The 55521-nt window shown below is 64.5% G+C and carries 57 protein-coding genes and 1 tRNA gene (1 of these 58 running past the window's edge); 29 read left to right on the top strand and 29 right to left on the bottom strand.

What is annotated here, in order from left to right:
• Positions 1–54, bottom strand: partial view of a DUF2244 domain-containing protein gene (locus tag XH98_RS25105; RefSeq protein ID WP_271600252.1) — the 5' portion only. The gene continues 480 nt to the left of window position 1, outside the view; the window shows 54 of its 534 coding nt (coding positions 1–54); the start codon lies at positions 52–54; its stop codon lies beyond the left edge, outside the window.
• Positions 55–76: 22 nt separating this feature from the next.
• On the opposite strand from XH98_RS25105, the gene nth reads away from it, so the two are divergent.
• Positions 77–829 carry an endonuclease III gene (gene nth, locus XH98_RS25100; RefSeq protein ID WP_271620232.1) on the top strand — a complete coding sequence of 251 codons (753 nt, stop codon included), beginning with the start codon at positions 77–79 and terminating at the stop codon, positions 827–829.
• A 160-nt stretch (positions 830–989) separates the two neighbouring features.
• On the opposite strand, the gene XH98_RS25095 is transcribed toward nth, so the two are convergent.
• The gene (locus XH98_RS25095) at positions 990–1730 is read right to left on the bottom strand and encodes a sulfate transporter family protein (protein ID WP_271620231.1); all 741 of its coding nucleotides are present in this window, start codon (positions 1728–1730) and stop codon (positions 990–992) included.
• Positions 1731–1946: 216 nt separating this feature from the next.
• Here XH98_RS25095 and XH98_RS25090 point away from each other — a divergent pair, with 216 nt between their 5' ends.
• Positions 1947–3122, top strand: coding sequence for a CoA transferase (locus XH98_RS25090; RefSeq protein ID WP_271620230.1), 1176 nt, complete (start codon positions 1947–1949; stop codon positions 3120–3122).
• Complete coding sequence (locus XH98_RS25085) at positions 3119–4063, top strand: hydroxymethylglutaryl-CoA lyase (RefSeq protein ID WP_271620229.1); 945 nt, start codon at positions 3119–3121, stop codon at positions 4061–4063. The genes XH98_RS25090 and XH98_RS25085 overlap by 4 nt, the downstream gene beginning before the upstream one ends.
• A gap of 199 nt (positions 4064–4262) precedes the next feature.
• Here XH98_RS25085 and XH98_RS25080 read toward each other — a convergent pair whose 3' ends face one another.
• Complete coding sequence (locus tag XH98_RS25080) at positions 4263–6722, bottom strand: heavy metal translocating P-type ATPase (RefSeq protein ID WP_271620228.1); 2460 nt, start codon at positions 6720–6722, stop codon at positions 4263–4265.
• 50 nt (positions 6723–6772) lie between these two features.
• On the opposite strand from XH98_RS25080, the gene XH98_RS25075 reads away from it, so the two are divergent.
• On the top strand, positions 6773–7048 hold the full coding sequence (locus tag XH98_RS25075) for a metal-sensitive transcriptional regulator (RefSeq protein WP_007598521.1): 276 nt from the start codon (positions 6773–6775) through the stop codon (positions 7046–7048).
• Between the two features lie 169 nt (positions 7049–7217).
• Here the strand turns inward: XH98_RS25075 and XH98_RS25070 are convergent, their stop codons facing one another.
• Positions 7218–8165, bottom strand: a complete 948-nt coding sequence (locus XH98_RS25070) for a YiiX/YebB-like N1pC/P60 family cysteine hydrolase (protein WP_271620227.1) — start codon at positions 8163–8165, stop codon at positions 7218–7220.
• Positions 8166–8353: 188 nt separating this feature from the next.
• Between XH98_RS25070 and XH98_RS25065 the strand changes: the two genes are divergently transcribed.
• Positions 8354–9739: a flavin monoamine oxidase family protein gene (locus XH98_RS25065; RefSeq protein WP_271620226.1), complete on the top strand. Its 1386-nt coding sequence runs from the start codon at positions 8354–8356 to the stop codon at positions 9737–9739.
• Positions 9740–9793: 54 nt separating this feature from the next.
• On the opposite strand, the gene XH98_RS25060 is transcribed toward XH98_RS25065, so the two are convergent.
• From XH98_RS25060 to pheS, 4 genes are all read right to left on the bottom strand, one after another.
• A complete protein-coding gene (locus XH98_RS25060; RefSeq protein ID WP_220003698.1) occupies positions 9794–10564 on the bottom strand; it encodes a sulfite exporter TauE/SafE family protein in 771 nt (256 codons plus the stop codon).
• A gap of 19 nt (positions 10565–10583) precedes the next feature.
• Complete coding sequence (pheT, locus tag XH98_RS25055) at positions 10584–12992, bottom strand: phenylalanine--tRNA ligase subunit beta (protein WP_271620225.1); 2409 nt, start codon at positions 12990–12992, stop codon at positions 10584–10586.
• The gene (locus tag XH98_RS25050; RefSeq protein ID WP_271620224.1) at positions 12989–13435 is read right to left on the bottom strand and encodes an endonuclease domain-containing protein; all 447 of its coding nucleotides are present in this window, start codon (positions 13433–13435) and stop codon (positions 12989–12991) included. The genes pheT and XH98_RS25050 overlap by 4 nt, the downstream gene beginning before the upstream one ends.
• A gap of 209 nt (positions 13436–13644) precedes the next feature.
• The gene (gene pheS / locus XH98_RS25045; protein ID WP_271600262.1) at positions 13645–14727 is read right to left on the bottom strand and encodes a phenylalanine--tRNA ligase subunit alpha; all 1083 of its coding nucleotides are present in this window, start codon (positions 14725–14727) and stop codon (positions 13645–13647) included.
• 31 nt (positions 14728–14758) lie between these two features.
• Between pheS and XH98_RS25040 the strand changes: the two genes are divergently transcribed.
• Positions 14759–15292 carry a hypothetical protein gene (locus XH98_RS25040; RefSeq protein ID WP_442868629.1) on the top strand — a complete coding sequence of 178 codons (534 nt, stop codon included), beginning with the start codon at positions 14759–14761 and terminating at the stop codon, positions 15290–15292.
• 5 nt (positions 15293–15297) lie between these two features.
• On the opposite strand, the gene rplT is transcribed toward XH98_RS25040, so the two are convergent.
• Complete coding sequence (gene rplT, locus XH98_RS25035; RefSeq protein WP_027561620.1) at positions 15298–15657, bottom strand: 50S ribosomal protein L20; 360 nt, start codon at positions 15655–15657, stop codon at positions 15298–15300.
• A 90-nt stretch (positions 15658–15747) separates the two neighbouring features.
• Entirely contained in the window at positions 15748–15948 is a 201-nt protein-coding gene (gene rpmI, locus XH98_RS25030; protein WP_008143958.1) for a 50S ribosomal protein L35, read from the bottom strand.
• A gap of 273 nt (positions 15949–16221) precedes the next feature.
• Between rpmI and XH98_RS25025 the strand changes: the two genes are divergently transcribed.
• Positions 16222–16620 (top strand): hypothetical protein, encoded by a 399-nt coding sequence (locus XH98_RS25025; RefSeq protein WP_271620223.1) that lies wholly within the window; start codon positions 16222–16224, stop codon positions 16618–16620.
• Between the two features lie 63 nt (positions 16621–16683).
• On the opposite strand, the gene infC is transcribed toward XH98_RS25025, so the two are convergent.
• Positions 16684–17223 (bottom strand): translation initiation factor IF-3, encoded by a 540-nt coding sequence (gene infC, locus XH98_RS25020; RefSeq protein ID WP_083514473.1) that lies wholly within the window; start codon positions 17221–17223, stop codon positions 16684–16686.
• 252 nt (positions 17224–17475) lie between these two features.
• Here infC and XH98_RS25015 point away from each other — a divergent pair, with 252 nt between their 5' ends.
• Positions 17476–18294 carry an alpha/beta hydrolase gene (locus XH98_RS25015; RefSeq protein WP_271600264.1) on the top strand — a complete coding sequence of 273 codons (819 nt, stop codon included), beginning with the start codon at positions 17476–17478 and terminating at the stop codon, positions 18292–18294.
• A gap of 127 nt (positions 18295–18421) precedes the next feature.
• Here XH98_RS25015 and XH98_RS25010 read toward each other — a convergent pair whose 3' ends face one another.
• A complete protein-coding gene (locus XH98_RS25010; RefSeq protein WP_271620222.1) occupies positions 18422–19219 on the bottom strand; it encodes an acyl-CoA thioesterase domain-containing protein in 798 nt (265 codons plus the stop codon).
• Between XH98_RS25010 and XH98_RS25005 the strand changes: the two genes are divergently transcribed.
• Positions 19218–19397: a hypothetical protein gene (locus tag XH98_RS25005; RefSeq protein WP_271620221.1), complete on the top strand. Its 180-nt coding sequence runs from the start codon at positions 19218–19220 to the stop codon at positions 19395–19397. The two genes, XH98_RS25010 and XH98_RS25005, sit on opposite strands and share 2 nt — an antisense overlap.
• Here XH98_RS25005 and queG read toward each other — a convergent pair.
• A complete protein-coding gene (gene queG, locus XH98_RS25000; protein WP_271620220.1) occupies positions 19394–20569 on the bottom strand; it encodes a tRNA epoxyqueuosine(34) reductase QueG in 1176 nt (391 codons plus the stop codon). The two genes, XH98_RS25005 and queG, sit on opposite strands and share 4 nt — an antisense overlap.
• Entirely contained in the window at positions 20518–21210 is a 693-nt protein-coding gene (locus tag XH98_RS24995; protein WP_271620219.1) for a glutathione S-transferase family protein, read from the bottom strand. The genes queG and XH98_RS24995 overlap by 52 nt, the downstream gene beginning before the upstream one ends.
• Positions 21211–21378: 168 nt before the next feature.
• Between XH98_RS24995 and XH98_RS24990 the strand changes: the two genes are divergently transcribed.
• The 3 genes from XH98_RS24990 (at position 21379) to XH98_RS24980 (ending at position 24505) form a co-directional block, all read left to right on the top strand.
• Positions 21379–22185, top strand: coding sequence for an undecaprenyl-diphosphate phosphatase (locus tag XH98_RS24990; RefSeq protein ID WP_271620218.1), 807 nt, complete (start codon positions 21379–21381; stop codon positions 22183–22185).
• 250 nt (positions 22186–22435) lie between these two features.
• A complete protein-coding gene (locus tag XH98_RS24985) occupies positions 22436–23761 on the top strand; it encodes an FAD-binding oxidoreductase (RefSeq protein ID WP_271620217.1) in 1326 nt (441 codons plus the stop codon).
• A gap of 3 nt (positions 23762–23764) precedes the next feature.
• Positions 23765–24505 (top strand): SDR family oxidoreductase, encoded by a 741-nt coding sequence (locus XH98_RS24980; protein WP_271620216.1) that lies wholly within the window; start codon positions 23765–23767, stop codon positions 24503–24505.
• Between the two features lie 167 nt (positions 24506–24672).
• Here the strand turns inward: XH98_RS24980 and XH98_RS24975 are convergent, their stop codons facing one another.
• Positions 24673–25638, bottom strand: coding sequence for a complex I NDUFA9 subunit family protein (locus XH98_RS24975; protein WP_271600271.1), 966 nt, complete (start codon positions 25636–25638; stop codon positions 24673–24675).
• Between the two features lie 140 nt (positions 25639–25778).
• Here XH98_RS24975 and XH98_RS24970 point away from each other — a divergent pair.
• From XH98_RS24970 to XH98_RS24950, 5 genes are all read left to right on the top strand, one after another.
• A tRNA-Leu gene (locus tag XH98_RS24970) sits at positions 25779–25865 on the top strand.
• 208 nt (positions 25866–26073) lie between these two features.
• The gene (locus XH98_RS24965) at positions 26074–26283 is read left to right on the top strand and encodes an addiction module protein (protein WP_271600272.1); all 210 of its coding nucleotides are present in this window, start codon (positions 26074–26076) and stop codon (positions 26281–26283) included.
• Positions 26284–26577, top strand: a complete 294-nt coding sequence (locus tag XH98_RS24960) for a type II toxin-antitoxin system RelE/ParE family toxin (RefSeq protein ID WP_271600273.1) — start codon at positions 26284–26286, stop codon at positions 26575–26577.
• 374 nt (positions 26578–26951) lie between these two features.
• Positions 26952–27167 (top strand): hypothetical protein, encoded by a 216-nt coding sequence (locus tag XH98_RS24955; protein ID WP_271600274.1) that lies wholly within the window; start codon positions 26952–26954, stop codon positions 27165–27167.
• Positions 27168–27185: 18 nt separating this feature from the next.
• Positions 27186–27389 carry a hypothetical protein gene (locus XH98_RS24950; RefSeq protein ID WP_271600275.1) on the top strand — a complete coding sequence of 68 codons (204 nt, stop codon included), beginning with the start codon at positions 27186–27188 and terminating at the stop codon, positions 27387–27389.
• 85 nt (positions 27390–27474) lie between these two features.
• Here XH98_RS24950 and XH98_RS24945 read toward each other — a convergent pair whose 3' ends face one another.
• Complete coding sequence (locus XH98_RS24945; protein WP_271620215.1) at positions 27475–28482, bottom strand: GlxA family transcriptional regulator; 1008 nt, start codon at positions 28480–28482, stop codon at positions 27475–27477.
• A gap of 66 nt (positions 28483–28548) precedes the next feature.
• Here XH98_RS24945 and XH98_RS24940 point away from each other — a divergent pair, with 66 nt between their 5' ends.
• Positions 28549–28875 carry an NIPSNAP family protein gene (locus XH98_RS24940; RefSeq protein WP_271600277.1) on the top strand — a complete coding sequence of 109 codons (327 nt, stop codon included), beginning with the start codon at positions 28549–28551 and terminating at the stop codon, positions 28873–28875.
• A gap of 58 nt (positions 28876–28933) precedes the next feature.
• Here the strand turns inward: XH98_RS24940 and XH98_RS24935 are convergent, their stop codons facing one another.
• Positions 28934–30205, bottom strand: coding sequence for an MFS transporter (locus XH98_RS24935; RefSeq protein ID WP_271620214.1), 1272 nt, complete (start codon positions 30203–30205; stop codon positions 28934–28936).
• A 258-nt stretch (positions 30206–30463) separates the two neighbouring features.
• Here XH98_RS24935 and XH98_RS24930 point away from each other — a divergent pair, with 258 nt between their 5' ends.
• The 8 genes from XH98_RS24930 to ptsN all read left to right on the top strand — a co-directional run bounded on the left by XH98_RS24930 (position 30464) and on the right by ptsN (position 38655).
• Complete coding sequence (locus tag XH98_RS24930; RefSeq protein ID WP_271620213.1) at positions 30464–31789, top strand: UbiA family prenyltransferase; 1326 nt, start codon at positions 30464–30466, stop codon at positions 31787–31789.
• Between the two features lie 103 nt (positions 31790–31892).
• Entirely contained in the window at positions 31893–32507 is a 615-nt protein-coding gene (locus XH98_RS24925; protein WP_057752212.1) for a ribonuclease D, read from the top strand.
• Positions 32508–32692: 185 nt separating this feature from the next.
• Positions 32693–33418: an LPS export ABC transporter periplasmic protein LptC gene (gene lptC, locus XH98_RS24920; RefSeq protein ID WP_271600280.1), complete on the top strand. Its 726-nt coding sequence runs from the start codon at positions 32693–32695 to the stop codon at positions 33416–33418.
• A 5-nt stretch (positions 33419–33423) separates the two neighbouring features.
• Positions 33424–34155 carry an LptA/OstA family protein gene (locus XH98_RS24915; protein WP_271600281.1) on the top strand — a complete coding sequence of 244 codons (732 nt, stop codon included), beginning with the start codon at positions 33424–33426 and terminating at the stop codon, positions 34153–34155.
• 233 nt (positions 34156–34388) lie between these two features.
• A complete protein-coding gene (gene lptB, locus XH98_RS24910) occupies positions 34389–35390 on the top strand; it encodes an LPS export ABC transporter ATP-binding protein (RefSeq protein ID WP_271620212.1) in 1002 nt (333 codons plus the stop codon).
• A gap of 91 nt (positions 35391–35481) precedes the next feature.
• Entirely contained in the window at positions 35482–37134 is a 1653-nt protein-coding gene (gene rpoN / locus XH98_RS24905; protein WP_271600283.1) for an RNA polymerase factor sigma-54, read from the top strand.
• Between the two features lie 174 nt (positions 37135–37308).
• Positions 37309–37908, top strand: a complete 600-nt coding sequence (gene hpf / locus XH98_RS24900) for a ribosome hibernation-promoting factor, HPF/YfiA family (protein WP_057752227.1) — start codon at positions 37309–37311, stop codon at positions 37906–37908.
• Positions 37909–38193: 285 nt separating this feature from the next.
• Positions 38194–38655 carry a PTS IIA-like nitrogen regulatory protein PtsN gene (ptsN, locus tag XH98_RS24895; protein ID WP_027528272.1) on the top strand — a complete coding sequence of 154 codons (462 nt, stop codon included), beginning with the start codon at positions 38194–38196 and terminating at the stop codon, positions 38653–38655.
• A 60-nt stretch (positions 38656–38715) separates the two neighbouring features.
• Here ptsN and XH98_RS24890 read toward each other — a convergent pair whose 3' ends face one another.
• Positions 38716–39393 carry a TetR/AcrR family transcriptional regulator gene (locus XH98_RS24890; protein ID WP_271600284.1) on the bottom strand — a complete coding sequence of 226 codons (678 nt, stop codon included), beginning with the start codon at positions 39391–39393 and terminating at the stop codon, positions 38716–38718.
• Between the two features lie 276 nt (positions 39394–39669).
• Between XH98_RS24890 and XH98_RS24885 the strand changes: the two genes are divergently transcribed.
• From XH98_RS24885 to XH98_RS24875, 3 genes are read left to right on the top strand one after another with little or no spacing between them, the layout of a single operon-like run.
• On the top strand, positions 39670–40473 hold the full coding sequence (locus XH98_RS24885; protein WP_271620211.1) for an SDR family NAD(P)-dependent oxidoreductase: 804 nt from the start codon (positions 39670–39672) through the stop codon (positions 40471–40473).
• A 36-nt stretch (positions 40474–40509) separates the two neighbouring features.
• On the top strand, positions 40510–41640 hold the full coding sequence (locus tag XH98_RS24880; RefSeq protein WP_271620210.1) for a DUF5938 domain-containing protein: 1131 nt from the start codon (positions 40510–40512) through the stop codon (positions 41638–41640).
• Positions 41641–41696: 56 nt separating this feature from the next.
• A complete protein-coding gene (locus tag XH98_RS24875) occupies positions 41697–43235 on the top strand; it encodes an AMP-binding protein (protein ID WP_271620209.1) in 1539 nt (512 codons plus the stop codon).
• A 264-nt stretch (positions 43236–43499) separates the two neighbouring features.
• On the opposite strand, the gene XH98_RS24870 is transcribed toward XH98_RS24875, so the two are convergent.
• The 11 genes from XH98_RS24870 to XH98_RS24820 form a co-directional block, all read right to left on the bottom strand.
• Positions 43500–44432, bottom strand: coding sequence for an FAD binding domain-containing protein (locus tag XH98_RS24870; protein WP_271620208.1), 933 nt, complete (start codon positions 44430–44432; stop codon positions 43500–43502).
• Positions 44429–47116, bottom strand: a complete 2688-nt coding sequence (locus XH98_RS24865) for a molybdopterin-dependent oxidoreductase (protein ID WP_271620207.1) — start codon at positions 47114–47116, stop codon at positions 44429–44431. Before XH98_RS24865 ends, XH98_RS24870 begins: the two co-directional genes overlap by 4 nt.
• The gene (locus XH98_RS24860; RefSeq protein WP_271600290.1) at positions 47113–47754 is read right to left on the bottom strand and encodes a TetR/AcrR family transcriptional regulator; all 642 of its coding nucleotides are present in this window, start codon (positions 47752–47754) and stop codon (positions 47113–47115) included. The genes XH98_RS24865 and XH98_RS24860 overlap by 4 nt, the downstream gene beginning before the upstream one ends.
• A gap of 473 nt (positions 47755–48227) precedes the next feature.
• A complete protein-coding gene (locus XH98_RS24855; RefSeq protein ID WP_057752251.1) occupies positions 48228–48500 on the bottom strand; it encodes a DUF1150 family protein in 273 nt (90 codons plus the stop codon).
• 50 nt (positions 48501–48550) lie between these two features.
• Positions 48551–48976 carry an Hsp20 family protein gene (locus tag XH98_RS24850; protein ID WP_011083554.1) on the bottom strand — a complete coding sequence of 142 codons (426 nt, stop codon included), beginning with the start codon at positions 48974–48976 and terminating at the stop codon, positions 48551–48553.
• A 236-nt stretch (positions 48977–49212) separates the two neighbouring features.
• On the bottom strand, positions 49213–50298 hold the full coding sequence (locus tag XH98_RS24845) for a sn-glycerol-3-phosphate import ATP-binding protein UgpC (RefSeq protein ID WP_271600292.1): 1086 nt from the start codon (positions 50296–50298) through the stop codon (positions 49213–49215).
• A gap of 6 nt (positions 50299–50304) precedes the next feature.
• On the bottom strand, positions 50305–51153 hold the full coding sequence (ugpE, locus tag XH98_RS24840; RefSeq protein WP_271600293.1) for a sn-glycerol-3-phosphate ABC transporter permease UgpE: 849 nt from the start codon (positions 51151–51153) through the stop codon (positions 50305–50307).
• Positions 51153–52034 carry a sn-glycerol-3-phosphate ABC transporter permease UgpA gene (gene ugpA, locus XH98_RS24835; protein ID WP_271600294.1) on the bottom strand — a complete coding sequence of 294 codons (882 nt, stop codon included), beginning with the start codon at positions 52032–52034 and terminating at the stop codon, positions 51153–51155. The genes ugpE and ugpA overlap by 1 nt, the downstream gene beginning before the upstream one ends.
• A gap of 54 nt (positions 52035–52088) precedes the next feature.
• Positions 52089–53405 carry a sn-glycerol-3-phosphate ABC transporter substrate-binding protein UgpB gene (gene ugpB, locus XH98_RS24830; RefSeq protein ID WP_271600295.1) on the bottom strand — a complete coding sequence of 439 codons (1317 nt, stop codon included), beginning with the start codon at positions 53403–53405 and terminating at the stop codon, positions 52089–52091.
• Between the two features lie 216 nt (positions 53406–53621).
• Complete coding sequence (locus XH98_RS24825; RefSeq protein ID WP_271620206.1) at positions 53622–54818, bottom strand: CaiB/BaiF CoA transferase family protein; 1197 nt, start codon at positions 54816–54818, stop codon at positions 53622–53624.
• 171 nt (positions 54819–54989) lie between these two features.
• On the bottom strand, positions 54990–55415 hold the full coding sequence (locus tag XH98_RS24820) for an organic hydroperoxide resistance protein (protein WP_194478699.1): 426 nt from the start codon (positions 55413–55415) through the stop codon (positions 54990–54992).
• Positions 55416–55521: the final 106 nt, after the last annotated feature.

Here is a 55521-nt window from a genome sequence, read left to right as displayed (position 1 = left end):
CGGTTCGGCATGACCTTCAGATTCCGCGCGCTCAATTTCGTTGCCTGTGCTCATCGTCCCTCAGTATATCCCGATCATGGCGAAAATCATCCGCAAGCCGGCCCCGCGCAAAGCGGCAGCGCCGAAGAAAAAGGCAAAGGCGGCCGTCGCAAAACCGAAGGCCCCCGCCAAAAAATCACTCAAGGCCATGAAACCTTGGACACCCGCGGAGATCCGCGAGGTCTTCACCCGATTCCGCGCAGCCAATCCCGAGCCGAGAGGCGAGCTCGAGCACGTCAACCCGTTCACGCTGCTGGTCGCCGTTGTGCTTTCGGCGCAGGCGACTGACGCCGGCGTCAACAAGGCGACACGCGCCTTGTTCGAGATCGCGGACACACCACAGAAAATGCTCGACCTCGGCGAGGAGCGTCTGCGCGACTACATCAAGACCATCGGCCTTTATCGCACCAAGGCCAAGAACGTGATCGCGCTGTCGGCGAAACTGCTCCGCGATTTCGGCGGCGAGGTGCCGCGCACGCGCGCCGAGATCGAGTCGCTGCCCGGCGCGGGACGCAAGACCGCCAATGTCGTGCTCAACATGGCCTTCGGCGAGCACACCATGGCGGTCGACACCCATGTCTTCCGCGTCGGCAACCGCACCGGTCTTGCGCCGGGCAAGACGCCGCTCGACGTCGAGCTTGGTCTCGAAAAGGTGATCCCGGCCGAGTTCATGCTGCATGCCCATCATTGGCTGATCCTGCACGGCCGCTATACCTGCCTCGCGCGCAAGCCGCGCTGCGAGGTATGCCTGATCAACGATCTCTGCCGCTGGCCGGAGAAAACGGTGTGAGCAAAAAGCTCCACCTGGCCCATTCATGCTGGCGCCGCTCGGCTTCGCCAGGGCAGGTGCTGCGCGCGTGTGGCGTGCAGGTAAGCTAGGCTGTATCGACAGTTGGGGCTCTCGATCGAGCGGCGGTCTCACTACACCTCTCCCGTAGGGAGAGGTGTGGTTATCGCATCTGCCGCGCCGAATCGATCAGCTCGGCACTCGGGCCCGATAGCCGCTTGTGCATGTGGACCATGAAGGCCATGCCGAAGATCGGCGTCGCCAGGTTCACGACCGGAATCGAGACGAAGGCCGCGATGAAGAGGCCGGCGGTGAAGATCGTCGCGGCATTGTCGCGCCGCATCGCTTTCGCATCCTCCGGCGAGCGGAAGCGCATCGCGGCGAGCTCGAAATATTCGCGCCCCAACAGCCAGGCCGCGGCGAGGAAGAAGATCAGGAAACCGGCACCGGCCAGAAACACCAGCGGCAGTGCGGCAAGATACACCACGATGGTGAGCAGCGCGGTCTTGATACCTTCAAGGATGGCCTTATTGAACGGTAGCGCCTCGCCGGGCTGCTCGGCCGGATAATATTCGCGCTCGACGATGTCGGCGACGTCGTCGACGAAGAAGCTCGCCACCAGCGAGGTGATCGCGGGCATCAGGAACACGCTGCCGAACACGACGCCGAATCCGGCCGCGATCGAGATGACCCAGGCCAGCACCTCCAGCGAGGCGTGCCAGCTCGGCCCGAGCAGCCCCTCCAGCCAGACCTCGCCATGGATGGCGAACCAGCTCAGGAGCCGCTGCAACCCGATCGCCAGGACGACGATGAGCACCAGCGCCAGTCCGATCGACCGCCACAGGATCGAACGCATCGGCGGCGACATCATTTGCGACAGCGCCTTCACGGCGGCATCAAGCATGGGAACCTCTCAGGAAACACTCAGCGAGAGGTAGACACCTCTGGGCGCTTCGGCAAGGGAGGCCTACAGGTCGCCGCAGGGGTTCAAGCCTCGGCGGCGATGCTGGCCCCGCAGGTGATGGCGCTGCAAGCCGAGCGGCCAAACCGATGTAGATTGTGTTTCTAAGAAGGCTTGTGAAGGCCTAGTCTCTTAGACCGAACGGACAGGGAGTGACGCATGGCTGAGACCGGATTGCCGCTCGAGGGCGTGCGGGTCGTCGAGATGACCCACATGGTGATGGGCCCGGCCTGCGGCATGATCCTCGCACAGTTAGGGGCCGACGTGATCAAGGTCGAGCCACCCGCCGGCGACAAGACCCGTTCCCTCGGTGGCATGGGCACGGCGTTCTTCCCGCTGTTCAACCGCGGCAAGCGCAGTGTGGTGCTGGACTTCGATCAAGCTGCGGACCGGGACACCATGCATCGGCTGCTCGAGACTGCCGATGTGTTCCTGGAGAATTTTCGCGACGGCCAGCTTGAGAAGCAGGGGTTGGGCGCCGAGGAATTGCGGCGTCGGCATCCGCATCTGATCATTGCCGGCCACAAGGGCTTTCTGTCAGGTCCCTACGAGCATCGTCCTGCGCTCGACGAGGTCGTGCAGATGATGTCGGGACTTGCCGCCATGACCGGCACAAAGGAGAAGCCGCAGCGCGTCGGCTCCTCCGCCAACGACATCATGGGCGGCATGTTCGGTGTGATCGCGATCCTGGCCGCGCTTTACCAGAAGCGTGGGGGAAAGCGCGACGGTGCCGACATCCGCATCGGCCTGTTCGAGAACTGCCTGTTCCTGGTCGCCCAGCACATGGTCGAATACGAGATGACCGGCAACAAGCCGCGCTCGATGCCGGAGCGCGAGCACGCCTGGCCGATCTACGACATTTTCGATGCCGCCGGCGACGGGCGGATTTTCATCGGCGTCGTCACCGAGGGCCACTGGCAGGCTTTCTGCCGCGAGTTCGGCCTCACCGAGTTTCTCGATGACCCGAGCTTGCGCACCACGACCGATCGCATCCTGGCCAGGCCGCGGATCCTTCCGCGCGTGGCCGAGATCATCCGGCAGCACGACGTGGCGGAACTGTCGCAGAAGCTCGATGCGCTCAACATCTGCTTCTCGCCGATCAACCGGCCCGAGGATCTCTTGACCGATCCGCATGTGCTGCGGCCGGGCGGACTCGTCACCAATGTCGCCGCCGACGGCCAGCCGTTCCATGTGCCGACGCTGCCGATCGAATGGAACGGCAGCCATTTTGGCGAAGGCCTGAAGGTCGCGTCGCTCGGCGCCGACACTTCCGCCGTTCGCGCCGCGGTCGACAACAAAGACGCAACGTCCAAAGCCGCTGGGAGGCCCGCATGAGCCGGATCGAAACGATCTATCCCGCGGACCGTGTGGCCTTACGCGAAGTCGGTCTGCGCGATGGACTCCAGCTCGTCAAAAAGTTTCCGTCCACCGAAGCCAAGCAGCGCTGGGTGCGCGAGGAATATGCCGCGGGTGTCGGGCATTTCGAGGTCGGCTCGTTCCTCCCGGCGAAGACCTTTCCGCAATTCGTTGATGTCCGCGACGTCGTCGCGACGGTGGCGAGCCTGCCGGGCGCCCATGGCATTGCGCTTGCGCTCAACGAGCGCGGGGTCAACGAGGCGCTGGCATCAGGTGTCGGGGAGATCGCCTCGGTGGTGTCGGCGACGGAAGAGCACAGCCAGGCCAATGCGCATCGTTCGCGCTTGTCCGCGATTGCCAACATCAAGCGGCTCTGCGAGCTGCGCGACGCCAGCGCGCACAAGCCGCTGGTGAACGCGGCGATCTCGATGGCGCTGGGCTGCTCGATCACAGGCGCGGTCGATCCGAAGGAGGTGCTGCGCCTCGTCGACAAATGCCTGGAGGCCGGCGTCGATTTCGTCGCGATCGCCGACACCGTGGGCTATGCCGGACCGAAGCAGGTCGGAGAGCTGTCGCGCGCGGCGGTCAAGCTCGCGGGTACCAAGCCGATCTGCATCCATCTCCACGACACCCGCGGCATGGGCATCGCCAACGCCGCCGCGGCACTCGACGAAGGCGTCCGCATCCTCGATGGCTCGCTCGGTGGCCTCGGCGGCTGCCCCTTCGCGCCGGGCGCGACCGGCAATGTCGTGTTCGAGGACCTGGTGTTCCTGTGCGAGAGCAAGGGTTTTGCCACGGGCATCGATCTGGAGAAGCTGATCCCGGTGCGGAGGATTTTGCGCGAAGAGATGCCGAACGAGCAGCTTTACGGTGGTGTGGCGAGGGCGGGGTTGCCGGGTAGGACGGCGAAGGCGGCGTAAGCTTCTCTGTCGACGGTGGCAGTATCGTAGGGTGGGCAAAGCGAAGCGTGCCCACGTCTTCTATCCATCATTGAGAGATCGTGGGCACGGCGCAAGTGCGCCTTTGCCCATCCTACAATTCTGCCGGGTGGGAGCGCAGCGAAGGAGGCGTGATCTTCGCCTCCCCCCCGCAAGCGGGGCGAGGGAGAGCACCTTCATCTCACAGCCGCGTCACACGCAGCCGCAGCGCGTTGCCGACCACGCTGACCGAGGACAGGGCCATCGCGGCGGCCGCGATGATCGGCGACAGCAGCACGCCGAAGGCGGGATAGAGGATGCCGGCGGCGATCGGGATGCCGGCGGCGTTGTAGATGAAGGCGAAGAACAGGTTTTGCCTGATATTGCTCATCGTCGCCTGCGACAGCTTTCGTGCGCGGACGATGCCGGTGAGGTCGCCCTTCAGCAGCGTGACGCCAGCGCTTTCCATCGCCACGTCAGTGCCGGTGCCCATGGCGATGCCGACTTCGGCCGCGGCCAGCGCCGGGGCGTCGTTGACGCCGTCACCGGCCATCGCGACGCTGCGCCCGGCCTCTTGCAGTTTTGTTACGACCGCGCTCTTCTGGTCGGGCAGCACCTCGGCTTCCACATCGGCGATGCCGAGCCGGCGTGCCACCGCTTCGGCCGTGGTGCGGTTGTCGCCGGTCAGCATGATCACCTTGATGCCCTCGGCCGCGAGCGCCTTGAGCGCTTCCGGGGTCGAAGCCTTGACCGGATCGGCAATCGCAAACAGGCCGGCGAGCTTGCCGTCGATGGCCATGTTGATCACCGTGGCGCCGTCGCCGCGCAGCCGCTCGGCCTCGCTGTCGAGTGCCTTGGTGTCGATACCGATCGATGTCAGATATTTTGCGTTGCCGAGCACGATGCTCTTGCCATCGACCTTTCCCGCCGCGCCCTTTCCGGTCGGCGAGTCGAACTCCTCGACCTGGCTCAGCGCCATCTGCTTCTCCTTCGCCGCACGCATGATCGCATCGGCCAGCGGATGCTCGCTGGCGCGCTCGACGCTGGCTGCAAGCCGCAGGATGTCATCCTCCGCAAAGCCTGATGCCGGCACGACCGACACCACCTTGGGCTTGCCCTCGGTCAGCGTGCCTGTCTTGTCGACCACCAGCGTGTCGATCTTCTCCATCCGCTCCAGCGCCTCGGCGTTCTTGATCAGCACGCCCGCCTGCGCGCCGCGGCCGACACCGACCATGATCGACATCGGGGTCGCAAGGCCCAGCGCACAGGGGCAGGCGATGATCAGCACACTGACAGCGGCGACGAGGCCGAAAGCGAGCCGCGGCTCCGGCCCGAACCACGCCCAGGCGGCGAAGGCGGCGATGGCAACGAGGATCACAGCCGGCACGAACCAGCCCGCGACCTGATCGGCAAGCCGCTGGATCGGCGCGCGCGAGCGCTGCGCGTCCGCGACCATCTGCACGATCTGCGACAGCAGCGTCTCGCGCCCGACCTTGTCGGCGCGCATGATGAAGCTGCCGGATTGATTGAGCGTGCCGGCAATGACCTTGGCGCCAGTCTCCTTGGTGACCGGCATGGATTCGCCCGTCACGAGCGACTCATCGAGCGAGGAGCGTCCTTCCAGGATGATGCCGTCGACAGGCACTTTCTCGCCGGGACGAACGCGCAGGCGATCACCGGCATGGAGCGTATCGATCTCGACCTCGTGCTCGCTGCCATCGGCATCGACGCGCCGCGCGGTCTTGGGTGCAAGCTGGAGCAGCGCCTTGATCGCACCCGATGTCGCATCGCGGGCGCGCAGCTCCAGCACCTGGCCGAGCAAAACCAGGACGGTGATGACGGCGGCCGCTTCAAAATAGACGGCAACCGCGCCTTCATGGCCGCGGAATGTTTCAGGGAAGATCTGCGGCGTGAGGGTTCCGAGCAGGCTGTAAACATAGGCGACGCCCGTGCCCATCGCGATCAGCGTGAACATGTTGAGATTGCGCGTCAGCAGCGACTGCCAGCCGCGGACGAAGAATGGCCAGCCGGCCCAGAGCACCACGGGCGTTGCGAACACCAGCTGGATCCAGTTCGACAATGTTGGATCGATCCAGTTGTGCGGACCGGCGAGATGGCCGCCCATCTCCAGCACCACGGGCGGCAACGACAGCACGCCGCCGATCCAGAACCGCCGCGTCATGTCGGCGAGCTCGGGGTTGGGCCCGGTCTCGAGGCTCGCGACCTCAGGCTCCAGCGCCATGCCGCAGATCGGGCAATTGCCCGGCCCGACCTGGCGGATCTGGGGATGCATCGGACAGGTGTAGATGGTGCCCGCGGGCATCTCGGGCTCGGGCGCTTTGTCCTTGGCAAGATATTTTGCGGGATCGGCAGCGAATTTGGCACGGCAGCCGGCCGAGCAGAAATGGAAGGTCTCGCCCCGATGCTCAAACCGGTGTTTTGACGTCGCGGGATCGACCCTCATGCCGCAGACGGGATCGAGCACTTTCGCAGCCGTTCCGCTGTGGTCGTGATGATGCTGGGCGTGACCGGCATGATCGCCTTGGCCGCCGCAGCAGGACGAGGCCGCAGGCTTGGTGGCCGGCGCAGCAGCCTTGCTGGAACAGCCGCAGCCGGACTGAGTTTCCCCGTCGTGATGATGCCCATGATCCGCGCCGCTCATTCCTGCACTCCCGCCTTGCAACCTATACCCGGTAGGGGTATATAAGCCCCATGCGCAAGGACATCAAGGCATCTGTCGGAAAACGCCTCGGCCGGATCGAAGGTCAGGTTCGCGGCCTGTCGAAAATGGTAGAGGAAGACCGCTACTGCATCGACATCGTCACGCAGATTTCGGCGGTGCGCGCCGCGCTGCGCCGGGTCGAGGAAGAGGTCTTGAAGGATCACGTCGCCCACTGCGTCGAGCACGCGATTGCCAGCGGCGACAAGGCGGACCAGCGCGAGAAGATCGCGGAGTTGATGGCGGTGATCGGACGGGCAGAGCGGTAGGGCGTGCTCCCTCCGCCGTCATTGCGAGCGAAGCGAAGCAATCCAGACTGTCTCCGCGGAAGCGGTCTGGATTGCTTGGTCGCAAGAGCTCCTCGCAATGACGGTGGTTGAGGCGATATCGCGCCACACTCTCAGGTGACGTCCCGGCCTTCGCCTGGACGACAGTTGTTTACGCCGCCCTTTCGCGAGCTGGCCTGCGCTGCCGTGGACGATACATCGCCAGCTTCTTCAGCAGCGGAACATGCTGCGCGTCTACTTGCTCATTCGAAACTTCAGCCTGCGCTTCTTCGTCAATCGCTTCAGGAACGAGCGGCGGCGCACGGAGCGTTTCTGGAAACACACCGAACGAGCCCGCTACCTCCTCGAGCGGCTTTTGCTTGTCGGCCCAGTGCAGGGCTGTGTAGTCGAAGCCGTGCACGATGGTGGGTTTGACCACTTCGAAATAGGGCGAGATGTCGAAGTCGCGGGGCATGTAGAGCGAGGAATCGCGGATGTGCAGGATCTCGCGGCGGGCGGCGCGGCTGCCGGCCTTGGTGATCTTCGGCAGGATCGGATAGCGCACGGCGTCGAAGGCCTGGGCGATCAGCGCCGAGCAGATGATCTTGGTCGGATCGCCCGAGCCGAGCGCGATCATGCGCCGCCGCCAGCGCTGCGGCACCGGCAGCGGGAACAGGAAACGCATCAGGTCCAGGATGTTCTTGGTGTCGTAGCCGAAGCCGATGCGGTTGATCGCATAGCGGCAGACCGTGTTGCGGTCCTCGTAGGACAGCCCGACCGGCCGGCAGAGGCGGGTATGGTAGGGGAAATATTTCGACAGCGGCGCGGAGGTGACGCCCTCGCCGATATTGGCCTCGATCAGCACATGCGGCTCGCCGTCGGGCTCGACCGCGCCTTCGACCGGGCCGACATAGAGCGCGGCATGCGACCAGGTCGACTGCGTCAGATATTTGATGATGCCGGAGATGCGGTTGTTGCCCTCGACCAGCATGACGTCGCCGGGCTGGATCACGCCGCGCAGATGCTCGGGGTCGCTGGGTGTGAACGGCTCATAGCCCGGCACCTCTTTCGAGAGGTATGCGGCTATCACCTTTCCGACTGAATCTAGGACCGTCCCCATGAACTCCCCCGGGGGCCTTTCTGGCCGTCTTTTTTCATCTGTATCATGGTCGAAACCCGTTGCAATTCAGTTCATGACCTCTGTGAGTTCAAGCACGATTGATTCACCATGATGGTTGCTGCGCAACATCAGATGCGGCAAGGTTCGCCGGCTGTTCCCGTTCGCCGCAAGTCTCCGGAAACCATGACATGACAATCACGCGCCGCAGCTTCCTATCGGCGTCGGCGGCCTTTATGTCCGCGCCGGTCCTGAGCGCCGCGGCCGCGCCATTGCCGCGCGAGGCTGACATTGTCGTGATCGGCGCGGGTGCGGCCGGTATCGCTGCGGCGCGGCGCGTCATGGCGGCCAACCGCAAGGTGATCGTCGTCGAGGCGGCATCGCAGATCGGCGGGCGCTGCATCACGGATAGCTCCACGTTCGACGTGCCGTTCGATCGCGGCGCACGCTGGATGCACAATCCGGACACCAACCCGATGATCCGGCTCGCGCGCAGCGCGGGGCTCGATGTCTCTCCGGCACCGTCGGGCCAGAAAATGCGCATCGGCCGCCGCAATGCGCGTGCGGGCGAGACCGAGGAGTTTCTGGCGGCGCTGGTGCGCGCCAACAGGGCGATCGACGAGGCCGCGCGCGGCAAGCTCGATACCTCATGCGCGTCGGTGCTGCCGAAGGATCTCGGCGACTGGGCGGGCGCGGCGGAGTTCCTGCTCGGCGCGGGCTTTGCCGGCAAGGATCTGAAGGAGCTGTCGGCGATCGACAAGGCGCGCGCGCAGGACCGCAATGCCCCGATCGCCTGTCGCCAGGGTCTCGGCACCCTGATCGCCAGGCTCGGCGAGCAGGTGCCGGCAGTGCTTTCGACGCCGGCGAGCCGGATCGTCTGGAGCAATCGCGATGTCGGCGTGGAGACGCAATCCGGCAGGATCGCCGCGCGCGCGGCCATCGTCACGGTGTCGACCAATGTGCTCATGTCAGGTGCGATCAAGTTCGCGCCTGACATCCCCAAGCGCACGCTGGATGCGGCGTCAAAGCTCACGCTCGGCAGCTACGATCACATCGTGGTGCAATTGCCGGGCAATCCGCTCGGGCTGTCGCGCGACGACATCCTGATCGAGCAGAGCAACTCGACGCGCACCGCGCTGATGTATGCCAATATCGGCGGATCGTCGCTGTGCTCGATCGACGTCGGCGGCTCGTTCGGCCGCGATCTCTCGGCGCAGGGCGAAAGCGCGATGACGGCCTTCGCGAAGGAATGGATCACAAAATTGTTCGGCAGCGAAGCGGCGGCCGCCGTGAAGAAGACCGCCGCGACGCGCTGGAACGCCTCGCCCTATGTGATGGGCGCGATGTCGGCGTCCTCGCCGGGCGGCCAGCTCTCGCGAAAGATTTTGACCGAGCCGATCGGCAATCTGTTCCTCGCCGGCGAAGCCACGCATGAGACGCTGTGGGGCACCGTCGACGGCGCCTGGGACAGCGGCGAGCGCGCCGCGGACGCAGCGCTCCGCAAGATCGGCGCGATCAGGGACGAGCCGGCCGACGTGCCGACGCAGTCGACGAAGCGCCGGCGGGCGCCGCGGTAATAGGGGCAGAGGCAATCAGGCCGCAACAAACTTCGCCGGGACGATAGCGGGTGGTTACCGCAATACCCTGTCCAGCACCGGCAGCCCTGTTATCACCGCGATCGCGATCAGGGCGTAGCAGATCCTGCGAAACACCGTCTCGCTGGCGCGGCCGAACAGCGAGGCGCCGAAGGCGACGCCGAGCGCATAGACCGGGCCGACGATCAGCGACAGCACCAGCGACTCGCGCGAGATCAGGCCTGTCGTGGCATAGCTGACCATCGAGAAGCAATCCGAGGCGCCGAAGAACAGCAGGATATTGGCGCGCGCCACCAGCGGAGCGATGGGCCGGCCGAGCCAGTAGCCGACGATCGGCGGACCGCCGGTCTGCGCAAGCCCGCTGCAGAAGCCGGAGAGGCCGCCGATGCCGACAGAGAGCCAGACGTGGTCCTTGCCGCGGTAGCGCCAGCCCGACAGCAGCAGCAGAAGAAGCGCTGCGACGAAGCCGGAGATGATCCAGCGCGTGGTGACGGGCTCGAGCACGCTGAGGAAATAGGTGCCGAGGGGGACACCGACCAGCGCGCCCAGCACGATCACCGCGGTCGCCTTGCGATCCGCCTTCCGCCAGGCATCAGGCAGCAGCGGCGCGGCGGCAACGAAGTCGATGACGAGGAGGAGTGCCGCGACCAGCCGCGGCGCCGCGACGCTGCTCGCGAGCGGCATGAAGATCAGCGCCGAGCCGAAACCGGAGAAGCCGCGCGCGGTGCCCGAAACGAAAGCGATGGCGCAGAGCGCCATCGCGATGGTGAGGCTGACGTCCTTGGGGAGGAAGTCGGTGATGCTCATGCCCTGTCGTTCCGGGGCATCACGCCCTCAACGTGCCGCCGGTCTTCTCCGTGACATCAGCCACGATCTTGGCGGCGACCGCCTCGATCTCCTGATCGGTCAGCGTCTTCTCGCGCGGCTGGATCGTCACCGCGATGCCGACCGACTTCTTGCCGTCGTCGATGCCCTTGCCCTCGTAGACGTCGAAGACGTTCACGCCGGTGATCAGCTTCTTGTCGACGCCTTGCGCGGCGCGGACGATGTCGCCGGCCTTGACCGTGCGGTCGACGATGAAGGCGAAGTCGCGCGTAACAGGCTGGAATGCCGAGAGCTCGATCAGTGGCTTGGCGCGGGTCGGCTTCTTCTTGGCTTCCGGAATGCGGTCGAGAATCACCTCGAACACCACAAGCGGACCGTCGGCGCCGAGCGCTTCCAGCGCGCGCGGATGCATCTCGCCGAAGTAGCCGAGCACGTTCTGCGGCCCGATCTGGATCGTGCCGGAGCGACCCGGATGCAGCCAGGCCGGACCACCGGCGACGATCTGCAGCGCCTGCATCGGTGCGCCGCTTGCTGCCAGCACCGCGAGCGCATCGGCCTTGGCGTCAAACACATCGGCCTGTGCCGAGCCGGTCCAGTGCCGTCCGAGACCTTCGGACGAAGCCAGGCCGCGCCGCACGCCGCTCGCCGCCATGAACTGGTCTTGCGGGCGATCGCCCCTGAAGACCTGGCCGACCTCGAACAGCGCGACATCGCCATAGCCGCGATCGGCATTGGCCTGCGCGGCAGCGACCAGTCCCGGCAACAGGCTCGGCCGCATGTCGGAGAGATCAGCGGCGATCGGATTGGCCACCTCCAGCTCGCGCTGGCCGCCGCCGAACAATTGTGCCGCGGCCTTCGTGATGAACGACCATGTCACCGCCTCGGTCATGCCGCGGCTTGCCAGCGCGCGCCGGGCACGGCGGGTGCGCAGCTGCAGCGGAGTCAGCACCGATTTGCGCGCGTCCTCGCCGCGCTCGAACGGCGTCATCGGCACCTTGTCGACGCCGTAGATGCGGACGACTTCTTCAACGATATCGGCCTTGCCGTGCACGTCGGAGCGCCATGAGGGCACCGCGACCTTCACGACCGGACCCGGGCCCGCCATCATGAAGCCGAGATGGGTGAGGATGCGCTTCATCTCCGGCACCGGCACCTCGATGCCGGAGAGCCGCTTCACCTCGGTGACGGGGAAATCGATGATGCGATCATCGCCGAAGGCCTTGCCGACCACGACGTTCTCCGACGGCGTGCCGCCGCACAGCTCCATCACCAGCTTGGTGGCGAGCTCGAGCCCGGGCACCATGAAGGCCGGATCGACGCCGCGCTCGAAGCGGTAGCGTGCGTCCGAATTGATGCCGAGCTTGCGGCCGGTCTGGGCGATGTTGATCTCGTTCCACAGCGCCGATTCGATCAGCACGTCGGTGGTGGTCTCGTCGCAGCCGGACGCTTCGCCGCCCATGATGCCGGCGAGCGATTCGACGCCGTGCTCATCGGCGATCACGCAGATCGAGGGATCGAGATCGTAGGTGCGGCCGTCGAGCGCGAGCAGAGTCTCGCCCTCGCGGGCATGGCGCACGACCAGATTGCCCTTCACCTTCTTGGCGTCGAACACGTGGAGCGGGCGCGCGCGGTCATAGGTCATGAAGTTGGTGATGTCGACCAGCGCGTTGATCGGGCGCAGCCCGATCGCCGTCAGCCGCTTCTGCAGCCATTCCGGCGACGGCCCGTTCTTGACGCCGCGGACGAGCCGGAGCGCAAAACCCGGGCACAGCTTGGCGTCCTCGACCGTGACTTTCACGGGACAAGGGAATTCGCCTTTGATCGGCTTGATGGTCGGGTCCTTGAACTTGCCCATGTCGGCAGCGGCAAGGTCGCGCGCGATGCCGTGCACGCCGGTGCAATCCTGCCGGTTCGGCGTCAGATTGATCTCGATCACGGGATCGCCGAGCGCGGCCCATTCGGCGTAAGCAGCGCCAACAGGCGCATCCGCCGGCAATTCCATGATGCCGTCATGGTCGTTGGAGAGCTGCAGCTCCGCCGCCGAGCATAGCATGCCGCGGCTTTCGACGCCTCTGATGGTGCCGACGCCGAGCGTGATGTCCTTGCCGGGGATATAGGTGCCGGGCGGTGAGAACACGCTGACGAGCCCAGCGCGCGCATTCGGCGCCCCGCACACCACCTGCACCGGCGCGCCACCGTCGCCGGTGTCGACCATGCAGACGCGCAGCCGGTCGGCATTGGGATGCTGCTCGGCCGAGATCACCTTCGCGATGGTAAAGGCCTTCAGCGCCTTCGCCTTGTCCTCGATATTCTCGACCTCGAGCCCGATCATGGTGAGCTTGTCGGCGAGCTTGTCCAAGGGCTCGTCGGTGTCGAGATGATCCTTCAGCCAGGAGAGGGTGAATTTCATGGCTGCTTTTTCTCCACGAGGGCTGCCTTCTCCCTCCCCCGCTTGCGGGGGAGGGTCGGGGAGAGGGCTCTCTCCGCGATGGCGGTAACGATTGTTTCGAGAACGCCTGAACGGTTGGTCATGACATCGTGATTGCTGAAACGAAGCACCTTAAAGCCCTTTACTTCGATCGCAGCAGAGCGACGCGCATCGGCGCGTTCGCCTTCGTCAGAGAAGTGTTGACCGCCATCGAGTTCGATCGCGAGCTTGGCCGCGTGGCAGATGAAATCGGCGACGTAACGCTCGATCGGGACCTGGCGACGGAAAATCAGGCCGTTCAAGCGACCGGCGCGCAGCTCCGACCAAAGAATACGTTCTGCATCGGTCGAGTTGCGTCTGAGCGCGCGCGCATTGGCGCGCAGCCTGTCGGATATTTTCCAATCCGGATGTTCAGGATCGACCATCGGCAACCCCATTGAGGAGACACCCTCACCCCAACCCTCCCCCGCAAGCGGGGGAGGGGGCTCAACCTGTCGAGTCGACAGAGCATACGTACCCATGAGACGAACGCCACGCGCTCGCTCTATCCATCCCCTCCCCCGCTTGGGGGGGAGGGGCAGGGAGTGGGTTGTCTCCGCGAAGGGGACGGAGAGGGCCTTCGTGAGCGCCGCCATCACGAGCTCAGCCCTCCCGCGAGTGTCGGCACTTCGAGCGGCTTGAAGCCGTAATGGTTCAGCCAACGGACGTCGCTGTCGAACAGCTGGCGCAAATCGGCGATGCCGTATTTCAGCATGGCGATGCGGTCGATGCCCATGCCCCAGGCAAAGCCCTGGTACTCGTCGGGATCGATGCCGCAGGCGCGCAGCACGTTCGGATGCACCATGCCGCAGCCGAGAATCTCGAGCCAGTCCTCGCCTTCGCCGAAGCGGATCTCGCCCTTGTCGCGGCGGCACTGGATGTCGACTTCCAGCGACGGTTCGGTGAACGGGAAGAACGAGGGGCGGAAGCGCATGTTGATGTGGTCGACCTCGAAGAATGCCTTGCAGAACTCGTGCAGGATCCATTTGAGGTGGCCGAGATGCGAATGCTTGTCGATGACGAGGCCCTCGACCTGGTGGAATTGCGGCGTGTGGGTCGCGTCCGAATCGATGCGGTAGGTGCGGCCCGGGCAGATCACGCGGATCGGCGGCTTCTGGCTCAGCATGGTGCGCACCTGCACCGGCGAGGTGTGGGTTCTAAGCAGCATGCGCGAGCCGTCCTCCTTCGGATGGAAGAAGAACGTGTCGTGCATCTCGCGCGCCGGATGGCCTTCCGGGAAATTCAGCTTGGTGAAATTGTAGTCGTCGGTCTCGATATCGGGCCCTTCGGCGACCGAAAATCCCATGTCGGCGAAGATCGTGGTCAGCTCGTCCCAGACCTGGCTCAGCGGATGGATGCGGCCCGTTTCAGCCTGCGCATCGCGTAGCGGCAGCGTGACGTCGACGGTCTCGGACGCCAGCCGCGCATCGAGTGCCGCGGACTTCAGCACGTCGCGCCGTGCGGCGAGCGCCTCGGTGACCTTGTCCTTGGCCTGGTTGATCGCGGCGCCCTGCGTCTTGCGCTCGTCGGGCGACATCTTGCCGAGCGTGGCCAGCAGCGCCGAGATCGAGCCCTTCTTGCCGAGGGCGGCGACGCGCACCGCTTCGAGCGCGGCTTCATCGCCGGCGGCCGCGATCTGGTCGAGGATGGATGCTTCAAGCGTTGCGAGGTCGGACACAGTCAAATCCTTGGCTCCAAATTCGGCTGGGTTGTCGCCGCCCGAAGGGCGTAACGTCAAGCAAAAAGCCGGTCATTTCGGCTTCTCGAGCGGCTGGGTTGAACCTCGCGCGGGGGCCGGGCACCAAGACAGGATGCGAGGAGACTTTGTGATGCTTTCGAAATGCTGTCTGGCCGCTGCCGCCATCGTCCTGTCGGTCGCCGCAACGCCTGCGCGCGCCATCGTCTGCATGGACACATCCATGACGTTGGATGAGGTCGTGGACGCCATCGGCGCCCAGAAGGGCTGCCAAAGTGCGATGAAGCTGGCTCAGGATTGCGCGCTGACCGCGAGCGGCGATGTCCAGCTCGGCGCCGCCGTCGAAAAGAAGTGCGAGGCGGACTTCAAGCCGGGCCTCAGTGCCGCACAAGCGCAGGCGTACAAGAGCGAGATGCACGCATGCGACATCAAGTACCGGAACAAGTCCGGTACCATGTACATCTCGTTCACGGCTTTCTGCCGAGCGGAGGTCGCCCAGCGTTACTCTGAGCGCGCGCTGAAGGCTGCGGGCACGAAGGCCCGCTAGCCTGATCAGGCCGCGAGTGCCGCCTTGGCCTTCTCGGCGATCGCCTGGAACGCCGCGGGCTCGCTGATCGCGAGATCCGACAGCACCTTGCGGTCCACGGTGATTCCGGACTTGGCCATGCCGTCGATAAATCGGCTGTAGGTCAGGCCGAACGGACGGACGGCAGCGTTGATGCGCTGGATCCAAAGCGCGCGGAACGTCCGCTTCTTGCGCTTGCGGTCGCGGAAGGCGTATTGCTGGGCCTTCTCGACAGCCGGCTTGGCGGCGCGGATGGTGTTCTTGCGGCGGCCGTAGAAGCCCTTGGCGGCCTTGTAGACTTTCTTGTGCTTGGCGTGGGCGGTCACACCGCGTTTGACGCGAGACATGACAATTATCCTTCAGAGATGACTTTGTTTTCGGATTGCCGCGAAGGACGCGGCAGAGATGGCATCGATCTTCGACGTCCTTGGACGCGATCAGGCGTTCGGCAAGAAGTACTTCTTGACGTTGTCGCCGTCGGTCTTGAACAGCACAGCGGTGCCGCGGAGCTGACGGATCTGCTTCTTCGTCCGCTTGATCATGCCGTGACGCTTGCCGCGATGGGCGAACATCACTTTGCCGGTGGCAGTCACCTTGAAGCGCTTTTTAGCGCCCGATTTGGTCTTCAGCTTGGGCATTTGGCTCTCCTAATGGCCAAAGAAATCCGCCCGCGAAGGCGGTCTGGCCGTCAAAAATGCTCGTTAGAGCGTTGATTGTGCTCAGGTTTTACGACAAAGCGCGAAACCCGCACGAAACACCGCCACGGCAGCCCTAAATCAGCCGGGCGATGAAGGCCGGGCTTATGACAGAGAACGGGCCAGAAGGCAACGATGAACCGGCCAAAGCCGCTCGCCGACTATTGGGGGTCACCACCCCATCGTTCATGCCGTCCCGTTCGGAGCAGGACCAAAATGGCCTATTTCTCTCAATCGATTTTGTCTGTTGTCGCCCGTCCGCGCCACCTTGCACTGTTTGCCGTGTTCGCAGCGGCTGCCGTTCCATCGAGCGCCGATGCCCGCATCGGTGGTTATGACGGCGTCTGGAACGTCACCTTCGCCACCACCCGGGGCGTCTGCAGCTCGGGCTACAGCGTCCCCTTCACCGTCACGGGCAACCGGGTGTCGTCCGCTGGCGGCGGCCGGGTGTCCGGCACCGTCAACCGCGGCGGCGCCGTCGCGGTCCAGGTCTCCGTCGGCGCCTCCCACGCCAGCGGTGGTGGCCGGCTCGGCGGTACGGCTGGGGCCGGCTCCTGGAGGGGCGTCATCTCCGGCGACCAGTGCAGCGGCACCTGGCAGGCGACGAGGACCTGAAAACAAAACGGCCCGCCGGAGATCCGGACGGGCCGTTGAAACTTCGGCTCTAGCGTGCCGATCTCAGCGCGGAGCCAGCACCATGACGACCTGACGGCCCTCGAACCGGGCGTCCTGCTCGACCTTGGCGAGCTCGGCGACGTCGGTCTTGATCTTGTCCAAAAGCTTGGTGCCGATCTCCTGGTGCGCCATTTCGCGGCCACGATAGCGCAGGGTGATCTTGACCTTGTCGCCCTCTTCGAAGAACCGCAGCATCGCGCGCATCTTCACGTCGTAATCGTGGTCGTCGATCATCGGGCGGAGCTTGATCTCCTTGATCTCGACGGTCTTCTGCCGCTTGCGGGCTTCGGCGGCTTTCTTCTGGGCGGAATACTTGTACTTCCCGTAGTCCATGATCTTGCAGACGGGAGGGCTGGTATTCGGCGAAATCTCGACGAGATCCATGCCAGCTTCCTGGGCCATCTTGACGGCCATCATCGTCTCGACGGTGCCCTTGTTGTCACCGTTCTGGTCGATCAGCTGGATCTGCGCGTTGCGAATATCATCATTGATGCGCGGCCCGTCTTTGCTGGCTGGGGCCGGGGCTCTATTGGGACGGCGAATGGGTGGTTCTCCAAAGTTGTGAAAGGAAGCGGCTATTTTGAAGGAAGATACTGATGCCGGCAAGCAAGTCGCCCGTGCCGGAAGCGAGAAACCCTCAAATGCGAGGCATTTTGGCCACGCCCATCGGCACGGTGCTCGACATAGACACCTTGCCTCTGTTCCGCAAGCGTCCCAAAGGGACAATGCCGAGATAGGCTTGCCTTGCGGAATACGCCTTGGGACCTCAAACCCCACAACAAGAGTAAACGTTCCATGACCTCAGCAATTCCCGATGCCGTGCTCGACTTCATCGATGTTGGCGAGGGTTCGTCGGCGCGCCGGATCGCGGTTCGCCACCGCGCCGGGCGAGGATCTGGGCCCGGCCAAGGACCTGGTCTCGTCTGGCTCGGCGGTTTCAAATCGGACATGCAGGGCGGCAAGGCGGTAGCGCTGGATGGCTGGGCCGGCGAGCATGGCCGCGCCGCCGTCAGGTTCGACTATTCCGGCCACGGCGAATCCAGCGGCGCTTTCGCCGATGGAACCATCGGCAGCTGGCTCGAGGACAGCATCGCCGTGTTCGAGCGCTTCTGCACCGGCCCGCAAATCCTGATCGGCTCCTCCATGGGCGGCTGGATGGCGCTGCTGCTCGCGCGCGAGATCAAGAGGCGGCAGGAGACACAGCAAGCCAAAGCCTCGCTCGCGGGTCTCGTGCTGATCGCACCGGCGCCCGACTTCACGGAAGAGCTGATGTGGAAGAATTTTTCGCCCGGGGTGAAGCAGGAGATCGAGACCAAGGGCTTTTGGCTCAGGCCATCCGAATATGGCGACGGCACGCCCTATCCGATCACACGCAAGCTGATCGAGGAGGGGCGCAACCATCTCGTGCTCGGCGGCGCCATCGATCTCGGCTGTCCGGTGCGCATCCTGCAAGGCGCCCAGGACCCTGACGTGCCGTGGCAGCACGCGTTTGCGCTGACCCACCGCCTGCCGGCCGACGACGTCGTGCTCACCCTGATCCAGGACGGCGACCACCGCCTGTCCCGCCCGCAAGACATCGCGCGCATTCTTGCCGCGGTGGCGGAGATCGGGTGAGGCGTTGCCAAGCGCTCGGTGTCATCGCCCGACTTGATCGGGCGATCCAGTACGCCGAGATGGTTTTGGTTGAACGATAAGCCGCGGCGTACTGGATGCCCCGCCTTCGCGGGGCATGACGACGAAACTATCGCTTCTCCACCTTCGCCATCGGCTTGCGCTGCGCCAGCGCTGCCACCGTCGCGGTGCCGATCGGGCCCTGCTCGTCGTAGAGCCAGCATTCGCCGATCGCGACGCCATCGGTGGCGTGATGGTTTACCACCTCGAAGCCGATCCAGTTCGTCACCGGCAGGCGATGCAGATAGATCGTCACGTCGCTGTTGATGTAGCCGAGCCCCTTGTCGCCGGCATTGGCAAACGGACTGGCGAAATCGGCGCCAACAGCGACATGCACGAACGGCGTCATCGGCATGCCGGCCACGAGCTCACGCACCTCGCTCATCCAGAGCCGGCGCGGTCCGAGCGAACCCATGTGTCCGACGATCGGCCGCGTCGTCCATTTGCCGTTCATGCCGAGCCTGGGATCGGTGGGTTTTGGAATGTCTGATGGCTTCGGCACGTCCCAGTTCGGCGGCGACCAGACATTGCCGTCAGGGTTCTGCGTCCGCCGCAACATCTGGCACGAGGCGCGCGCCATGCTGACGCCGCCGGAGAAGAATTCCGCCTCCACCACACGGATGCGCATTCCGTCACGCACCAGCTTTGTTGTCACGTTGATCGGCTTGTCGATGGTCGGCAGGCGAAACATGTCGACGGTCAATCGCGCCGGCACGAAGTCAGGACCGGGATGGCGCTCTTCGATGGCGAAGCCGAGCAGGCCGACGATGACGCGTCCGTGCAGCGATTTCGGATCCCAGGGGCCGCTCGCCACTTCCGTCGGATGGAATGTCTCGCCGTCGCGGGTGAAGAAAGGGATGTTTGTCATGGCGCGCGAGATTGCGGGAATGAACGGGGAAATCAAGGGTGATGCACGTCCCCACACTCCCGCTGTCATCGCCCGGCTCGACCGGGCGATCCAGTACGCCGAGGCAGCAGTGATTGAGCCGAAAAGCCGCGGCGTACTGGATTCCCCGCCTTCGCGGGGAATGACAGCGGTGGGTTAGGAGGCGGCTTGCCACTCCTCACGCACGCTCTCGTCCGACTCCTTGTTCAGCGCATCGGCTTGCATCGCCTCGAACTCATCCCTCTCCAGCAACTGTCCCAACGCCCACACCGCCGCACCACGCACCAGCGGGCTTGCATCATCCAGCAAGCGCCGCGCCTGGTCCGCCAACGTAACGTCGCCGGAATTGCCAATCGCAATCAGCACATTCCGCAGGAACCGGTCGCGGCCAATCCGCTTCACCGGCGACCTCGTGAACAGCGCGCGAAACGCGGCGTCGTCGAGTCGCGCCAGTTCGGCCAGCTCCGGTGCACGCAACTCATGCCGCGCGGCGAGTTTTGCTTCGCGGCCCTGTTGCGCAAACTTGTTCCAGGGGCACGCCGCCAGGCAATCGTCGCAGCCATAGATGCGGTTGCCGATGGCCTTGCGAAACTCCTGCGGGATAGATCCCTTGTTCTCGATGGTCAGATACGAGATGCAGCGCCGCGCATCGAGCTTGTAGGGGGCCGGAAACGCCGCGGTCGGGCAGATGTCGAGACAGGCCCGGCACGAGCCGCAATGGTCGATCTCGGCGGAGTCGCGCGGCAGTTCGAGCGTGGTGTAGATCGCGCCGAGAAACAGCCATGAGCCGAACTCGCGCGAAACCAGATTGGTGTGCTTGCCCTGCCAGCCGAGATGCGCGGCCTGCGCCAAGGGCTTCTCCATCACCGCCGCGGTGTCGACGAATACTTTCACTTCGCTCGGGGCAGTCGCGACCAGCCAGCGCGCCAGCGCTTTCAGCCGTTTCTTGATGAGGTCGTGATAATCGTCGCCCTGCGCATAGACCGAGATCGCCGCGCGCGTGCGCTGCTTCAGGATCGCGAGCGGATCCTGGTCGGGGCCGTAATTGACGCCGAGCATGATCACACTGCGCACGTCGCTCCACAGCCCGCGCGGATCGACGCGCCGCTCCGGCTGACTCGCAAGCCAGTCCATGTCGCCGTGTCCGCCCGTGGCGATGAATTCGAGAAAATGCGCGCCGGCCTGCTCGATCGTGCCAGGCTCGGTGATGCCGATGCAGTCGAAGCCGAGCGCGCGCGCTTCGCGTGCCAGCTGAGCCTTCAGTTCAGTCGGATCAAGGCTCAGAAATCCAGGTCCACATAGGTTCGCGACGCCGGCACGCCCGCCAGCCACTCGCTCAGCAGCGGGCGGAACGACGGGCGGGATTTCACCCGCGCGTACCACGCCTTTGCTGCGTCGTCCTCGCTCCATGGCACGTCGCCCAGATAGTCGATCGCCGAGAGATGCGCCGCGGCGGCGAGATCCGCGTAAGTGAGCCGGTCGCCGGCAAGGAAGTTACGCGTCTGCGCCAGCCAGCCGATATAGGCGAGATGATAGCGCACGTTTGCTTTGGCAGCGCGCATGATATCGGCTGAGGGCGGCCCGCCGCCGTGCTCTTCGCTCATGAAGCGCTTGTAGATGCGCTCGGTGACGAGCGGGTGCGACACTTCCTCGAAGAACTTTTCGTTGAACCAGGCCATCAGCCGGCGGACCTCGACGCGCTCGGCGATCGTCTCCGGCATCAGGCGCTTGGGTCCCATCTCGGCGCCATAGGCCTCGTCGAGATACTCCGCGATGATCGCGGCGCCCGGGATCGGCGGCTGGTCGTCGTCCACCATCACAGGCGTCGTGCCGGCCGCGTTGAGCAGCAGAAATGCCTCGCGCCGTTCCCAGCTGCGTTCCTCCGTGAGCTTCAATTCGAGCCCGTATTCGCCCGCGATCAGGCGGATGAAGCGCGAATGCGGGCAAAACGGATGATGGAACAGCGTAAACATGCAGCCTTTGACTATTTGATGGTGCTTAAGAATCCATCAATGTTTGTGCGGTGCCACACTAGTCCTTCAAATCAGTGAGGCAAGGCGCGATAGCGCATTTTGCGATTGCGAGCGAGGGGCGAATAGGCGAGAAGAGCCCCGCTTTTCCAGCGGAAATGGACCGTAAATATGTCAGATGCAATACGGGCAGTGATCCTCGGCATCATCGAGGGTGTAACCGAGTTCCTTCCCGTGTCCTCGACCGGCCATCTGCTGTTGGCCGAACGCTTCTTCGGCCTCGGCGAGGGCGCGTTCTGGGATTCGTTTACGGTTCTGATCCAGCTGGGCGCGATCCTCGCGATCGTCGGGCTCTATTTCAAGAAGCTGTGGGACGTCGCAATCGGCATGTTCACGGGCGATGCCTATGCGCGACGGTTCGTGATCGGCGTGCTGGTGGCGTTCCTGCCCGCTGTCGTCGTCGGCCTCGTCGCCGGCAAATACATCAAGAGCGTGCTGTTCAATCCCTGGGTCGTGTGCTTCACGCTGATCGTCGGCGGCGCCATCCTGCTCTGGGTCGACCGGCTCGATCTCAAGCCGGGCGAGCATGACGCCACCAAATTTCCGCTGCTGATGTATCTCTATATCGGCATCGCGCAGTGCGTCGCGATGATCCCGGGCGTGTCGCGCTCCGGCGCCAGCATCGTCGCGGCGATGCTACTTGGCGCCGACAAGCGGGCGGCGGCGGAGTTCTCGTTCTTCCTCGCCATCCCCACCATGATCGGCGCCTTTGCCTACGATTTCTACAAGAACCGCTCCGAGATGACGATGGACCATATGGGCATCGTCGCGATCGGTTTCGTGGTGTCGTTCATCACCGCGATCATCGTGGTGAAGAGTTTCCTGGAATACGTCACCCGCCACGGCTTCGTGGTGTTCGCATGGTGGCGCGTCATCGTCGGCACGCTCGGCCTGATCGCACTGGCGCTGGGGCGTTAAATCTTGTGGTCCTGTAGCCCGGATGGAGCGCAAGCGTAATCCGGGATCGTGCCACAAGCGCTGCTGCCCCGGATTGCGCGGAGCCTGTCATCGGGCGGCGCGTCGCGCCGACCCGTCGGCTCCGTCCGGGCTACGCGAACGGCGCTACGCCGTTAACCTTTGAAAACTCGCCGACAAGCCTCAACCCAATATCAGCTTTTGACCGCTAGGCAGTTCCTGGTGCGGGATGGCCCGCAGGCGGAGCTGTGCGATGACGACAGTCAGCGGCTGGGGGCGCTTCCCGGTCGTCGATAGCGAAATGCTGCGGCCGCGGTCGTTCGAGGCTGTGGGGGAGGCTGTCGTTGCCGGCTCGGTAGCGAGGGGCAATGGCCGCGCCTATGGCGATGCCGCGATCGGCGCCGCCAGAACCATCACCATGACGGCGTTCGACCGGGTGAGGTCGTTCGATCCCGCGACCGGCCGCATTCGCGTTGAAGCCGGCGTGCTGCTGTCCGACCTGATCGACACCTTCGGCCCACGCGGCTTCCTGCCATCAGTGGTGCCGGGCACGCGCTTCGTCTCGGTCGGCGGCGCGATCGCGGCCGACGTGCATGGCAAGAACCATCATTGCGAGGGCGGTTTCGGCCGCTACGTCGACAGCATCCTGCTGCGCACCGGTTCCGGCGAGACCATCGAAGCCTCGCGCGAGCAGAATTCCGATGCCTTCTTCGCAACCGTCGGCGGCATGGGCCTCACCGGCGTGATCCTCGAAGCGACGATGCGGCTTCGCCCGGTCGTAACAGGCTGGATTCGGGAGCGGGTGATCTCCGCGTCCGATCTCGATGCTGCCATGCGCGCGCTCGAGGCCGGCGATTCCGCGACCTATTCGGTGGCGTGGATCGATTGCGTGGCGCGCGGGCGCAACCTTGGCCGCTCCTTGATCTATCTCGGGGAGCATGCCGGCCGGGACGAGCTGGCCGAAGGCGCCGTGGTGTTTCCCGTCGGCAAACCGCCGGCGCTCGCGGTGCCGCTCGACCTGCCGTCGGTCACGCTCAATCGCTACAGCGTCAGTGCCTTCAACGAGCTCTATTACCGCATGGGCGCGCGCCGCGCCGGTGGCGATCATGTGGTCTCGCTCTATCCGTATTTCTTCCCGCTCGACAGTCTCAGCGACTGGAATCGCATCTATGGACGGCGCGGCTTCCTCCAGCATCAATGCGTGATCCCCGAAGCTGCCGCGCGCCAGGTGCTCGGCGACATCCTGGATCGCGTTGCAAGGCGCGGCGATGCGTCGTTCCTCGCGGTGCTGAAGAAGCTCGGTCATGGCGACGGGCTGCTGTCGTTTCCGCTGCCCGGCTACACGCTGGCGCTGGATTTCCCGGTGAACGGCGACATCCTGGATTTCCTCGACGAGATCGACCGCCTGGTCGTCGCCGCCGGCGGCCGGCTCTACCTCGCAAAGGACGCGCGCCAGTCGCGCGCGACGTTCGAGGCCGGCTATCCGGCGTTTCAGCGCTTCAAGGCGATCCGCAAATCGCTCGATCCGGCCGGCAACATCCGCTCGAAATTGTCACAACGCCTGCTCGATGAGGTTTAAGCCGTGACGTCACGCAAGTCAGTTCTGGTGCTTGGTGGCTCCTCCGATATCGGCCGCGCCGCCGCGCGCGCCTTCGCCAAGGCCGGCTACGATGTCGCGCTCGCAGGTCGCGATGCCACAGCGCTCGAGCCTGACGCCGCCGATCTGCGCGCGCGCTACGATATCGAAGCGAGCACGCAGGTCTTCGATGTGCTCGACACCGCATCTTTTGACGGCTTTGTCGCCGGCCTTCCCGTCTTGCCCGACGTCGTGATCTCGATCGTCGGATTGCTGGGTGTGCAGCAAAAGGCCGAGAGCGACCTCGCCCACGCCACCACCATCATGCGCTCCAATTATGAGGGACCGTCGCTGATCCTCGGCCTGTTCGCGGAGAAGTTTTTAGGCCGCGCCAACGGCACCATTGTCGGCGTGTCGTCCGTGGCCGGTGATCGCGGCCGCGCCTCGAACTATGTCTACGGCTCGGCGAAAGCAGGCTTCTCCGCCTTCCTCTCAGGCCTGCGCGCCCGCGCCAGCCGCGGCGGCGTGCATGTCGTCACCGTGAAGCCGGGCTTCGTCCGGACCAAAATGACTGAAGGCATGAAGTTGATCGGCCCGCTCACGGTCGAAGCGTCCGTCGTCGGCGATGCAATCCTCCGCGCCGTCGAGAAGAAGACCGACGTCGTCTATGTCAGCGGCATCTGGCGCCTCGTGATGCTGATCATCAAGATGCTGCCGGAGGCGGTGTTCAAGAAGCTGAAGTTTTAAGCTTGTGTAGCGCACCAGTCTTCGCTGCGTGATCGGTGCGCTCCCTCCCCGCTTGCGGGGGAGGGTTGGGGAGAGGGTGTCTCCTCAAAAAGATTTACCCAAGAGGACAGAGCCCTCACCCGCCGCTACGCGGCGACCTCTCCCGCAAGCGGGAGAGGTGTACCAACTCACACGCCCATGCGCTGGAACTGCCCTTGCGGGCGGAAGCGCCAGAGATATTGCGGGGCGATCGCTTCCAGCGAATCGGGGGTGATGCCGAGCCCTTCCAGCGTCAGGCCGGCGGCCTTCGCCGCGTCCGACACGACATTGTCGTGCTCGAGCAGCGTGACCTGGTCCGGCGTCAGCTTGAACGCGCCCGGGGCGAATTGCAGGAGGGCGGCCTCGAGGCGGGCGAGGCCGAACGACAGCGGCACCAGCGTGCGCTCGCGGTCGGTGATCGCGAGAATGGTCTCGATGATCTCGCGCATCGTCAGCACCTCGGGCCCGCCGAGCTCGTACGTTGCGCCCGCCTTGGCCTTGCCGTCGACGGCATCCGCGATCGCGGTAGCGACATCGCCGACATAAACCGGCTGCATCCGCGTGCTCCCGCCGATCAGCGGTAGCAGCGGCGACAGCCGCGCCAGGGCCGCGAAGCGGTTGGTGAACTGGTCCTCGGGGCCGAACATCACGGAGGGGCGGAAGATCGTGGCCGACGGCACCGCCGCGCTCACCGCGGCTTCGCCGGCGGCCTTGGCCTTGGCATAGCGCGAGGGCGAATCAATATCCGCGCCGATCGCCGAGACATGGATCAGGTCGGCGCCCGCCGCGGCCGCCGCCTTGGCGACGGTCTCGGCGCCCTTGGCCTGGACGGCGTCGAAGGTCTGGGCGCCGCCCTCGGTGAGGATGCCGACCAGGTTGATCACGACATGCGAATCACGCACCGCCGCCTCGACCGAGGCGGGGTAGCGCAGGTTCGCCTGGATGGTGTGGACCTGGCCGACCTTGCCCGAGGGCTGCAGGTATCCGGCGAGTTCCGGCCGCCGCACCGCAACCCGGATCCGGTAATCCCGCCGGCATAGCGCCCGAACCACATTCCGGCCCAAAAACCCCGATCCGCCGAAAACCGTGACGAGAGTTTCCAGATTCGATGCCATGGAGGTCCATTCCTGCAGGAAGATTGCGCGATATCAGGCTTCTACCGGGGCGGTGTGCGATGCGCAATCGGCATCCAGAACCATGAATTGACAACGGCGTCACCGAACCGTAGTAACCGCCTCCGTGCCCCAAACGGCATGCCCAGGTGGTGGAATTGGTAGACGCGCTGGCTTCAGGTGCCAGTGGCTTAACGGCCGTGAAGGTTCGAGTCCTTTCCTGGGCACCATTAGTCCCTTGGGGCGCAGTCCCAAGGCCGGCAGTGGGGCTCCGTCGGTCGGGCCAAAGCGCCTGATGCGCAACAATGTTGCGGATCAATCCAAGAGTCCATTTGCGCTTGTTAGCCGCCCCTCTTTCCATTTGCCGCGGCGATAGCAATATTGGTCTCGACGGATCCGTGAGGATCGTGATTTCGTTGGCCAAAGGGGTTGGAGACGATGGCAACGCTCGACATCAGTCGCTTGACTCCCAAGGAGCGGCTCGACCTCATCGGCGAGCTCTGGGACAGCCTCTCTGCGACCGATGTGCGGTTGACCCCCGCGCAGGAGGCCGAACTTGACCGTCGGCTGGCGACTTTTGATGCGGACCGCCGCGAAGCGATTCCGTGGGAAGATATTGAGGCCGAGCTCGATCGCCGGTCACGATAAGTGGCCAAGGTCCTTTTTACGCGGGCGGCACGAGCCGACCTCCTCGAAGCTGTCCGCTGGTACGACACTCACGCTCCGCACGTGGTGCCGCAATTTCGGGACGCCTTGCGTGCAGCGCTGATTAAAGTCGGGGAGAATCCCAAGCAATTTCCGCTGGCCTCCAAGAACGCTCGCCGCGCTTTGCTTCGACGTTTCCCCTACATTGTGGTGTATCGTGAAACGCAAGATACCATCTATATCATCGCGGTGTTCCACACGAGCCGCGATCCCCTGACCTGGAAGCGCCGCTCGTAGCGTCTCCACCGCTGCCAGGCGCCCTCACATCATCCGCTTCCCTACGCGCCGCGGCGTGAGGCCATAGGATCCCGTATGCTTCAATAATTATCAAAACCCTTGTCGTGATCCTTTCAGACCGACGATTCTGCCGGAACGAAAACCGTCATGAGGCCCCCACTCGCGAAGTTGGGCCAAACGGCTGTTGAGCCAACGTGCCGGACGCGCGTTCAACATGCTGGCGGTGATCAGAAGTCCGCCTGCTCCAGCAACAAGCTCCTGCTCCATGTGCTGCGTGATCCTACTCACGGTCGGAACGACCGGCTCTGAGGCAAGGTGCGGCATCAACCCGATGGGCGGGATGACCTTCGGATGGAGAGAAGACCATGTGCGCAATGTCGAACATCGATGAACTGTCCCTCGACCGGCTCGACGACGTTGCGGGAGGATCCGGTAGTTTCGGCACGTCAGGACATACCGGATCTATCGCCTGGGGAACGAAAAGCAACGGCGGTATGGCTGTTACGTGGCCGGGCAGCCTTGGCGGTGTGAACGGTGTTTGGTCGGTTTCTTCGGACGGCGGTGTGCAGTGGCACGGCAAGCCCCAGTGAAGTCGAGGGAGAAGGAAAATGACCCAACCATCCTGTCAGGAGCTGACCGACGCCGATCTGACCGTCGTGTCCGGAGGAATGCTAAAGGAAATTTTTCAGCAAGCCGGGCGTCAGATCATGGACAAGGTCATGCAACCTTCGCTCCTGTGCAATCCGGACACGGCCCTGATGCGGCCGGACGGAACGCTGACGTCAGATAGCCCCGGCTGCCACCGGACCTGAAATGCGAGCGCCAGCGATCTACGCGCATGGCCGTTCTAGAGCGCGATGACGATTCAACCCAATCTCATCGCGCTTTAAGGATCGGCTATCCGATGTCACGTAATGTACGCGAGGTCAGACCGTAGAATTTCAGATGGACCCGATTCATCTGCTCGACCGACCCGAAGCCGCACCTGTCCGCAACCGTCTTGAGCGGCAAAGTCGAGGTCCGAAGATGGTGACGCGCCGTATCGGCACGAAGCCGTTTGACCGTCTCGGCGGGCGGCACACCGATCAACCTACGATATTTGCGCGCGAATGTTCGCTCGCTCATGCCCGCCTGAGCCGCAAGCCTGGGAACGCTGAGGTCGCGGCGGATATTGCGCAGGATCCACTGGTGAAGCTCCGCAAAAGCGCCCGCCTTCTCATGGTCGATGGTTTCGATGAATTCGCTGAATTGCGACTGGCTGCCTGGTCGCTTGACGTAAAGCACCATCCACTTGGCCGTGACTGCGGCCGCTGCTTCGCCGTGGTCATCGGCGACGAGCGCGAGGGCGAGGTCAATGCCGGCGCTGACGCCTGCGGAACTCCAGATTTTGCCGTCGCGCACATAGATGGCATCGCGGTCGACCGTGACATCGCGGAAGTTCCGTTGGAGCTTGTCACAATCGACCCAATGCGTTGTCGCTCGCTTGCCCGCAAGCAACCCGGCCCGGGCGAGCACGATTGCACCGTTGCAAACGGAGCAGATCCGCTCCGCCTCGTCTGCGTGGCTCCGCAACCAGTCGATCAGAACAAGATCCTGCGACGCCGCTTCAACGCCCTTTCCTCCAACCACCATAACCGTCGTTCCGGGCATCAACGCGGACGGCAAAGGCTCGGCATTGATCGCCAGTGACAAGGAGCCCTGTACCCTGGTGGGACCGGACGACACGACGGAGACGCGGTAATCGATTGGCAGCCCTGTTGCGGCGTCTCGCGCATGTTCGCTCGCCGAAAGGAACACCTGCATCGGGCCGGCGAGATCGAGCACTTGGAAGCGCTCAAAGATCAGAAAGACAATATGCCGAGGGCGTGCCGGGGCCGGTGTGAGCATTGGCAGGAAATACGACAAGTTTGGCAAATATGCCAGTCGCAACGGGCGTAACGCAGATAGGCTTAAACCAGGCGAGGATGAGAGATGATCTACGAATTGCGCACCTACCACGCCCTGCCGGGCCGGATGCCGGCGCTGCTGACGCGTTTTGAAACGCGCACACTGAAGATTTGGGAGCGGCTCGGCATTCGCCAGCTTGGCTTTTGGCGGACCACGGTCGGACCGTCACACCTTGAGCTGGTCTACATCCTGGTCTGGGACTCGCTCGCGGAGCGGGAGCGTCTCTGGGGTGCCTTCGTAGCGGACCGCGAATGGCAGGAGGTCGCCGCTGCCTCGGAGGTCGACGGGCCAATTCTCGCGAATATCACGAACTCTTTCATGAGCCCGACAAGCTTCTCAGCCCTGCAATAAGAGAGGCCTCAAGAGGTGGAGGCGCCGCTCGTAGCGTCTCCACCGCTGCCAGGCGCCCTCACACCACCCGCTTCCCTGCCTTCTCCGCCACCCCCTTCTGCACGAAATACATCGCCACCAGCGTGATAACAGTCGTCGTGACGACGACGTAGCCGATCCGCTCGAAATGCAGCAGCGAGCCGTCGGCTTGCTGCGAGATGATCGCGGCCGCGAGCACCGAGCCGAGGCCGCCGGAAAGCTGCTGCAGCGAGGCGCTGATTGCGCTGAACGCGCCGCGCTGGCTTTGATCGGGGATCGCCGAGATCAGCGCCTGCGACGGGATCATGCGCGAGAAGATGCCGACGAACAGCAGCACGTTGACGGCGATCGCGGTTACCAGCGAGACGTGGCCGAGATGGGTGTAGATCAGCACCATAGCGATGGTCATCGCGCAGCCGAACACGAAGGTCGGATATTTGCCGAAGCTGTCGGCCGCGCGGCCGACCAGCGGTCCGGTGACGATGCTGAACAGGCCGGAAACCAGATAGATCGTCGGCAGATGCACGATGTCGATGCCGATATTGTTCACGGTGAAGGCGCTGGAATACGGCATCAGCATGTAGCCGCCCGTCGCCAGCAAGGTCGTGACCGCGAAGGCCAGCGTGTAGCGCGGCTCACTGACCGTCGCGACCAGATGGTGGAACGGGTTCCGGTCCTGCTTCAGCTTCAGATGCGCATCGACCGGCTCCATGGCAAAGGCGATGACGGCGATCGACAGGATCGACAGGCCGACGATCGCAAAGAAGCAGACATGCCAGCTCCAGTGATTGGCCAGGAACAGGCCGGCGGGAACGCCGAGCACCTGGCTCGCGGCGAACGCCGTCTGCACGAACCCCATCACGCGGCCGCGCAAATGCAGTGCGAACAAATCGGTGACGATGGCGAGCACGATCGAGCCGATCACGCCGCCGAACAGGCCGGTGACGATGCGGCCGAGCAGCAGCACATGATAATTCTGCGCCAGCGCGCACAGTAGGGTTCCGAGCGTGAACCCGGTGTAGAAGAACAGCAGCAGCCGCTTGCGGTCGAAGCGATCGGCAAAGCCGGCGGCCAAAATGCCTGAAAGGCCGGCGCTGAACGCGTAGGCCGACACCGCGACGCCGAATTGCCCGGCCGTGATGTTGAGCGAGGGCATCATGATGGCGCCGAGCGGCGACATGATGATGAAGTCGAGAATGATCGTGAACTGCGCGAAGGCGAGCAGCGCCACGAGAAGCGATTGGTAGCGCGTAAAGCCGCGCTGGCGTTCCTGCTGATCGTCGATCGGCGCGGCGAGCGTCTGGTCTGTCATGGCACCTGATGCGTGTGAGAAACCGGGCTCAGATAGGGTGGGCGCCGCCGATTACCACCGGCTCGGACCTGGGCTTCGGCTGGTATATCCAGCCCGCGCCGGATTGTGGGATCCCTGCAACAGCTGGCCTCGGGGTCCCCTTTGCCGGAAGGGTTAAGCCGCCCTTAGCCAATGCCGCCTAGGCTCGCGGCCGTCCTTTTCCCGCTTCCCGCCAGCCCTTGGGGCCGGCCGTGTCGCGGCAAGTCAGAGCGTTTTCGGATGGAGCAACCCGCCTCGCAGTACGATCCGAGTGAGGCCGCGCCGCAGGCGAGGCCGGCGCCGGCCCGTACTCTCGTCATCGATCTCGAAGGCGCCCTGCTGCGTTCGGAATTGCTGATGGAGGCGCTGTTCTCAGCCCCCGCCCGCATGCTGGCCCGTTTCGGCGCGGGCGGACGTCCGGGCATGGCTGTCCTCACGGAGGTTCTGGCGCGCGCCAGGATCGACTACGCCCACCTGCCCTATGATGCCGAGGTGCTGAACCGGGCACTGGCGGCGCGGGCGCGGGGCGCGAAGATCTATCTGGTCGCGGAGCGCTTTGCCGACCAGGCGGCCGGCATCTCGGCGCATCTCGGCTTCGACGGCGTCGTGACCCCAGCCGACCTTGCGGCCGGCGGCAATCTGCCGTTCGATCCCGCCGCGATCGAACGCATCGACCATGTCAATCGTGATCGCGCCAGTCTTCGCACCTGGGCGAAGGCGCTGCGGCTCTATCAATACGCCAAGAACACGCTGGTGTTCGTGCCCGTTCTCACCGCGCATCAGGTCAATGTCGCAACGCTCGGCACCACGCTGCTGGCGTTCCTGGCGTTCTCGGCCTGCGCCTCGGGCGCCTATCTGATGAACGATCTGCTCGACCTCGCCGCCGATCGCCAGCATCCGACCAAGCGCCACCGCGCGCTGGCCGCGGGGGACTTGCCGATCTCGTCGGCGCTGCCGGCGATCCCCGTGCTGTGGCTGTTCGCCTTCGGTGCCAGCCTCTGCATTTCCTGGACCTTCCTCGGCGTGCTGGTCGCCTATCTCGTCACCACCATCGCCTATTCGCTGGTGCTCAAGCGCAAGATGCTGGTCGACGTCGTCACGCTTGCCGGCCTCTATTGCCTGCGCATCGTCGCCGGCGCGGTCGCCGCCGGCGTGGTGCTGTCGGAATGGCTGATGGTGTTTTCGCTGTTCGTGTTCACCTCGCTGGCGCTGATCAAGCGTTTCAGCGAGCTCAGCATGCGCCAGGGCGAGGGCCTCGCCGATCCGTCCAACCGCGACTACCGCATCAGCGACCTCCACATCATCGCCGCGATGGCGGCGGCGAGCGCGATGAATGCGGTGACGGTGTTTGCGCTCTACGTCTCGTCCTCGGCGGTGACACCGCTCTACAGCCGGCCCTGGATGCTGTGGCTGCTCGCGCCGCTGCTGCTCTACTGGTTCGGGCGGGCCCTGATGATCGCGCATCGCCGCGAGATGCCTGATGACCCCATCATCTACGCCTTCCGCGACGGCGCCAGCCGCACCACCGTGGCGGCGATGGTCTGCATCATGCTGGCGGCGATCTGAGCCAACCGCGGCTTGCGCCGCCTGTCCCTAATGGCTAAATCGCGGACCATCCGATTAGCCTATGCTGCCGAGCGACCGATTCGATTTGAGGGTTTGAAACGCCATGACCGTACGCCTGCATCGCGGTGACCTGCCTGACCTCTCCCGCTACACCGGCGCGGTGGCGATCGACACCGAGACCATGGGGCTCAACCCGCACCGCGACAGGCTCTGCGTGGTCCAGCTCTCGCCGGGCGACGGCAGCGCCGACGTGGTGCAGATCCCCAAGGGCCACACCGATGCGCCGAATTTGAAGGCGCTGCTGGCCAATCCCGCCATCACCAAGATCTTTCATTTCGCCCGGTTCGACGTCGCGGTGCTGTACCAGACCTTCGGTGTGATGACCGGGCCGATCTACTGCACCAAGATCGCCTCCCGCCTGACCCGCACCTATACCGACCGCCACGGCCTCAAGGACCTCGTCCGCGAGGTGCTCAATGTCGACCTCTCCAAGCAGCAGCAGTCCAGCGATTGGGGTTCCGACAGCCTGAGCGAGCCGCAGCTGGCCTATGCCGCCTCCGACGTGCTGCATCTGCATGCCTTACGCGAGCGGCTGGACGCCATGTTGGTCCGGGAGGGCCGCACGGCGCTGGCAAAAGCCTGTTTCGACTTCCTGCCGACCCGCGCTTTGCTCGACCTCCAGGGCTGGGAGGAAGAGGACATTTTTGCGCATTCCTGAGATCGTTTCGACGTCATTCCGGGTTCGATGCTTCGCATCGCCCCGGAATGACAGCAAGCGGACCAGGGCTGCCGCCTCGTTTCGGACACTTTCGTACCGGTTTGTCGCGGGCTGCATATTCCAGCGGTCGCGGGTACAATGGCGCGGCCTTGAACCGGACAAGGCGAGCGACACCCGGAGCAGCGGTGAATTCGGCCCAGTTTCCCACCTACGACGCTGCGCTTGCGGCGAAGTTTGCCAGTGCGGCGCGCCACAGCCGTCTGGTGCGGATTCTGCGCATCGCAGTCCCGGTGACGGTGGCTGCGTCCCTGGCTGCAATTGTCCTGGTCTCGACCTTGCTCAATCCCTTCCAGATCCCCATCAAGCTCGATTCTGGAAACCTCGTGGTCACGGGCACCAAGATCACGATGGAATCGCCGCACCTCTCAGGCTTCACGCCGGACCAGCGGCCCTACGAGCTGTGGGCCAAGACGGCGACGCAGGACATCACCGACCCCGATCATGTCGACCTCAACGATCTGCGCGCGAAAGTGTTGATGGAGGACCAGTCGACCGTGTTCCTCGATGCCCGCACCGGCCGCTTCGACAACAAGCAGCAGCAGCTCGATTTGCACAAGGACGTCTTCGTGCGCACCTCGACCGGCTACGAGGCGCGGCTGAATTCGGCCTTCGTCGACATGAACAAGGGCACGGTCTCCTCGGACGAACATGTCGACGTCAAATTGACCAACGGCACGCTGACCGCCGACAAACTGCGCATCACCGAGGGCGGCGATGTCATCCGTTTCGAAGGCAATGTGGTGATGCATCTGGACAAGATCAGCACGGATGATGCAGCTCCCGCGCCGGTTGCGCAGCCCGCGCCGCCGCCGGCGAAGAAGAACAAGTCTGCGAATTCGAATTCAAAGTGATTTTCATGGCTCATGTTTTCCCGCGCAATGACGTCAAGCGCCGCGCCATCATCGCAGCGGCTGCGCTGATCATCGCGACTGGCGCAGCGGTCGCGCAGAGCACGATGCAAGGCGTGCCGAACGCGATGCAGGGCTTTTCGCAGAACCGCGATCAGCCGATCCAGATCGAGGCCGCCTCGCTCGAGATGCGCGACAAGAAGAAGGAGGCAACCTTCTCCGGCGACGCGAAGAGCAATGTGAAGGTCGTGCAGGGCGACACCACCATGACCTCGAAGACGCTGGTGGTGTTCTACGAATCGAACAGTGACAAGCAGCCCGCCCCGCAGGCAGCGCCTGCCAAGGGCGCGAAGGCGGCGCCGCCGATGCAGGCGTCGACACCGGGGCCGGGTGGCGCCTCCTCGATCAAGCGGCTGGAAGCGCGCGGCAATGTCGTCGTCACCCAGAAGGATCAGGTGGTGACAGGCGAGACCGCCGTGTTCGACACCAAGACCAACCTCATCACCATGCTGGGCGGGTCTGCGGGCCAGGTGGTGCTGACCCAGTGCCAGAACGTGCTGCGCGGCGACCGTCTCATGGTCGACATGACCACCGGCGTCTCCCGGGTGGAATCCGACAGCGGCAAGGTGCAGGGCCTGTTCATCCAGTCCCAGGGCGGCGGCAATGGCAAATGCGGGACGCCCGCAACGCCTGGCTCCGGCCCGGCGATACCGTCGCTCATTCCGAGTAAGCCAAAGTAAATCAATAGGTTATATAATAATTCGGGGTCGCCAGGTTGAAGCCGGCCCGACAAGATTGTATCTAGCGCGCAGGGCTTTCGAAGCGGGGTTCGCCGCTTTTCGGGCGTGTTTCACTGGGCATGAGACATCCCTTCACTCATGCTGCGCTGGCGAATCGCTGGGGCCGGCGCAGCAGATCGCGAGATCACGCACGATCGTCGTGCAAGATTGTCGTGAAAGGCTAGAAGGCGGGGATGGTCGATCTTTTCAGCATGTTCCGACGGCGCCCCGCCAAGCGCGGCCGGCCAGGATTTGCCCGTCAGGACATCACCGCGCTCGGTGACAGTGTCGGCGGGCTCATACCGAGCCCTGTCAGGGATGCGCCGCCGATCGCCCGTGACCAGCCGATGCAGGCCGCGGATCCCTATGGGGTCGAGGCTCCGCCGCGGCCACGACCGGCGGCGGCGCCGCCTCCCCAGGCCAGATCCAGTTCCAGGGCGAATGGCGCAGGCGCGCCGCAGCTGTTGCGGCGGCCGGGCTTCCTGGCTGTGCATAGCGTGGAAAAGAGTTTCGGCAGCCGCCAGGTCGTGCGCGGCGTCAGCATCTATGTGCGCCGCGGCGAAGCGGTCGGTTTGCTCGGTCCGAACGGCGCCGGCAAGACCACCGTGTTCTACATGATAACAGGCCTGATCAAGGCCGATCGCGGCGCGATCGAGCTCGACGGCCACGATGTCACCCAGCTGCCGATGTATCAGCGCGCGCGGCTCGGCATCGGCTATCTGCCGCAGGAAGCCTCGATCTTCCGCGGCCTCACCGTCGAGCAGAACATCCGCGCCGTGCTCGAAGTGGTCGAGCCTTCGCGCAAGAAGCGCGAGCAGCAGCTCGACTCGCTGCTCGACGAATTCAACATCACGCGCCTGCGGAAATCGCCTTCGATTGCGCTGTCGGGCGGTGAGCGCCGCCGCGTCGAGATCGCGCGCGCGCTGGCGACGCGTCCCAACTACATGCTGCTTGACGAGCCCTTCGCGGGCATCGATCCGATTGCGGTCGGCGACATTCAGGACCTCGTCCGCCACCTCACCAATCGCGGCATCGGCGTCCTGATCACCGACCACAATGTGCGCGAGACGCTCGGCCTGACCGATCGCGCTTATATCGTCTATGCCGGTGAGATCTTGACAGAGGGGAGCCCGGACGAGATCGTCGCGGATCCGGATGTCCGCCGCCTTTACCTTGGCGAGGAATTCCGCCTCTAGCCCGTTTTTGCGTTTCGTCAAGACGTGTACATCGGGCTCGGACTAGGATAAGCAAAAATCGGACCAATTTTTTGGGAACGGTTCTTGCTTCATGGCGCTTACGCAGAGATTAGAGTTCCGGCAATCGCAGTCGCTGGTCATGACGCCGCAGCTGATGCAGGCGATCAAGCTGCTGCAATTGTCCAATCTCGATCTCACCACCTTCGTGGAGGAGGAACTCGAGCGTAACCCTCTGCTGGAACGGGCCAATGACGAGGGCGGCGGCGAAGCACCGGCCGAGACCGCCCAGTTCAGCGACAGCCATGGTGACGACGATTCGGGCAGCCACGGGGACGGTCCTGGTGAGGGTCTTGGCGCCGACGATGGCTTTGGCGGCAGCGGCGAGGCCTTCGAGCCGGGCCAGGAAGAATGGATGAGCAAGGATCTCGGCTCCCGCGCCGAGATCGAGCAGACCCTCGACACGGGCCTGGACAACGTCTTCTCCGAGGAGCCGGCCGAGGCGGCCGCGCGCAACGCCCAGGACGCCGCGCCGACCACCTACACCGAATGGGGCGGCGGCGCCTCGGGTGACGAAGACTACAATCTCGAAGCTTTTGTCGCGGCCGAGACAACGCTGTCGGACCATCTCGCCGAGCAGCTCTCGGTCGCCTTCACCGGCGCGGCGCAGCGCATGATCGGCCAATACCTGATCGACCTCGTCGACGAAGCCGGTTATCTGCCGCCCGATCTTGGCGGTGCGGCCGAGCGGCTCGGCGCAACGCAAGAGGACGTCGAGGACGTTCTTGCCGTGCTGCAAAAATTCGATCCACCCGGCGTCTGTGCACGGTCCTTGAGCGAGTGCCTCGCGATCCAGCTCCGCGAGCTCGACCGCTACGATCCGGCGATGCAGGCCCTCGTCGAGCATCTCGATCTCCTCGCCAAGCGCGACATCGCATCCTTGCGCAAGCTCTGCGGCGTCGACGACGAGGACATCGCCGACATGATCGGCGAGATCAGGCGGCTCAATCCCAAGCCCGGCATGAAGTTCGGGTCGGCGCGGCTCCAGACCATGGTGCCAGATGTCTATGTCCGGCCGGGTCCTGATGGCGGCTGGCATGTCGAGCTCAACAGCGACACTCTGCCGCGCGTGCTGGTCAACCAGACCTATTACTCCGAGCTGTCGAAGAAGATCGGCAAGGACGGCGACAAGTCGTATTTCACGGACGCGCTGCAGAATGCGACCTGGCTGGTGCGCGCGCTCGACCAGCGCGCCCGCACCATCCTGAAAGTCGCCACCGAGATCGTGCGCCAGCAGGACGGCTTCTTCACCCATGGTGTCGCGCATCTGCGGCCGCTGAATCTGAAGGCCGTTGCCGACGCCATCCAGATGCACGAATCCACGGTGTCGCGCGTCACCGCCAACAAATACATGGCGACAAATCGCGGCACATTCGAGTTGAAATATTTCTTCACGGCCTCGATCGCCTCGGCCGACGGCGGTGAGGCGCATTCGGCCGAAGCGGTGCGTCACCACATCAAGCAGCTGATCGATTCGGAAGCGCCGACGGCGATCCTGTCGGATGATACCATCGTGGAACGCTTGCGCGCCTCGGGCATTGATATTGCCCGCCGCACGGTCGCGAAGTACCGCGAAGCCATGCGCATTCCGTCCTCGGTGCAACGCCGCCGCGACAAGCAGAGCGCTCTTGGTAACGTCCTTTCCACCGCAATGTCCGATCGCTCCCGCAACACCGAACCGGCCTGATTGCGCTGGCGCGAAATCGCGCTACTCTCTTCCCCCATTCGCGACCGATCCAAGCAGGCGCATGATCCGGAAAGGTGTCCGGCGGTTTTCCGACAAGATCATGCGCAGGGAAATGACCTAAGATGCGATGACGCGTCATCGCATCTTAGCCAATTGAACCAAGCGAGGCATCACATGACTCTTCGGATTTCGGGCAAGAGCGTTAGTGTCGGTGAGGCCCTTCGCGGCCGCGTCACTGACCGGACTGAAGAGGTCCTGCGTAAATATTTCGACGGCAATTATTCCGGCCACATCACGCTCAGCAAGGATGGCTTCGGCTTCCGCACCGACTGCGCGCTGCATCTCGATTCGGGAATTACGCTGGAAGCGGATTCGAACGCGCCGGACGCCTATGCCAGTGCCGACCAGGCCCTGATCATGATCGAGAAGCGCCTCAAGCGCTACAAGAGCCGGCTCAAGGACCGTTCAGCCCGCAAGGCCCATGTCGCCTCCGCGGCGCTGGCCGCGCTCGACGCCACCGCCTATGTGCTCGAGGCCCCCGGCGAGGGGGACGATGATGAGGAAGTCACCGGCTACAGCCCGGTGATCATCGCCGAGGCCACGACCTCGCTGAAGCAGATGTCGGTCAGCGAAGCCGTCATGGAACTCGACCTCAGCGGGGCGCCCTGCCTGGTATTCCAGCATGGCTCCTCGGGCCGGGTGAACATCATCTACCGCCGGGCCGACGGCAATGTCGGCTGGATCGACCCGCCGGGTGCCAAATCCGGCGGCTAAAGCGTTTTCGAGCGAAGTGGAAGCCGGTTGGCGGTAAGAAAACGCGTCAAAACAAGAATCCGCTCCCGAAAGGGCACCCCCCGTATCAACCACAGGTCTTAACAATGACCGGGACAAAGCCGCACGCAGCAGTTGGCACCGGGATTGCGTTGGAGTAGAAGCGCCCCACATCAAGACTGGGGCTAAGTCCCCCTTCTGCTTGACCTTCTTGACGCCGGTCGGGCTCGCTTCTAGCGAGACGGCCAATTCGGAACCTGACGGTTTAATTCACCTCGGAACACTTCCATGCCGATTACCGATCTGGTCGCACCCGAGGCGATTCTCCCGGCATTGAAGGTCAACAGCAAGAAGCAGGCGCTCCAGGAGCTCGCGGCCAAGGCAGCCGAGCTGACCGGACAAAACGAGCGCTCGGTGTTCGAGGTGCTGCTCCAGCGCGAGAAGCTCGGCACCACCGCGGTGGGCTATGGCGTCGCCATTCCGCACGGCAAGCTGCCCAAGCTCGAGAAGATCTTTGGCCTGTTCGCCCGGCTCGATCGCCCGATCGATTTCGAGGCGATGGACGGCCAGCCGGTCGATCTCGTCTTCCTGCTGCTCGCGCCCGAAGGCGCCGGCGCCGATCACCTCAAGGCGCTCGCCCGCATTGCCCGCCTGCTCCGCGACCAGGACATCGCCAAGAAGCTCCGCGCCTCGCGCGACGCCCAGGCGATCTATTCGGTGCTGGCCCTGCCGCCGGCGAGCGCGGCGTAATCTTTCACCATTGCCGACTGAGAGAGTGTGTCTGCTCTCTCGCCACGAGGCGCAAACGCCTCAGCACACCGTCGGCAGCAGGCGCCGGACTTCGTCGAGCAGTTCAGCAATCGCCGCCTTGTCACCCGCGAGGTGCTTGAGCAGCGCGCCCTGGAAGAGACCGTCGAACAGCGCATAGAGCGCGGCTGGTGACGATGCCGGCCGCTTGTTGCCGAGCTCGGCATAGCGCGAGGCGATTCGCCAGATCATCGCCTCCAGACTCTTGTCGATCTCGAGCACGTCCTTGCGAAACGCCGCCTCGAACATCGCCTGCGAGCGCAAATCGTACCAGAGCCGGTGCATCCGGGCTTCGTTCTGCAGCGTTGCTGCGAGCTTGGCGAGGAACCCCTCCGTCAATTCATCGCGGCTTGTCGCCGTCGCGACGACCTCGTCATAGCGCGTCACGCACTTCGCCTTGTAGTGGCGCACGCAACAGCAGATCAGGTCGAGCTTGTCGCTGAAATAATAGTGGAACACGCCGTGCGTGAAGGCCGAGTTCTGCGCGATCTCGCGCAGGCTGGTGCGGGCGAAGCCGAGCTCGCCCAGGGTTTCGAGTGCGGCCTCCGCCAGCTCGATCCGCCGCGCGTTGAACTTGTCGTCCCGCACGACCTCCGCCACGGCCTCACGCTTCGCCGCTCCTGTCGCTTGCCGCGCCATTGTCGCGCTGTCTCCGGTCTCTTCCTCACCACGATCCGTCATCCCTACAGACCATCCTCTTTGACAACTGTCAAATTTTTACCTTGACAAGTGTCAAGTTCCGGGAGGAGGGTGCGCGCCAAGAATTTGGACAGTCGTCAAGACGCCAGCACATGGAGGAAACGCATCCACCGGCGCCGCGCCGCCGGAACGGACTCGCATGCCGTTGCGCACCGCGCCGGCACCGTGCTGCCGATTGCAGCACGCACCGATCAGCAGCGAACAGATCAGTCCAGCAGATCAGTCCAAAGATCAGTCCAAGCAAAGGGAGGACGTGCGATGAGTGAGAAGAGCCTTGATGGCCGCAAAGCCCTGGTCACCGGCGGAGCGCGCGGGATAGGAGCCGCTATTGCAGAGGCACTGGCGCGATCCGGTGCGGCGGTCATGATCGGCGACATCCTCGATGACGTCGGCAAGGACAGCGCCGGCCAGATCGCCAGGCTCGGCGTGAAGACCGGCTTCGTGCATCTCGATGTCAGCGACGATGCGCAGTGGGAGAAAGCGACTGCTGCGACGATCGCCACCCTCGGCGGCTACGACATTCTCATCAACAATGCCGGCATCGAGATCACGTCCCTGATCTCGGAGGTCAGGGCCGAGGACGCGCGGCGGATGTGTGACGTCAACATCGTCGGCACCGTGCTCGGCATGAAGCACGCCTTCCGCGCGATGCGGCCGGGCGGACCGGCTGGCAAGGGCGGCGCGGTCGTCAACATCGCCTCCGTCGCGGCGACGATCGCCTTCCCGAGCATCGCGGTCTATTCCGGCACCAAGTCCGCGGTCGATCGCATCACACGGGTTGGCGCGATGGAAGCCGGCAAGCTCGGTTTCGGCGTGCGCGTCAACTGCATCTATCCCGGCTTGATCCCCACCGACATGGGCATGCAGCTGGCCAGCGACATCGTGAAGATCGGCCTTGCGCCCGACGTCAACGCCGCGGTCGGCTCGGTGGTGGAGCAGACGCCTCTCGGCAAGCTCGCGGAGGTCGGCGACATCGCCAATGCCGCGGTGTTCCTGTGCTCGAACGAGGCCCGTTTCATCACCGGCATCGGACTGCCGGTCGATGGCGGCATGGGCATGTAGCAAAGAACCTGACATCAAGCATTTCGGAGGAACGCTATGAGCGCGAAGAGGCCCGTGATCGTCTATGGCGCGTCCGGCTACACCGGCCGGCTGGTCTGCGAATACTTACGCGAATACAACATCCCCTTCGTCGCTGCGGGGCGCAGCGCCGAGAAGCTCAACGCCGCGATGAAGGCGAACGTGGCCGGCATCGAGACCGCCGACTATGAGGTGGTCGAAGTGCCGCACACCGTGAGCGCACTGACGGAGTTGTTCAACGGCGCCTCTGTGGTGCTCAACACCGTGGGTCCCTTCGCCAGGTTCGGCAACGACGTGGTGCAGGCGTGTTGGGCTTCCCGATGCCACTACACCGACACCACCGGCGAGCAGGACTGGCTGATCACGCTCGAGCAGGAGTGGGGCACCAAGTTCGCCAATGCCGGCCTGCTGCTCGCGCCTGGCATTGCACAGATGTACACCACCGGCGAGATCGCAGCCCAGCTGTGCCTGGAGACGCCCGGCCTCGACACCCTTGATATCGCCGTGTTCTGGGGCGGCAGCCCGACCATCGCCTCGACCCAGACCATCCTGGTCAATGCCGCGATGGCCAAGGCCTACTACCTGGAGCAGAACAAATATGTCGAGCACCAGCCCGACGCCGGCCTCACCAACCTCGCCATCCCCGGCCAGCATGAGTTGGCGCTGGCGCTGCCCTGGGGCGGCACCTCGCACCCCGTGTGGTTCAAGCGCGATCCGCGCGTGGCCAATGTGAAGGTGCTGGGCGGCGTGTTCAACCGCGCACTGATGCTGGGCGTGCCGCAGATCGTCGCCGCCGCGCTGGAGGCGACCAAGGACATGAACCCCGACGACCGCTACGCCGCGTTGGCGCAGACCGCCGCCGGCGTGATGAACAAAATGCCGCCGCGCGAGAACCCGCGCGTCAACAAGTCGCTCGATTCGGTGCATGCCTCCGGCCCGCTGGGGCGCGCGCACTGCGTCATCAATGGCAACAGCAACTACAAGCAGACCGGCATGCTGCAGGCCTACGCCGCGGCGCACCTGCTGCAGCAGCCGCCCAAGCGCGTGGGCTTCGCCTCCGGCTGCCAGGCCTTCGGCCATCACGAGCTGCTCGGGCAATTGCGCAGTTTTGGTCTGGTCAGCAAGCCTGTTCTGACGGTGCACGATTAGCTCAATCGCGGGTGGCGCGGCTTGCCGCGTCACCCGCTGCCACTTCGGGGGCGACCATGCGCTTCATCGATTATCTCGACAAAGGCGCCTCGCTCGGCGCCGATGCGCCGTGCCTGACCATGGACGGGCGAGATCTCAGCTATCGCGAGGTGCAGCAGCTCAGCTATCGCGTCGCGCGCGGGCTCGACCGGTCGGGCATCGCGCCCGGCGAGAAGGTTGCGATCCTCTCCGGCAACGATCCGGTCGCGTTTGCCTGCGTGTTTGGCATTTCCCGCGCGGGCGCGGTCTGGTGTCCGATCAATCCGCGCAACGAGGCGGCCGAAAACCGTGTTATCCTCGACCAATTCGACTGCAGCCTGCTGCTGTTTCATTCAAGCTTTGCGCCGATGGTGGCGGCAGTGCGTGCAGAGCTGCCGAAGCTGCGCAAGCTCGTCTGTCTCGATGCCGAATTGCCCTTCGCGCCCTCGTTCGACAGCTGGCTCGCCGGCCTCCCCAACGATCCCTACCAGCGCGAGACGGTCGACGATCTCGCGATGATTCCCGGCACCGGCGGCACCACCGGCAAGCCGAAGGGCGTCATGCTGTCGGGCCGCAACATCGAGACCATGACGGCGCTGACGCTGATGGGTTATCCGTTCAAGGGCCGTCCGGTCTATCTCGCGCTCGCCCCGCTGACCCACGCGGCCGGTGTGCTGTGCTTTCCGATCATGGCGCTCGGTGGCCGCATCGTGATCATGCATCACCCCGACATCGCCGAATTCCTCGATTTGATCGAGCGCTACCATGTCACGCACACCTTCCTGCCGCCGACCGTGATCTACATGCTGCTCGATCATCCCGGGCTCGACTCCGCCAGGCTCGAATCGTTGCAATGTTTCTGGTACGGCGCGGCGCCAATCTCGGCCACGCGGCTTGCGGAGGCGCTCCGGCGCATCGGGCCGATGGCGCAGCTGTTCGGTCAGACCGAAGCGCCGATGATGATCTCGATGATGGCACCGGATGAGCATTACAATGCCGACGGCACCATCGCGATGGAGCGGCTCGCTTCGGCCGGGCGGATCAGTCCGCTGGTGCAGGCCGGCATCATGGATGGTGACGGCAATCTGCTGCCATCAGGCGCGCGTGGCGAGATCGTGGTTCGCGGTTCGCTGGTGATGCAAGGCTATTACAAAAACCCTGACGCCACGGCGGAGGCGTCCGCGCATGGCTGGCACCACACCGGCGACATCGGCTACCTCGACGACGACGGCTACCTCTATATCGTCGACCGCGCCAAGGACATGATCATAACAGGCGGGTTCAATGTCTATTCGATCGAGGTCGAGAACGCGCTGCGGGCGCATGAGGCGGTGCAGGATTGTGCCGTGATCGGCCTTCCGGACCAGAAATGGGGTGAGCGCATCGTCGCCGTGGTGCAGCCCCGCGCCGGCCAGAGCATCGATGCGACCGCGCTGGCAGCCTTCGTCAAGCAGCGCATCGGCAGCGTCAAGACACCGAAGCAGATCGAGGTCTGGGACGATCTGCCGCGCTCCAAGGTCGGCAAGGTGCTGAAGCCGGATATTCGCGCACGGCTGGCAGGTCGCTCAGGCCGCTAAAGCGCGATGGGTGCAAGTTGAAGCGAGTTCGGCCGCACGATGTGGCGGCATCGGCACTGCGCTCCCTCTCCCGCTTGCGGGAGAGGGCTGGGGAGAGGGTATCTCCGCAACGGGACAGTCCCGAAGAGGAAAGAACCCTCACCCGCCACACTCTGCGAGCGTGCAATAGCCGAGGCTAAGCCTCGGCGTCCTTGAAGAACGGCCGCCGAAGGCGGCCTATGCTCTCCCGCAAGGCAAGCGGGAGAGGCAAGCGTGCCCAGCCGGCTAATCCGAAAGCCGCTCCAGCACGTCGCGCATCAGCCCTTGCAGCAGATCGAGCTTGTAGGCCGTCATCGGTAGTGGCTTGGCTTCCGAGGTCGCCGCTTTCGCCGCCGCTGCGATCGATGCCGCATCGGCAACCTGGCCATGAAGCGCGACTTCCGCGGCGGTGAGGCGAAGCGGCACGGGCGCGACGCCGCCGGCAGCGAGACGCACGAGCTGGAACTTGCCGCCGGCGATCACGACGCGGGCGCAGAGCTCCACCAGCGGCCATTCCGCATAGGTCCGGCTGATCGCGCGCTTGTAGGACGCGTGCTCACCCGCAAGCGGAGCCGGAAGCGCAATGCTCCTGATCATCTCGCCTGCTGCGAGCATGTGATCGGCGTGCGCGAGCGAGCCATCGCCGAGCAGATCCGCGATCGAGAGTCCGCTGCGCCGGTCCGTGGCGATGGTCGCATCATAGGCGAGCAGGGCCGCGGCCATGGTGGAGGGATGCGGCGCGACGCACGGGCCGAGATCGAAGGCAACGCCATAGAGATGATTGCCAGACCGGGCAGGGCAGGTGGTGCCGCCTTTCTTCAGGCAATCGATGTCGGCCCGGCGGAAGTACCAGCAGCGCGATCGCTGCGCGAGATTGCCGCCAAGCGTTGCGACCTGGCGCACCTGTGGCGTGGCGAGGCCTTGCGCGCTCGCCGCGATGCCGGGATAGGCAGCGGCGATGAGCGCGTCCGTCGCGATCGTGGCGACGGTGGTCAGCGCGCCGATCTGGGCTGCTCCGTTGGCGTCCCAGGTGATCGCCTTGTCGCCGCTGGCCGAGATATCGACCACCAATCCCTGCGACACGCCGCTGCGGCGGCGTTCGCTGAAATCGGTGCCTCCGGCGCGGAATTCAGGCGTGGGCTTGGCAGTCGGCTTGGCGGTCATGACGGCGACACTCATGCTGCATCCCTCCCCTTCAGCGCGGCCACCAGGCGATCGGGCCGGAACGGAATTTCGGTCAGTCTCACGCCGATCGCATCGCGGATGGCGTTGGCGATCGCGGGCGAGGTCGGCACGGTGGCGACTTCGCCGATGCCGACGCTGCCACCGGGCACATGCTCGAAACCGGCCTCGTCGAAATGCACCTCCAGTTTCGGCATGTCGGCAATCCCCGGAATGCGGTAATCCTCCATGCTGCCGCTCAGGATGTGGCCGCTCCTGGGATCGGTCTCCCGCGCCTCATAGAGTGCGTAGCCGATGCCCTGGATCACCGCGCCGGCGGCCTGGCTTCGCGCCAGCATCGGCGCGGCGAGCTTGCCGATCGAAAGGCCGGTATAGGCGTTGAGCACGCGCACATGGCCGAGCCAGGTATCGACCTCGACTTCCATCAGCTGCACCGAGCTCGGCACGCCGGCGCCGACCACCATGTGGTTCATCAGGCGCAGCACCCAACCGAACACCCGGCCCATGATGCCCGCCTCGTGCAGCGCGGGCCGCACGCCGGGCGGCGGCTTGCCGTCCTCCTGGCGTCTTGCCGACACGGCGATATCAGGGGAAGCCGCGATCATCTCGCGCCACGGCGCGTTCGAGCCCGGAGCGGGCGTGCGGGACGCGGTGCGCTTGATTTCCGCCTTCAGCTTGTCGATGGCGAGCAGGGTCGGTGGCACCACCGAGGCGGTGACGCGGCTGCCGCCGGAGCCCGGCCCTCGCGGCAGGTTGGAGCGGCCGATGCGAACCTCCACGTCCTGTGGCTCGAGATCGAACGCTTTCGCGACAGTGTTCGCGATCACGCTGCGCGTGCCCGTGCCGATATCCTGGACCGCGCAGCTTGCGACGATGCGGCCGCCCTTGACCGCGAGCTCGACCGAGGAGCCGGTCTGCCAGAGATAGAGCCAGTAGCCGGTGGCGACGCCGACGCCGCGCCGGTAGCGCCCGGTCTGCGCGGCGGCCGGCTTGCGGTTCTTCCAGACGTCGAGGCCTGCGGCCCAGTCGTACAATCGCTGGCGATTGGGATCGGGGTCCCAGCGCTTGCGCAGCTGGATCGGGTCGATCTTCATCCGCAGCGCGGCTTCATCGACCGCCTGCTCCAGCGCAAACGACATCGGCGGACCGCCGGGGCCGCGGAACGGCGCGCCGGGCGGCAAGTTGCTCAGCACGTCGAAGTCGACGAGCTCTTTCGCTTCGGCCGGATAGATCAGCCGCGCCAGGCCGGAGATCAGCGAGTTCACGGCGGCGCCGGTATCGGCATGCGCGGTGAGCGACAGCGCCTTGAGGCGGCCTTCCGCCGAAGGCAGCAAGGACAGCTTCAATTCGGCGGCCGGACGATAGCCGGCGACGGAAAGCTCCTCTTCGCGATCGAAGGCGACCCGTACCGGCGCCTTCGCGGCGCGCGCGAGCTCGATCGCGGCGATGGTCTCGAGGCCAAGGCTGCCCTTGGAGCCGAAGCCGCCGCCGACATGATCGGCGATCACACGCACCTTGTCGTGCGGAAGGCCATAGCGCTTGGCGATCTTCTCCATGCTCTCGTGAATGGCCTGGGTCGAGATGTGCACGGTGAGCTCATCGCCGTCGAACCTGGCCACGGCGGCATGTGGTTCGAGGCTGGCGTGCTGTTGCGTCGAGACGCGGAAGGTTTCCTCGACCACCAGCGGATTGCGTTGCGCCCGCGCCTCGTCGAGCCAGCTCCTGGCCTGCTTGGCATTCTGCGAGAATGGCGCCGAAGGTCCGCGCACATTGCCCTTCCACGACACCGGAGCGCCGCCGGCGCCCTCGGACACGTTGCCGGCACGCTTGCGGTCCTTCTTGTCGAACACGATTGGCGCATCGTCGCGTCGCGCTGCATCGAGCCCGATCACCGCGGGGAAAGGCTCGGGCTTGAAGCTGATCGCGGCGATGGCCTGCAATGCGGTGCGGCGATCCCTGGCCGCGACGGCTGCAATCGGCGCGCCGACGAAGCGGACCATGTTGTCATCGTCGAGCAGCGGAACGACCGCGGCAACACCGGGAATAGTGCGTGCCGGCGCCAGGTCAAGGGAGGTGATCCTCGCATGCGCGACGTGCGCGCGCAGGATGACGCCCTCGAGCTGGCCGTCATGGTGGATGTCGACGGTATAGCGGGCCAGTCCCGTCACCTTGTCGCGGGCTTCCAACCGCGGTGCGACGGGATCGTTGCCGTCGAAGCGGCCTGAACAAGCCTCCGCCACCGCGCGAAAAATGCCTTCATAGGCGCCGCAGCGGCAGAGATGTCCCGCGAGCGCGGCGGCGATCTCCTCGCGCGATGGCGTCGCCGTGCCCTTGGTCGCGCGCCAGCCGTCATGGAAGGCGGTGGCTTCGACGACAAAGCCCGGTGTGCAGAAGCCGCATTGCAGGGCGTCGTGCGCCATGAACGCCTTCTGCACCGGATGCAATCGGGTAGCTCCTATGCCCTCGATGGTCGTCACTGATTTGCCGCCGGCCGCCTGCGCCGGCAACAGGCAGCTCACGACGGGCACGCCGTCGAGCAGCACGGTGCAGGCCCCGCAGACGCCGGAGCCGCAGACGAGCTTGGTGCCGGTGAGGCCGCCATCGCGGATCACGTCGATCAAGAGCGCGTCCGGATCGTCTGATAGCACCAGAGGCCTTCCATTGAGGGTCGTGGCGGTCATTTTCGAACTCCCGTTTTGCGTGGGGACTTCTTCGCGGCAGGCGCCGTCGCGCCGGCGATCAGCATGCGCAGCATGGTCTCGAGCTGTTTCAGGAACGCTTCGAACGGCTGCATGGAAGGGAAGGCGGATTTGGTACCGTGGATCGCCATCTCGACGCAGCGCGCGAGCTCGCGGGCACTGACGCCGCTTTCGAGCGTCATTTTTCGCTTGCGGCACACCCGCGCGATCGTGGTTGCGATCTCGTCGGCGAAACGGCTGGAATAGCTCTGGTAGAGGTCGCGCGCCTGCGCGAGGTGCTCGGAAAACAGCTCCTCGGTATGGGGCGAGTCCTTGAGCGAGGCGAGCAACGACTGCATCCGCGCGCCGATCTGCGCGACCAGGATGTCGGCAAGCGCGAGGCCCGATTCTTCCGCCGCCTTCGCTGCCGCGATTTCGGCGGCGAGCCCCTGCTCGTAGAGCCGCTCGATCACGGCGTGAAACAGCGCCTCCTTGGAGGCGAAGTGATGATAGAGCGCCTGCCGCGTCAGCCCGGCCTCCTCCGCCGCCTGCTCGATCGAGGAACGGCGGAAGCCGTGGCGCCGGAACACGCGCATGGCGGCGTCGAGGATACGATCCTGGGGAGGGGCCTTGGCCTGCATTTTGTCAGATTTGACAAATGTGAAGGAACTGTCAAATCACGGATTGATGACGGCCTCGTGCGCGCATGGCCGAGGCCGCCCCCGCACGCGGACAGGGACAGCGCATATGGTCGCACGATGTGGCGGCATCGGCACTAGGCCCCCCTCTCCCGCTTGCGGGAGAGGGTCGGGGAGAGGGTGTCTCCGCAATGAGACAATCCCCAAGAGGAAAGAACCCTCACCCGCCACGCGCGGGACGATGCTTCGCATCGCCCGGGCGTGTCGGCCTCTCCCGCAAGCGGGAGAGGCGGAGCAAACCCGCAGGCAATCCTCGTGCAATCGATATGCCATTGCCCTGCCGCACGCGGCAGGTACATCGCCGAATTGCCGCTGGCTCGCGATAGCGGCGCGAAAAACATCACCTCTCAAATGAAAACGGGCACGCCTTCCTGCGAAGGCATGCCCGCTCAAAACTCTCTTCGTGCGACGCGCGCTTAGTGCACGCTCATCGCTTGCAGCTCATTGCTCCAGGCGTTGGCGATTGCGGCTTCGCGGCTGTCGGTCAGCATGATCGGCGTGCCGTCGGCGGCGTGGAGCGCGAACAGCTTGAGGCCGGGCGCAATCTTCGGGGCTTCGGGGAACAGGCCGGGCACATCCTCGGAGCGGATCTGCTTCACATAGGCGATGTGGCCTTCGCCGAGGTTTGCCAGCGTCTCGGGTGAGACGTTCCTGGCTTCGTATTCGAACGCAACGTGACCTTCACTCATGGTCTCGACTCCTTCACAGAACTAAGCGGTCGAGTCCGCTACTCGTTCCATTATTCGTGCTCATTGATAGCGATTGTCTTAACGATCCTCTCCGGTTCTGGCCGGGCCAGGTCGATCGACAACAACCCGTTCTTCAGATCCGCACCCAGCACCAGCATCCCCTCCGCCAGCACGAAGGTGCGCTGGAAGTGGCGCGCGGCGATGCCGCGATGGATGTATTGCCGGGTCTTGTCGTCCTGCTGCCGCCCGCGAATGACGAGCTGGTTTTCCTCAATGGTTACATCGAGTTGGTCGCGGGTGAAGCCGGCGACCGCCAGCGTGATGCGCAAGCGCTCGGGCTGGCCGTCCGATCGGTCGCACCTCTCGATATTGTAGGGAGGATAGCCGTCGGCGCCTTTGACGACGCGATCGAGCACGCGCTCGATTTCGTCGAAGCCCAGCAGGAACGGACTGGAAAGCGTGGGAACACGAGACATAGTTTACAAAGTCCTCGCGGAAAGCGACTTTGGTGTTTCGGGGCCCCATCAAGGCACCCCTTGGTCAGCAATATGGGCATATCCCCGTGCGGGTTCAAGCACGTAGCAGGGGCTGTGGATTCACTGCTTGCGCTGCCCGCGCGGCGGTGCCGGATTTCCGGACGATTCTCCCAATGAAAACAGACCCCCTTCTACTGTGCATGGGGTTGTTTTCGACAGGTTTGGCCGGGAACCGATCAGACCTCGATCCGCGTCCGTCCATCGCCACTGAAGAGATGCAGCTTGTTGCGGACTGCGGCGACATGGATCTTCGCGCCGATCGCAGGAGCCTCGGTTCCGGGGATGCGGACGATGACCTCGCCCGGCGGCAGCTCGCCCGGCGTGGCGGCGACGGGCTGCTCGTCCTGGGCGCGCGAGCCGTAGACGAAAGTCTCGGCGCCGACGCGCTCGATCGCGTCGACGGTCAGCGACAGCGCAACGCCGCCTGATGGCGTCTGGTCGGTGATGACGAGATCCTCGGGTCGGATGCCGAGGATGCCGGCTTCGCCTGCGGCGCCGCCGAGCTGCGACTTGATCTCGTCCTGGCGTGTCGACATCAGGTTCATCGGCGGTGCGCCGATGAAGGAGGCGACGAAGGTGGTCGCCGGCTTCTCGTAGATCGCGAGCGGATTGCCGACCTGCTCGACCCGGCCGCCGTTCATCACCACCAGAATGTCGGCGAGCGTCATCGCCTCGAGCTGGTCGTGGGTGACGTAGATCGAAGTGACGTTGAGCCGGCGCTGCAATTTGCGGATCTCGACGCGCATCGAGATGCGCAGCTTGGCATCCAGGTTCGACAGCGGCTCGTCGAACAGGAACACCTTGGGCTGGCGCACGATGGCGCGGCCCATGGCGACGCGCTGGCGCTGGCCGCCGGAGAGCTGGCGCGGCTTGCGCTCCAGCATGGCGGAGAGCTCGAGCACCCGCGCGGCTTCCTCGACGCGGGTCTTGATCTCGGCTTCCGGCATGCCGCGATTGCGCAGGCCGTAGGCCATGTTGTTGAACACGCTCATATGCGGATAGAGCGCGTAGTTCTGGAACACCATCGCGATGTCGCGATCGGCGGGCTCGATTCCATTGACGACCTTGCCGCCGATGTCGATCTCGCCGCCGGTGACGGTCTCGAGGCCGGCGACCATGCGGAGCAGCGTGGACTTGCCGCAGCCGGAGGGGCCGACCAGCACGCAGAACTGGCCGTCGCCGACATCGACGTTGACGCCCTTGATGGCCTCGAAGCCGCCGCTGTAGGTCTTGCGGACGTTGCGCAGGGTGACGTTGGCCATCTCTCTTTACTTCTCCGTCTCGACCAGGCCGCGCACGAACAATTTCTGCATGGCGACGACGACGAACACCGGCGGCAGCATGGCCAGCACGGCCGTCGCCATCACGATCGGCCATTCGGTCAGCGCATCGTTGGTGGTCATCATCTTGCGGATGCCGATCTGGATGGTCTGCATGTCGTCGCGCGTGGTGATGAGCAGCGGCCAGAGATATTGATTCCAGCCGAGAATGAAGAGGATCACGAACAGCGCCGCCATGTTGGTGCGCGACAGCGGCAGCAGCGTATCCCAGAAGAAGCGCAAGGGACCGGCGCCGTCGATGCGCGAGGCCTCCAGCAATTCATCCGGCACGGTCATGAAGAACTGGCGAAACAACAGCGTCGCCGTCGCCGATGCGATCAGCGGCAGCGCCAGGCCCGCATAGCTGTCGAGCATGTGCAGGTCGGCGACGATCTTGTAGGTCGGATAGATGCGCACCTCGACCGGCAGCATCAGGGTGATGAAGATGATCCAGAAGATCGGCATCCGGAACGGAAAGCGGAAATACACGATCGCATAGGCGGAGATGATCGAGATCGCGATCTTGCCGATCGCGATCGCCAGCGCCATCACCAGCGAATTGAACATCATGTTGCCGACGGGCTCGCGGGTCGTGCCGCTCGTGCCGACGAAAATCGTCTGGTAATAGACCTCCAAGAAATGGCCGCCCGGGAGCAGCGACATCTGGCCGTTGGCAATCAACGCGTTGTCCTGGGTCGACGCGACAAAGGCCACGTAGACCGGAAAGGCGACGATCGCGATCCCGATCCAGAGGATGATGTGGGCGACGTAACGCCTGAAGCCCTCTTGCTCGACCATCAGTAGGTCACCTTGCGTTCGACGAAGCGGAACTGGATTCCGGTGAGCACGATCACCATGATCATCAGGATCACCGATTGCGCCGCCGAGCTGCCGAGATTTCCGCCGATCAGGCCGTCATTATAGACCTTGTAGACCAGCGTGACCGTCGAGGTGCCGGGGCCACCGCGCGTCATGGTGTCGATGATGCCGAAGGTGTCGAAGAAGGCGTAGACGATGTTGACGACCAGGAGGAAGAAGATGGTCGGCGACAGCAGCGGGAAGGTCACGGTCCAGAACCGCCGCATCGGGCGCGCGCCGTCGATCGCGGCGGCCTCGAGCACGCTTTTCGGAATCGCCGCGAGCCCTGCGAGGAAGAACAGGAAATTATAGGAGATCTGCTTCCAGGCGGCGGCGAGGATGACGAGTGTCGCGGCCTGGTTGCCGTCGAGCAGCGGATTCCATTCAATGCCGGCGGCGCGCAAATAGCGCGAGAGCACGCCGAGCGAGGGATGCAGCATGAACACCCAGAGCACGCCGACCACCGGCGGCGCCACCGCATAGGGCCAGATCAGCAGCGTGCGATACACCGCGCCGCCGCGTAAGGGCTTGTCCGCCATCACCGCAAGCAGCAACGCCACGGAGAGCGAGGACGCCGCGATCGCGAACGAGAAGAAGAAGGTGCGGACGACAGTCTCGAAATAGGCGGGCTCACTGAACAGCTCGAAATAATTCTCGAACCAGACGAAGCTCGTCGAGAGGCCGAAAGCGTCCTGGAGCAGGAACGACTGGATCACGGCCTGCAAGGCCGGCCAGTAGAAGAAAACCAGGACGATCGCGAGTTGCGGGGCAACCAGCGCGTAAGGCAGCAGCTTTGATTGGAAAATCGCTTGCTTTTGCATGATGGGGTAGCGCGGGCGGGCCGCTGATCGATGCGGCCCGCCGGCGCCTTCGCCTTATTTTACGGCGGTCTTTTCGAACTGGCGCAGCATGGTGTTGCCGCGCTCGACCGAGGCGTCGAGCGCCTGCTTGGCGGTCTTCTTGCCGGCGAGCGCCTGCTCGATCTCTTCCGCCCAGACGTCACGCAGCTGGACCATGTTGCCGAGGCGCAGGCCGCGCGAATTCTCGGTCGGCTCCTTGTTGGTCAGCTCGAGCAGCGGGGTCTCGAGATAGGGCTGATCCTTGTAGAAGCCCTCGGCCTTGGCCTTCTCGTAGGCGGCCTTGGTGATCGGCAGATAGCCCGAGGCCTTGTGGATGTAGACCTGGCGATCGGTGTCCGACAGGAAGGTCAGGAATTTCGCGACGCCCTTGTACTCGTCGGCCGACTTGCCGCCCATCACCCAGAGCGAGGCACCGCCGATGATCGAGTTCTGCGGCGCGCCCTTGACGTCGGGATAGTAAGGCATCGGCACGGCGGTGAAGTTGAACTTGGCCTGCGCCTTGACGTTGCCGAAGAAGGCCGACGAGGTCAGGTAGATCGCGCACTCGCCCGAGGTGAAGCGGCCTTCGCCCTGGTTGGTGCGGCCGGCGTAGTCGTAGGTCTTGTCCTTCTGCAGCTCGACCAGTTTCTCGAGATGCTTCTCCTGCAGCGGTGCGTTGAACTCGAGCTTGGTGTCGAAGCCGTCGAGGCCGTTCGCCTTGCTGGCGAGCGGCACGTTGTGCCAGGCGGAGAGCTGCTCGAGATTGACCCAGGTGACCCAGGAGTTGGAGAAGCCGCAGGTCGGATGGCCGTTGTCGTGCAGCTTCTTGGCGACCTCGAACACTTCGGGCCAGGTCTTCGGGATCTCGGCATTGACCTTCTTCAGCTCGTCGAGATTGACCCACATGACTGTCGACGACGAGTTGAATGGGAAGGACAGCATCTCGCCCTTCGAGGTCGAGTAGTAGCCGGTGATCGCGGACAGATAGGCCTTCGGATCGAACTTCTCGCCGGCGTCGGCCATCAGCTTGTAGACCGGCTTCACGGCGCCGGTCGCGGCCATCATGGTCGCGGTGCCGACCTCGAACACTTGCATGATATGCGGCGCATTGCCGGCGCGGAACGCGGCGATGCCGGCGTTCATGGTGTCGGGATAGCTGCCCTTGTAGGTCGGGATGACCTTGTAGTCGCTCTGCGCCGCGTTGAAGTCGTTGGCGAGCTTGACGATGACGTCGTTGTTCGCGCCGGTCATCGCGTGCCACCACTGGATTTCAGTCACGGCCAGCGCCGGCGAAGCCGTCATGCCGACTGCCATTGCGACAGCGGCAGCCGCCCCAAAAAATCGAAGAGCCATCAAGAAACCTCCCTCAGCCGTCAATAAAGAAGCGCTTGCGCTAGCAGCGCCATATGACGTTCACATGACTGTGTAAGCGGCCGAAACGAAAGCGGCAAGCGCCGGAAAAGGGAAGTCGTCAAATAGGCGAACGCGCCGCGCAACGGCCGGCGTTCGCGGTGCACACCAATGCCCGCGCCGCACTGCGGCATCACGCATCGGATGCGGCAGTTGGGCCTAGCGCTTGCGCTCGGGCCCGCAGACCACGCCGCTCTCGACCATCGCGTCGATTTCCGACCTTGAGTAGCCGAACTCGCCCAGCACCTCCTGGGAGTGCTGGCTGAACTTCGGCGGCAGCCGGCGCAGGCTCGGCTTACTGCGATCGAGCCGGATCGGCGAAGCCACGCCCTTGTACCAGTCCTTCTCGATGACATCGCCGCGGGCGACAGTGTGCGGATTGGTCAGCGCCTGGTCGATCTTCTGCACGGGGCCTGCGGGCAGGCCCGCGGCGAGCAGGCGATTGCATAGCGGCTCGGCCTCGTGCTGGCTGAACACCGCGGCGAGCTCGGCGCGCAGCGCCTCGCGATTGGCGATGCGGTCCTTGTTGCGGGCAAAGCGCGGGTCGGTGCCGAGCTCGGGCTTGCCGATCTCCTTGGCGAGCTTGCGGAAGGTGCCGTCATTGCCGACGCCGATGAAGATGTTGTCGGTCTTGGTCGGGAAGATCGCGTACGGCACGAGGTTCGGGTGCTCGTTGCCGGTGAGGCCAGGCGGGCTGCCATGCATGAAATAATTCGCGGTGTGCGGATGCATGATGGCAAGGCCGGTCTCGTACAGCGTCGTCTCGAGGAACTGGCCCTTGCCGGAGCGTTGCCGCTCGGACAGCGCCATCAGGATGCCGATCGCGGCGTAAAGGCCTGTGGTGATGTCGACCAAGGGCACGCCGATCCGCATCGGGCCGCTCTCGGGCGATCCGGTCGCCGCGATCATTCCGGTCATGGCCTGGATGATGGCGTCATAGCCGGGATTGCCGCCGCGCGGGCCGTCGGCGCCGAAGCCGCAGATCCGGCAATGCACGAGGCGCGGAAATTTCTGGGCGAGCACATCGTTGCCGATGCCCCATTTCTCCAGCGTGCCCGGCTTGAAATTCTCGATCAGGACGTCGGCCGTCTCCAGCATCTTCATCAGCACGAGGCGGCCGCCTTCGGAGGCGAGGTCGAGACCGATCGAGCGCTTGTTTCTGTTGATGCCGATGAAATAGGCCGCGTCGTCGTCGTGGAAGGGAGGACCCCAGTCGCGCACCTCGTCGCCCGCGGGCGGCTCGACCTTGATCACGTCGGCGCCGTGGTCGGCGAGGATCTGGGTGCAATAGGGGCCACCAAGCACGCGCGTGAGATCGATGACGCGAAGTCCGCTCATTGCGCCTGTGTCAGTCATGCCTTGCTTCCCTGTGTCGATATTGATCACAGGCCTAGCGAGGTTCGAACGCGCCAGCAATGGCCTGTCGCGTGGGGGCGTATGCGTCGCCGCGCAATCCCGCAGCGTGGGAAATCTCGCGGAAGCGGCCGGCCCGAGAGGGATCCCGGGCCAGCCATTTCACCGTCCGGATCAGACGACCGTCAAGCGAACGTCGACATTGCCGCGCGTCGCGTTGGAGTACGGGCACACTTGGTGCGCCTTCTCGACCAGCGCTTCGGCGTCCGCGCGGGACAGGCCCGGCAGCGAGACGGCGAGATCAATGTCGAGGCCGAAGCCGCCGGCCGAGCGCGGGCCGATGCCGACGGTCGAGGTCACGGAGGCGTCGGCGGGAACCTTCGGGCCGCCCTGCGAGGCCACGAACTTCATGGCGCCGATGAAGCAGGCGGCATAGCCGGCCGCAAACAGCTGCTCGGGATTGTTGCCGGCGCCGCCGCCGCCGCCGAGCTCCTTCGGCGTGGTCAGCTTGACGTCGAGCGCGCCGTCGAGGGTCGCAGCATGGCCGTCACGGCCGCCGGTGGCTTTCGCGCTGGTCTTGTAAAGGACGTTCACGGACATTTTCGTCTCCCTGAGGGGCTTCGGTTGGGGTACGGTCTGTATTGCAAACAATTAGATTGCGTGCAATTGAAATCCGCAAGCCTCACATTTAATTGTTCGCAATTGA

The sequence above is a fragment of the Bradyrhizobium sp. CCBAU 51745 genome (assembly GCF_028128715.1).
In the GTDB taxonomy this organism is placed as follows: Bacteria; Pseudomonadota; Alphaproteobacteria; order Rhizobiales; family Xanthobacteraceae; genus Bradyrhizobium; species Bradyrhizobium manausense.
The sequence above is the reverse complement of the archived record's forward strand: the minus strand, read 5'-3'. Positions and strand labels throughout refer to the sequence as shown.

Bases quoted from the DNA above. Each gene is read 5' to 3' on its own strand.
- XH98_RS24850 (WP_011083554.1), bottom strand. From the start codon at position 48,976: ATGTCTCGTGTTCCCACGCTTTCCAGTCCGTTCCTGCTGGGCTTCGAC.
- ugpA (WP_271600294.1), bottom strand. From the start codon at position 52,034: ATGCAAAAGCAAGCGATTTTCCAATCAAAGCTGCTGCCTTACGCGCTG.
- pheT (WP_271620225.1), bottom strand. From the start codon at position 12,992: ATGAAATTCACCCTCTCCTGGCTGAAGGATCATCTCGACACCGACGAG.
- ugpE (WP_271600293.1), bottom strand. From the start codon at position 51,153: ATGGTCGAGCAAGAGGGCTTCAGGCGTTACGTCGCCCACATCATCCTC.
- XH98_RS25065 (WP_271620226.1), top strand. From the start codon at position 8,354: ATGACAATCACGCGCCGCAGCTTCCTATCGGCGTCGGCGGCCTTTATG.
- XH98_RS25010 (WP_271620222.1), bottom strand. From the start codon at position 19,219: ATGACAAACATCCCTTTCTTCACCCGCGACGGCGAGACATTCCATCCG.
- XH98_RS25090 (WP_271620230.1), top strand. From the start codon at position 1,947: ATGGCTGAGACCGGATTGCCGCTCGAGGGCGTGCGGGTCGTCGAGATG.
- rpoN (WP_271600283.1), top strand. From the start codon at position 35,482: ATGGCGCTTACGCAGAGATTAGAGTTCCGGCAATCGCAGTCGCTGGTC.
- XH98_RS24995 (WP_271620219.1), bottom strand. From the start codon at position 21,210: ATGTTTACGCTGTTCCATCATCCGTTTTGCCCGCATTCGCGCTTCATC.
- ugpB (WP_271600295.1), bottom strand. From the start codon at position 53,405: ATGGCTCTTCGATTTTTTGGGGCGGCTGCCGCTGTCGCAATGGCAGTC.
- XH98_RS25060 (WP_220003698.1), bottom strand. From the start codon at position 10,564: ATGAGCATCACCGACTTCCTCCCCAAGGACGTCAGCCTCACCATCGCG.
- XH98_RS24855 (WP_057752251.1), bottom strand. From the start codon at position 48,500: ATGAGTGAAGGTCACGTTGCGTTCGAATACGAAGCCAGGAACGTCTCA.
- XH98_RS24870 (WP_271620208.1), bottom strand. From the start codon at position 44,432: ATGAGTGTCGCCGTCATGACCGCCAAGCCGACTGCCAAGCCCACGCCT.
- XH98_RS24935 (WP_271620214.1), bottom strand. From the start codon at position 30,205: ATGACAGACCAGACGCTCGCCGCGCCGATCGACGATCAGCAGGAACGC.
- XH98_RS24860 (WP_271600290.1), bottom strand. From the start codon at position 47,754: ATGCAGGCCAAGGCCCCTCCCCAGGATCGTATCCTCGACGCCGCCATG.
- XH98_RS24955 (WP_271600274.1), top strand. From the start codon at position 26,952: ATGTCGAACATCGATGAACTGTCCCTCGACCGGCTCGACGACGTTGCG.
- XH98_RS25075 (WP_007598521.1), top strand. From the start codon at position 6,773: ATGCGCAAGGACATCAAGGCATCTGTCGGAAAACGCCTCGGCCGGATC.
- XH98_RS24825 (WP_271620206.1), bottom strand. From the start codon at position 54,818: ATGACTGACACAGGCGCAATGAGCGGACTTCGCGTCATCGATCTCACG.
- XH98_RS25050 (WP_271620224.1), bottom strand. From the start codon at position 13,435: ATGGTCGATCCTGAACATCCGGATTGGAAAATATCCGACAGGCTGCGC.
- XH98_RS24885 (WP_271620211.1), top strand. From the start codon at position 39,670: ATGAGTGAGAAGAGCCTTGATGGCCGCAAAGCCCTGGTCACCGGCGGA.
- XH98_RS24865 (WP_271620207.1), bottom strand. From the start codon at position 47,116: ATGACCGCCACGACCCTCAATGGAAGGCCTCTGGTGCTATCAGACGAT.
- rpmI (WP_008143958.1), bottom strand. From the start codon at position 15,948: ATGCCCAAGCTGAAGACCAAATCGGGCGCTAAAAAGCGCTTCAAGGTG.
- hpf (WP_057752227.1), top strand. From the start codon at position 37,309: ATGACTCTTCGGATTTCGGGCAAGAGCGTTAGTGTCGGTGAGGCCCTT.
- nth (WP_271620232.1), top strand. From the start codon at position 77: ATGGCGAAAATCATCCGCAAGCCGGCCCCGCGCAAAGCGGCAGCGCCG.
- XH98_RS24965 (WP_271600272.1), top strand. From the start codon at position 26,074: ATGGCAACGCTCGACATCAGTCGCTTGACTCCCAAGGAGCGGCTCGAC.
- rplT (WP_027561620.1), bottom strand. From the start codon at position 15,657: ATGTCTCGCGTCAAACGCGGTGTGACCGCCCACGCCAAGCACAAGAAA.
- XH98_RS24845 (WP_271600292.1), bottom strand. From the start codon at position 50,298: ATGGCCAACGTCACCCTGCGCAACGTCCGCAAGACCTACAGCGGCGGC.
- XH98_RS24915 (WP_271600281.1), top strand. From the start codon at position 33,424: ATGGCTCATGTTTTCCCGCGCAATGACGTCAAGCGCCGCGCCATCATC.
- XH98_RS25015 (WP_271600264.1), top strand. From the start codon at position 17,476: ATGACCTCAGCAATTCCCGATGCCGTGCTCGACTTCATCGATGTTGGC.
- XH98_RS24950 (WP_271600275.1), top strand. From the start codon at position 27,186: ATGACCCAACCATCCTGTCAGGAGCTGACCGACGCCGATCTGACCGTC.
- XH98_RS25085 (WP_271620229.1), top strand. From the start codon at position 3,119: ATGAGCCGGATCGAAACGATCTATCCCGCGGACCGTGTGGCCTTACGC.
- XH98_RS24940 (WP_271600277.1), top strand. From the start codon at position 28,549: ATGATCTACGAATTGCGCACCTACCACGCCCTGCCGGGCCGGATGCCG.
- XH98_RS25005 (WP_271620221.1), top strand. From the start codon at position 19,218: ATGGCGCGCGAGATTGCGGGAATGAACGGGGAAATCAAGGGTGATGCA.
- XH98_RS24875 (WP_271620209.1), top strand. From the start codon at position 41,697: ATGCGCTTCATCGATTATCTCGACAAAGGCGCCTCGCTCGGCGCCGAT.
- XH98_RS24930 (WP_271620213.1), top strand. From the start codon at position 30,464: ATGGAGCAACCCGCCTCGCAGTACGATCCGAGTGAGGCCGCGCCGCAG.
- ptsN (WP_027528272.1), top strand. From the start codon at position 38,194: ATGCCGATTACCGATCTGGTCGCACCCGAGGCGATTCTCCCGGCATTG.
- XH98_RS25025 (WP_271620223.1), top strand. From the start codon at position 16,222: ATGGCCTATTTCTCTCAATCGATTTTGTCTGTTGTCGCCCGTCCGCGC.
- XH98_RS24820 (WP_194478699.1), bottom strand. From the start codon at position 55,415: ATGTCCGTGAACGTCCTTTACAAGACCAGCGCGAAAGCCACCGGCGGC.
- lptB (WP_271620212.1), top strand. From the start codon at position 34,389: ATGGTCGATCTTTTCAGCATGTTCCGACGGCGCCCCGCCAAGCGCGGC.
- XH98_RS25095 (WP_271620231.1), bottom strand. From the start codon at position 1,730: ATGCTTGATGCCGCCGTGAAGGCGCTGTCGCAAATGATGTCGCCGCCG.
- XH98_RS24890 (WP_271600284.1), bottom strand. From the start codon at position 39,393: ATGACGGATCGTGGTGAGGAAGAGACCGGAGACAGCGCGACAATGGCG.
- XH98_RS24985 (WP_271620217.1), top strand. From the start codon at position 22,436: ATGACGACAGTCAGCGGCTGGGGGCGCTTCCCGGTCGTCGATAGCGAA.
- XH98_RS25080 (WP_271620228.1), bottom strand. From the start codon at position 6,722: ATGAGCGGCGCGGATCATGGGCATCATCACGACGGGGAAACTCAGTCC.
- XH98_RS24880 (WP_271620210.1), top strand. From the start codon at position 40,510: ATGAGCGCGAAGAGGCCCGTGATCGTCTATGGCGCGTCCGGCTACACC.
- XH98_RS25070 (WP_271620227.1), bottom strand. From the start codon at position 8,165: ATGGGGACGGTCCTAGATTCAGTCGGAAAGGTGATAGCCGCATACCTC.
- XH98_RS24925 (WP_057752212.1), top strand. From the start codon at position 31,893: ATGACCGTACGCCTGCATCGCGGTGACCTGCCTGACCTCTCCCGCTAC.
- XH98_RS24990 (WP_271620218.1), top strand. From the start codon at position 21,379: ATGTCAGATGCAATACGGGCAGTGATCCTCGGCATCATCGAGGGTGTA.
- XH98_RS24975 (WP_271600271.1), bottom strand. From the start codon at position 25,638: ATGGCATCGAATCTGGAAACTCTCGTCACGGTTTTCGGCGGATCGGGG.